Source organism: Ruegeria sp. BHSC037, from assembly GCF_059613045.1.
Window position 1 is genome coordinate 225,192 of record NZ_JBXWRT010000005.1, and the last position, 45,872, is coordinate 271,063.

Below are 45,872 nucleotides of genomic sequence, written 5' to 3' on the forward strand. Positions count from 1 at the left end.
AGCGCCCCCGTCAGGTGGATGGACAGGCGGTCAAGCTCGTCCCGCGCCGAGCCGGGCGGTCGGAACAGCGCGGCCTGAAGGGCGATTTGGCGGGTGAGGCCGCGCAGGGTCAGGTCTCCGGTGACAGTGGCGCCGTCGGAGATACGTCCGCCCCGGCCCAGGTGGATGCGGGTCGAGCGGAACTCGATCGCGGGAAACCTTGCGGCGTCCAGTACCTGTGGGCCCAGCATCGGTTCGCGCGCGAAGGGCAGGCGGGTTTGGGCCCGCGCCACGTCCAGAACGACCGTGGCGCGGCTGTTCTGCAGGCGGCGCGTGTCCACCCATGCATCCGCCGATCGGATCGGCATGGTTCCGGTCTGGGGCGTGCCCGACAGATCGAAGGTGAAGGCGATCAGGGTTTTCGTGCGGGCGAGCACGTAGGGAACGGGTGCGGCGAGGGTCGGAGGCGCGGCCACCAGGGCTACAAGTGCGGCCATCAGGTCTCGGCGGCGCAGCCATGTCATGCGATGGCCCCTTGTTGGCGCGGGCGGGACCTGTGCAGCAACGTCAGGATGATGGCGATGTTCAGCCCATTCCAAAGGATCCCGTTCACGAAGGCCAGTGTGTACTGCCCGGTGACGTCATAGATCCAGCCCGACATCCATCCGCCCAGCGCCATGCCCAGGATGGTCATCATCATCACGAATCCGACCCGTGCCCCGGCTTCTTGCGGGGGCATGTATTCCCGGACGACCAGCGCATAGCTGGGCACGATGCCGCCCTGCGCCAGCCCGAACAGCAGGCTGATGACATAGAGCGACACCATCCCGTCATACGGCAGGAACAGGAACAGGGCGATGCATTGCAGGATCGACCCGATCAGCAACGTGTGAACACCGCCCAACCTGTCGGCCACCAGCCCCGAAATGATCCGGCTGACCACGCCGCCCATCAGCATGAGCGACAGCATCTCGGCCCCGACTGCCGGGCCATAGCCCAGCCCCACGCAATAGGAGACGATATGGACCTGCGGCATCGACATGGCGATGCAGCAGCCGATCCCGGCGAGGCCCAGCACATATTGCAGTGTTCGCGGCGACAGGCCGACGCTGCGCGCGTTGATCTGCGCGGCGGCTGCGGCGGTGCCATGCGCCTCGGCCGGGACCTGCCGGCGCAGCAGCAGCGACATCGGGATGACCACGATCAGGGTGATGACCGCCAGTGTCAGATAGACCTGCTGCCACCCGTCGCGGGCGAGGATACCAGACAGGAGCGTGGGCCAGATCGCGCCGGACAGATAGTTTCCGCTGGCCACCAGCGCCACGGCGATCCCGCGGCGGCGTAGGAACCAGTGCGAAATATCGGCGATCAGCGGGCCGAACCCGACGGCGGTGCCCAGACCCAGCAGCAGATGCGCCGCCGACAGCAGCGTGATCGTCGGCGCCCATGTCGCCAGCAGATAGCTGAGCGCGCTGAGGCCTGCGGCACCGATCAGCGCTTTGGTCACGCCCATTCGGTCCACCACCTGACCCAGCCACATGTTGCCAAGCGCAAATCCGATCATGGTCAGCGTGTAGGGCATCGAGGCCTCGGCCCGGCTGGCGCCGAACTGGGTCTCGATTGCGGGCATCACCACGATCACCGCCCACATGCCCACATTGGCCACCGCCGCGATGGCCAGCGTGACCAGAAGGCGAAGCCAGGAATAGCGGCTGTCGTGGATCGGGTGGGTCATTCCGGCACGCTAGGACGCGGGTTGCGGTTTGACCAGTCACAACTTGCCTGTTCCGGGTCCGGTCGGTCAGGCGCAGGGTTCCTCGGCGCCGATCCGTTGCAGGTGCAGCCCGGCGCGCGGCGCGGTCTGGGTGGCGTGCCAACTGACCGGGGGCAGGGCGCGGGCGCGGCGGCGGGTCAGGGTCCAGCGGCGGGTCTGGCCCGTGTGCGCCGGGGCCATGTGCCAGCGTGTCTCGATCCCCTGCGCGCCGCCCTCGCCCGGGGTCAGCAGCAGGCCCAGCGGGGCCTGACCCATCGTGCCCCCCTGTTCGGCGGCCAGATGCATCCGTCGCACCGGCGTCAGACCCGGTGCCCCCGGCAGATCGCCGATCACCAACGGCACCGCCCCGCTGCGCAGCGCCTCCTCGATGCACCACAGCAGGTCCTCGGCCCGGGTGGGGCGGACGAATAGGAACCGGGCGGGATCGGCAAAGGTCATCATGCCGTCGGGGTTCAGCTGATCGGCCTCCCACGCGGGCGAGATCCACAGAACCGGCCCCTGCGCCTGACCGGCCAGCCACATGGCAAAGCTGCGCCGCGCGGGGCCGCAGGCCTCGTGCACGCGGGCCAGTTGCAGCGAAATCTCATCATGCAGGGTCAGCCCCGGCGCCGCGCGCGCCGGTTTGCGGCCAAGAAGATGCGTGGACATGGCCGAATGCTAGCATGTTCCTTATTTGTTCTCAAGCCCGAAGGCCGCCATTCAGCGCGATAGGATCATCCGGCCGTCGGCAAACTGGATGTTGGAAAAATGCTGCAGATAGTCCATGCCCAGCAGGGATTGGTCCATGTCGCCCTCGTTGACCCAGGCCGACACGTTGCGATCCGCGATGGGGCCCAATTCGAGGCTGTCCAGCCGCACAGGGGCGGTGCGCACCAGGCCATTGGCCGTGGCCGCGCGGCCCACGAAATTCATACTGTCCGGATCGATCCCCACGCGTTTCGCGTCACGGGGGCTCAGCACGATCTGGCTGGCGCCGGTATCCACCAAGAAGGTGACCGGTTTGCCGTTCACCAGCATCGGCAGATAGTAGTGCCCGTCAAACGATCGCGGCACCTCGATCACGTTTCCGGCCACGGCCAGTTGCGGTGTGGTGCCCACGGTTGAGCGGATGTCATCCCAAAGGCCCACCACGGCGATGACGCCGATGAAGATGAAGACCCATGCCATGACCATTTGCAGGGTCTTGCCCAGCGACTGGCGGTTCTGGGTGAACAACCACAGCAGCAGCGCCCCGCCGAGCAGAGCCAGATAGGTCAGCCGTCCAAGATCATAACCATCCATCAGCACACCCAAAACCGCTTCATACCATCGGAATATGGGGGGTCAGGCGGCAAAACCAAAGGCCTTGAGGCCATCCAGGATGAACTGTACCGACAGCGCCGCAAGCAACATGCCCAGCAACCGCGTCAGCACGGTCAGCCCAGTCTTGCCGAGAATGCGCGCGATCAGGCCGCTGGACAGGAAGAACAGCAAGACAACTGCCATCACGGCAAGCATCACGCTGACAGCCGCAGCGATGCCCTGAATGCCGGGGTGCTCACCGGCCAGCAGGATGATCGTTGCGATCGATCCGGGCCCTGCCACCAGCGGAATGGCCAGCGGAAAGACTGAGGGGTCAGGGTGCTCTTCCTCTTCCGCACGGTCCTCGCGCCGTTTGTTGCGCCGCTCGAACAGCATGTCGAGCGCGGTCAAAAACAGCAATGCGCCGCCAGCGACCTTGAAGGCCTCCATCGAGATGCCGACAAAGCCGAGAACCGCCTCGCCGAAAGCGGCGAAGGCGATAAGGATGCCCGAAGCGGTCAGGCATGTGCGGTAGGCGACGCGGCGACGGGTGGCTGGGTCCATTCCTTGCGTCAGCGCGACGAAGATCGGTGCGGTGCCAAAGGGGTCGATCACAACGAACAAGGTTGTGAATGCGGTTATGAAGAATGCCATTTCGATCATGCGGCAGCCTCGGCGCTTTCGAGCCGTTCGGCGGCGGCGACCCACAGCGCTTCGGCGCGCTGTATGGCCTCGACCACCTCGGCAAACTTGCGGTTCCAGGTTTCCAGGTCACCGATCCGGTCATCTTCGTACAAGGACGGGTCGGACAGTTTGGCCGAGAGCCTTTCGTGCATCTCGGTCAGCCTCTCCAGCCGTTCCTCGCATTTCCGCAGGTCGGCCCGCAACGCCAGGATGGTATCGCGAGAGGCACGTTTGGGTTTGGCGGCCGGCTTTTCCCGCGTCGGCGGCTTGTCGCGCGCCAGCAGCATCTGGCGATAGGCTTCCAGGTCGCCGTCGAAGGGTTTGACCGTACCGTCCGAGACCAGCCACAGCCGATCGGCCACCAGCCCCAGCAAGTGCATGTCGTGACTGACCAGAACCACAGCACCGGAATAGGCGGTCAGCGCCTCGACCAGGGCCTCGCGGCTTTCTATGTCCAGGTGGTTGGTGGGTTCGTCGAGGATCAGCATGTGCGGCGCGTCGATCGTGGCAATCAGCAGCGACAGCCGCGCCTTCTGCCCGCCCGACAGGCGGCCCACCTCGGTTTCGGCCTGATCTGCGCCAAGGCCGAACCCCGCCAGGCGCGCGCGCAACTGGGCCGGGGTTTCGGTCGGGCGCAGGCGCCGCAGGTGATCCAGCGGGGTTTCGTCCACATGCAGCTCGTCCACCTGATGCTGGGCGAAATACCCGATGCGCAACTTGCTGCTGCGGGTCATCTTGCCCGCCATCAGCGGCAGCCGGTCCGACAGCAGCTTGGACAAGGTCGATTTGCCTTGCCCGTTCTTTCCCAACAGAGCGATCCGGTCGTCTTGATCGATGCGCAGGTTCAGGCGGCGCAGCACCGCGGTATCGCCATAGCCGGTCACCCCGCCCTCGATCTGGATGATCGGCGGCGACAGTTCCTCGGGTTCGGGGAATGAAAAGGCGCGCAAGGCGGCCTCTTGCGGGGTCGAGATCAACTGGATGCGTTCAATCATCTTCAGCCGCGATTGTGCCTGAACGGCCTTGGACGCCTTGTAGCGGAACCGGTCAACGAAGCTCTGCAAATGGGCGATGCGGGCCTTGGCTTTGGCGTTTTGGGCTTCGGCCTGGGCCAGACGTTCGGCACGGCGGGCGGCGAACTTGTCATAGGGGACCGCGTAATAGGTCAACTGGCGGTCTTCCAGATGCAGGATCGAGCCGACCGCCCGGTTCAGCAGGCCCCGGTCGTGGCTGATGACGATCACCGTATGCGGATATTTCGCCAGATAGCTTTCCAGCCACAGCGCGCCTTCAAGGTCCAGATAGTTGGTTGGTTCGTCCAGCAGCAGCAGGTCGGGCCGGGAAAACAGCACGGCGGCCAGCGCGACACGCATCCGCCAGCCGCCGGAAAAGGCCGAGCAGGGCATCTGTTGCTCGTTATCGTCAAAGCCGAGGCCCTTGAGGATCGACGAGGCGCGGGCCTCGGCCGACCAGGCGTCGATATCGGCCAGCCGGGTCTGGATCTCGGCGATGCGGGTCGGATCGCTTGCGGTTTCGGCCTCGGCCATCAGGGTGGTCCGTTCGGTATCGGCTGCCAGGACCGTGTCGATCAGCGATACGTTTGACGACGGAACCTCTTGCGAAACACCGCCGATCCGCGCGCGGCGGGGCAGGGTGATGCTGCCCGATTCCAGCGCCAGCTCGCCCCGGATCAGGCGGAACAGCGTGGTCTTGCCTGTGCCGTTGCGGCCGACCAGACCGACCTTGTGGCCTTCTGGAATGGTGGCGCTGGCGCCCTCGAACAGGGGGCGGCCCTCGACCGCATAGGTGATGTTTTCGATCCGTAGCATGAGTGCGGTGTGGCGCAGGGCTCGGGAAGTGTCAATTGCGTGCTCAACAAGAGGCTTTCCAACCGCTGCGGTCCATGTTAGGCGGCGCGCGGTATATTCCGGCGCGGATCAGTTCGCGCCGTCAGATTAAGGAGACGCCCGCATGGCACTGGAACGCACTTTCTCGATCATCAAGCCCGACGCAACCCGCCGCAACCTGACCGGCAAGATCAACGCCAAGCTGGAAGAAGCCGGCCTGCGCATCATCGCGCAGAAGCGCATCCACATGACCAAGGAACAGGCCGGCAAGTTCTACGAAGTCCACAAGGACCGTCCGTTCTATGACGAGCTGTGCGAATTCATGTCGTCGGCTCCGGTTGTGGTGCAGGTTCTGGAAGGCGAGAACGCCATCGCCAAGAACCGCGAAGTCATGGGCGCCACCAACCCGGCAGACGCGGCCCCCGGCACCATCCGCGCCGAGTTCGCGGAATCGGTGGGTGAAAACTCGGTCCACGGTTCGGACGCACCGGAAACTGCAGCCGTCGAGATCGCTTATTTCTTCTCGGGCATCGAGCTGGTCGGCTAAGCCGTCAGTCATTTGACATCGAAGAGGGTCGCGCCCGCTGCCGGATGCGGCCCTTTTTCGTGCCGCGTCAGCCCTCGGGCGTAAGGTCAGAGGCCGAGACGCGCACGCCGACGGCGTCCAGCTCGGCGACCAGTTTCGAGACGGGCGCCGTTTTCGCGCCGGCCTTGATGCGGTCGAACCTTGCGCGCAGGGCCTTTTTCTCGTCGCCCTTGCAATCGTTCCATGGGCGGCCCTGCAAGCCCATCACCAGAACGTAGTATCCTATGAAATGCGGGCGGGTTCCGGCCTCGATCAGCCTTGCATAAACAGCATCGGCGCCCAGTTCGCGCAGTTCCTCGGCCGAGTGGATACCGGCGCGGGCGCAGGCCTGTTCAAAGGCGGGACCGAGATTGCGGATCGAGGACACGGGGCTGGGCATGGCGTCTGTCTAGCCGCGCTCGGCAGCGATGTCACGCTTGTCCGAGGTCTCGGCCTGAGATACCCAAGGCGGGGGAGCATACGGCAGGGGAGGACGGAATGAACGCATTGGATGTGGCACAGGCGGCGCGGACACTTGATCTGACCGATCCGCCAGAGGGCTTCGTCGAAAATCCGTTTCCGTTCTACGACGCGCTGCTGGACCATGCGCCGGTTCTGCCGCAGCCAGACGGGTCGGTTTTGTTGAGCCGTCACCGGGATCTGGACCGGATTTATCGCGACACCAAGCTGTATTCGTCGGACAAGAAGGCTGCGTTCGGCCCGAAATTTGGCGTGGGATCCCCTCTGTTCGAGCATCACACGACCTCGCTGGTGTTTTCCGATCCGCCGCTGCACACGCGGGTGCGCAAGATCATGACCTCGGCCCTGACCCCGCGCGCGATTGCCCGGATGGAGCCGGGTCTGATCGAGACGGTGGATCATCTGCTGGACGCGATGGCCGGAAAACCCAAGGTCGATCTGATCGAGGATTTCGCTTCGACCATTCCGATCCAAATCATCGGCAACCTGCTGGACGTTCCGATGGAAGAGCGCGGTCCGCTGAGGGACTGGTCGCTGTCCATTCTGGGCGCGCTGGAGCCGGCGCTGACCGAGGAACAGCTGGCGCGGGGCCATGCGGCGGTCGAGGAGTTCAAAACCTATCTGACCGACCTCGTCGCGCGGCGGCGGGCGTCGCCGGGCGATCCCGAGACCGACGTGCTGACCCGGCTGATCCGGGGCGAAGGGGCGGACGAAAAACTCAGCGAGACCGAGCTTTTGCAGAACTGCATCTTCATCCTGAATGCGGGGCACGAGACCACGACGAACCTGATCGGCAACGGTCTGGCGCTTCTGAACGACCACCCGGAGCAGAAACAGCGCCTGCTGGACGACCCCGAGCTGATCACGCCAGCGGTCGAGGAAATCCTGCGCTTTCGCTCGCCCAACCAGTTCGGAAACCGCGAGACGACCGAGGATATCGAGATGGACGGGCTGACGATCCCGGCGGGCACCAACCTGCACCTGTGCATCGGCGCGGCGAACCGCGACCCCGAGGTGTTCGACGACCCGACGCGGTTCGACATCACGCGCAAGCCAAACCGGCACCTGGCCTTTGCAGGTGGGCCGCATGTTTGCGTCGGGCTGACGCTGGCGCGGATGGAAGGGCGCATCGCCATCGGGCGACTGCTGGCGCGGTACCCCGGCTATCGCCTGTTGAACGGGCGGGTGCGGGGCGGGCGGATCCGGTTCCGCGGATACGCCTCGCTGCCCGCGGAATTGTAGGCGGGGTCGTTGGAGGCGCGCCGGATCAGGATTTCGACAGGTTCAGCGTGACTTCCAGCCCCGGATCGGCGTTGCGGGCGCTGAAAGTGCCGCCATGCATCCGCGCGATGGCCGCCACCAGCGCCAGCCCCAGACCCGAGTTGCGGCTGCTGCGGGCCGGGTCCAGCGTGACGAAGGGCTGGTCCAGCCGGCCCAGATCGGGTTCAGGCACGCCGGGACCCATGTCGCGGACGCTCAGCCTAGCGTGCCTGTCGAGGTCTCCCAACTCCACCTTGATGCTGGTGCCCTCGGGCGCGTAGCGCAGGGCGTTTTCCAGCAGGTTGGACAGCGCCTGAGACAGAAGCGGCCGGTGGCCGAGGATGGGGGGCGCGGTGCCGGTCAGGCTGATTTCAACGCCCTGATCCGCGGCGACGGGTTCATAGAGCTCGACCACGTCCGCAGCCAGTTGACCAAGATCGACCTGTTCGAACTGCTCGCGGCCCAGCCCGGCCTCGGCCCGCGAAATCTCGGTCAGTTGCCCAAGGACCCGAAGAATATGGTCGATCTCGGCCGTGGCGCGGGCGGTGTCGGCCTCGCGTTCGCTGTCGTTTCGCTCGCTGTCGCCCAGCGCCTCGACCCGCTGCCGGAGCCGCGACAGCGGCGACCGCAGATCATGGGCGATGGAGTTGGACGTGGTCCGCAAATTGTTCACCAGGTCCTCGATCCGGTCCAGCATGGCGTTGAGCATGGCCGAAACCTGATCGAACTCGTCGCCGGTGCCGCGCTGAGGCATTCTCTGCGTCAGGTCGCCCGACATGATGGAATCGGCCGTATCGGCGATGTCCCGCAGCCGGGAAAAAACCAGCCGGGTCAGTAGCCAGCCCGTCAGGATACTCAGTGCCAGGGCGGCCCCCAGCGCCAGCGCGACCGATTGGAACAGAACCCTGTCGAACTGTTGCCGGGCCAGCGCATCGCGGCCCACCAACAAACGCTCGCCGCCGCGCAGGCGGATGGATGCGGCCGAGACCGGAACCATCTCATTCGTCTCGGTTTTTCGCAATTCCAGTTCGGTCCAGCCGCTGCCCGGTGTCACGCCCTCGGGCCAACGGGCAAGATTGCCCGCAAGGACATTGCCGAACCGGTCGGTCAGCAGATACAGCGCATCGCGCTCTGACGCCGAGGGCAGGCGGCGCTCGATGGCCGTCATCAGCCCGATCAGGCCGAGCCGTTCGTATTCGTCTGCCAGCCCGGTCAGTTCGGCCGAAACGACCGAGCGTGTCTCGCCGTCGATTGTCCGGGTCGCCGTCACATAGACCAGCGCCAGCACCGTCGCGGTCAGCAGCGCGCTGAGCACCATGCTGAGCAGCACCAGCCGGGTGCGGGAATTGTGAAACGAAAATCTAAGCTGTGCCATCGGACATCATGTATCCCGCGCCGCGCACGGTTTCGATCAGGGGGGGCTCGCCGGGTTCGTCCAGCTGTTTGCGCAGTTTCGAGATATGCACGTCGACGACGTTGGTGTTGGGGTCGAAATGATAGTCCCAGACGCCTTCCAGCAGCATCGTGCGCGACACCACGCGGTTCTTGCGGCGCAGGAAGAATTCGAGGATCTGGAATTCGCGCGGGGTCAGGGTGATCTCGCGCCCGTTGCGGGTCACCTTGCGGGTCAGAAGGTTCATCTCGAGGTCGCGGCACCTGAGGGTCGGGGTCTCTTCGGATTCCTGAGGGCGGCGCAGCAGCGCCTCGATCCGGGCATGGAGTTCCTGGAACGAGAACGGCTTGACCAGATAGTCGTCGGCGCCGGCGCGCAGGCCCTTGACCCGCTCGTCCACCGCGCTCATGGCGGTCAGCATCAGAACGGGGGTCTTGATCCCGGCTGCGCGCAGCGATTTCACCAGCGCCAGCCCGTCCAGTTCGGGCAGCATCCGGTCCAGGACGATTGCGTCGAACCCGCCATCGGTAGCGTGATACAGCCCGTCGCGCCCGTTGGTGGCGGTTTCGATGGCATAGCCTTCCTCGGCAAACCCCTTGGCGATGAATTCCCGCGTGTCCCCGTCGTCTTCAACGATCAACAAACGTCTGCTCATGGTCGGATATCCTTTTGCTCGGGATATAAGCATGTGGGGCCGTCAAAGAATACTGCCGGGCGCGGAAATCGCACCCGGCAGCCCCGTCGCACGCGGACATGACGTGCGGGCGGGGGGATGCGCGCGCCGATATCCCCATCATGCGGCGCGCGCGGGGACAAGCGTCAGGCCACCTCTACGGCAACGAAGATCTGGTTGCCGCCTCGATTTATCAGCACCAGCGCCGGGCCGTCCTTCTGGTCGCTCAGCGCCTTTTTCAGATCCTGAGGCGTGTCGATCTCGGCGCGGCCCAGCCGGACGATGACGTCACCGCGGCGCAGACCGGCCTTGGCGGCGGGGCTGTCGGGCTGCAGCGCCGTGACGACCACGCCGTGCACGTTTTCCGGCACGCCCATCTCGGCGCGGGCGGTGTCGGTCAGCGGCGCGACGGTCAAGCCCAGCGTCTTGCCGGCCACCTTGTCGGGCGCCGCAGCGGCGGTTTCGGTCTGGTGCTGGCCGATGGTGACGTTCAGCGTTTCGGTCTTGCCGTTGCGCAGCACGGTCAACTTGCTGTCGGTGCCGATGGCCGTGGTGCCGACTAAGACCGGCAATTCGCTACTGTTGTCGACCTTTTCGCCGTCGAACGCGACGATCACGTCACCCTGCTGAAGCACGCCGTCGGCCGGGCTGCCGGGAACCACGTCCGAGACCAACGCACCAGTGGTGCCCTCTATCCCCATGGCGGCGGCCAGTTCAGGGCTGATATTCTGGATCGAGACCCCCAGCCAGCCGCGGCTGATCTGCCCGTCGTCGCGCAGGTCCTGAGCGATGTGTTCAACGATGTTGGACGTCACGGCAAAGCCCAGCCCGACCGAGCCGCCCGTGGGCGAATAGATGGCCGAGTTCACGCCGATGACTTCGCCTTCCATGTTGAACAGCGGGCCGCCCGAGTTGCCCTTGTTGATTGCTGCGTCGGTCTGGATGAATTCAGCATAAGGGCCATCCGAGATGTTGCGCCCCTTGGCCGAGACGATGCCCGTGGTGACGGTCGAACTCAGCCCGAAGGGGTTGCCGATGGCCACAACGTCTTCACCCACGCGGATTTCGTCGCTGTCGCCCAGCGGCACTGCGGTCAGAGGGGTATCGGCTTCGATTTTCAGCAGCGCGAGGTCGGTCAGCGGGTCGGTCCCGATGATCTCGGCTTCATAGCTGCGGTCGTCATGCAGGCGCACCGTGACCTTGCTGGCGCCCTCGACGACGTGGTTGTTGGTAATGATATAGCCATCAGCATCCATGACAAAGCCGGAGCCCAGCCCCTGACGGGGGCCCTGCCGCGGAATGTCCATGCCTTCGGGGGCACCGAAACGCTTGAAGAATTCGCCAAAAGGATGTCCTTCGAAATCGAAATTGGGGCTGCCGGCCGGCATCGGGGCGGCGTCCTGCGTCGCGATGATGGTCACGACGGCGGGCGATACGGATTCGACCAGATCGGCCACCCGCTCGTCGGCCAGGGACGGGATCGCGGTCCCGGCCAGCAGGGCGGCGCTCAGAGCGGCCGCGCCAAACAGACGGGGTGTACGGAAAGCGTTCAAGAGGGGCTTGCGGGTATTCATGTCTCGACTGTGCTCCTTGGATTCGTCGCAGAGGATCATTTCTTTGACGGAAAGATGGAGGACGGCCCTGTGGGTTTTCTGACCTGATGGTTAAATTTTCTTAATTCTGCCATTTTCTTGCGGTCTATGCCCGACGAGCGCAGGCGGTTTTCCGGGATTCGATTCTGCGCGAATCGTCGGATTGTTGCCGAAAAGGGCGCTAATTGTAGAAAAGTGTTGCATTGATCACTCAGAGGCTACAACGGCGACGAGGCCGGAGTTATGAGTTGGATAGTCTCGCTTAGGTTGTATGTCTTTGAAAACGTCGCTCAGTATCTGATGTCATTCAGTACACTATTTTTAATCCCACTCCCGTGACAGAACGATTGAACGCTCTGGTAGTTCGGCCGGTCAAGTTCCGCAACTCTGCCATGGGTAGAACATGGCCGAGATTCATACTGTGCGGGCGCTACGTCAAATTGAGCCTTGTTGTGCCTTGCGACGAATTTTTTATTGTTTTGAAGCGAATGATCGGTGACGATGAAATTGTCCAAAAAGGGGGCCTGACAGACATCAAGGGGGTGTCTTCAGGCAGATCTCGATTACCGGGAATGCCAGTGGCATGTTAACGAGGGGGTCTTGTTTCAGTTCTGCAGAGCCACGTCCGTTCATCTTCTGATGCGTCGGGCGCGTTTCCGGAAAAGGTGAAAGTGGTAGTCCTGCATTTTTGGGCAACCGGCCCGGTCTGAAAAGATCGGGCCGTGTTAGTTTTTGGCCTGCCGACCGGCTCGCCAGTCGGCCCAGTCCCGGGGCGTGTCCAGATCGCGGGTGGCATGGGTCCCCGGCAGGGGTTCGATATGGACTTTGTCGCGATGGGCCCTGACGACACTCTGCGCGCCGGAATCTCCGGTCAATGAACGCAACTGCGGAAACAGAGATGATGCGAAGACCACCGGGTGACCGGGGGTGCCGTCGCTTGCCGATCCGCGCCAGATCATGCAGTCCGGGTTTTCGCTGACCGAGCGCAGCACCTTTGCCAGATCGTCGACCGTCAAGTCCGGCAGGTCGGCCAGCAAGATCATCGCGGCGTCGGCTGTATCGGGTAAGTGATTCAGGGCCGCGCGCAAGCTTGCGTTCATGCCTTCCTCTGCGTCGGTGACCGGAACCACGCGCACATCCAGTCCGGCCAGTGCGTCGTGGCGTGGGTGCGGGGCCGGGGGCAGAGCCACGATGACCGGGGCCACGGCCTGCGCGATTTCCGCCGTCCGGCGCAGCAGGGGCTGGCTGTCTATTTCCTGCATCAGCTTATCGGCCCCCCCCATGCGGCTGGATCGGCCAGCGGCAAGGAGGATGATGGGAATGGTGTTCATGCCGCCACCATGACGCGCGGCGCGGGCATTGTCACCCGCGCATGCGCGCGCCATCCGCGTCGAAGGGCGGGGTCGAGATCACGCGGGCCTTGCGCATCTGGCCTAGGATCTCGATTTTCACCTGCATTCCGTCAGAGATGCGGTCGGTGGGCAGGAAGCCCATCGCGATCGACTTGCCTGTGTGGTGCGAGTAACCGCCCGAGGTGCAGAAGCCCACGACCTTGCCGTCCAGCCAGATCGGTTCATAGGCGTTCACGTCGGCGTCGTCGGCGTCGACCTCGAAGGCCACCAATCTGCGCGCGGGGCCTGTCGCGCGTTCCGCCTCGGCAGCGGCGCGACCGATGAAATCGGCGGGTTTGTTGAAGGCGATGAAACGGTCCAGCCCGGTTTCGGCCGCCGTGTAGTCGGGCGAGAACTCGCGCATCCACGAGCCGAAGAACTTGTCGAGCCGCAGGCTCATCATCGCGCGCATGCCGAAGGGGGTGATGCCGTGCGGTTGCCCGGCCTGCCACAGCGTCCACCACAGCTGGCGCTGCGCCATCGGATCGCAGTAGATCTCGAACCCCAGGTCGCCGGTATAGCTGACACGCTGCACGATACAATCGGTCATGCCGACGACCATCCGCCGCACGTCCATGAAGCGCATGTCGCTGATATCGGCGCGGGTGCAGGCGGTCAGAACCTCGCGCGCCTTGGGGCCGGCGATCTGGAAGCCGTTGCGTTTGTCGCTGATATTTTCGACGGTTACGCCGTCTTCCTGATGTATCTGGAACCAGCGCATGTGGAAGTTCTGCGCGCCGTATGAGGCGGTGAGCTGAAATTCCTCCTCACCCAGACAAGAAACCGTGAAGTCGCCGATCAGCTTGCCCTTGGGCGACAGCATTGGGGTCAGCGACAGGCGGCCCGGCTTGGGGATGCGACCCGCCATGATCCGATCCAGCCAGTTGCGGGCACGGGGGCCGGTGACTAGGTATTTACCGAAATTGTGCACCTCGTTGATGCCGACGCCCTCGCGCACGGCGCGCACTTCGCGGCCGGTTGCCGCGAAGGCGTCCGAGCGGCGGAAGGAGGGGGTTTCATAGGTGGGCTCGCCCTCTTGCGCGAAGTAGTTCGGCACTTCCAGACCGTATTGCTGGCCCCAGACCGCGCCCAGATCGCTGAAGATGTCATACATCGGCGTGGTGCGGTTGGGCCGAGCGGCGGGCAGTTCCTCGTTCGGGTAGGCGACCGAGAAACGCTTCTGATAATTCTCAATCACCTTGGGGCGGGTGTAGCCCGGGGTGATCCAGTCGCCGAACCGGGCCACGTCCATGGCAAAGACGTCGCGCTCGGGCTCGCCCTCGATCATCCACTGCGCCAGTGTCAGACCGACGCCGCCGCCCTGGCTGAACCCGGCCATCACACCGCAGGCCGACCAGTAGTTGCGCACGCCCGGCACCGGCCCGACCAGCGGGTTACCGTCGGGGGCAAAAGTGAACGGGCCGTGGATCACAGATTTCACCCCGGCCTCGGCCAGAACCGGGAAACGGCGATAGGCAAATTCGATACTGTCGATGATCTTGTCGAAATCGTCGGGCAGCAGTTCGTGGCCGAAATCCCAAGGGGTGCCGTCCACCGCCCAAGGCTTGCAGGGCTGTTCGTAGAAGCCGATGCAAAGGCCGCGCCCCTCCTGCCGCAGATAGCTCTCGCCGGCCGGGTCCATGACGTGCGGATGCTCGCCTCCCGTGTCGATGATCGCCTCGATCTGAGGGATGTTGTCGGTGACGAGGTATTGATGCTCCATCGGGTGCAGCGGGAAGTAGATGCCCGCCATCGCGCCCACCTCGCGCGCCCAGAGGCCGCCGGCGTTGACGATATGCTCGGCGTGGATGGTGCCCTTGTCGGTCACAACGTCCCATGTTCCGTCGGGGCGCTGGTTGGTCTCGCGCACCATGCAGTGGGTTTCGATGGTGGCACCGCCCATGCGTGCGGCCTTGGCATAGGCATGGGTCGTGCCCGAGGGATCAAGGTGCCCGTCCAGCGGATCATACAGCGCGCCGATGATGCCGTCGGTATTGGTGATGGGGGCGATCTTCTTGATCTCGTCCGGGCCGACGATTTCGGTTTCCAGCCCCATGAAGCGGTGCTTGGCGCGCTCGGCCAGCAGCATGTCGAACCGGTCCTGGTTGTCGGCCAAGGTGATGCCGCCCACATGGTGCAGCCCGCAGGACATGCCGGTGATCTCTTCCAGCTCTTTATACAGCCGGATGGTATAGCCTTGCAGCGCGGCCATGTTGGTGTCGCCGTTCAGCGTGTGAAACCCGCCCGCCGCGTGCCAGGTCGATCCGCTGGTCAGTTCCGACCGTTCCAGCAGCATCACATCCGACCAGCCCAGTTTGGTCAGGTGATACAGCACCGAACACCCGACAACTCCACCGCCGATCACGGCAACCTGACACGTCGATTTCATCCGCACCTCCTTGCGTCTGGCCCGAAGGTGCAGGGGTGCCGCGACGGTATCTGTCACGAAAACGACCGAGTTTGTCGTTTCCGCCGGCCGTCCGTCAGAGCGGCCGCACCTTCAACCAGGTGATCCGGTTGCCCTCGCGTTCGACGACCTCGAACCGGAAGCCGTGGAACGAGAACACCTGACCAACGGTCGGGATCATCTGCGCCTCATGGATCACCAGCCCGGCAATGGTGTTGGCCTCGTCATCGGGCAGGTTCCAGTCCATCGCACGGTTCAGGTCGCGGATGGTCATCGAGCCTTCGACCAGGTACTGACCGTCTTCGGTGCGCGTAATCGTCACATCTTCGTCCACGTCGAACTCGTCCGCGATCTCGCCCACGATTTCTTCGAGGATGTCCTCGAGCGTGATCAGCCCCTGAAGCGATCCGTATTCATCGACCACCAGCGCAAAATGGCTGTGCATGCGCAGAAATTCCCGCATTTGGTCGTCCAGAGTGGTGGTTTCCGGCACGAAATACGGGGCGTTGGCCACTTTGAGGATGTCGAATGACTTCAGTCGCTCGGCACCGCCCTCGCCGCCGCCGGCCTGCGCGTACATGGCGCGGAACAGGTCTTTGGCATGCACGACACCCACGATGTTTTCGGGCTGGTCGCGGAACACCGGCAGGCGCGTGTGACGGCTTTCGAGACACTGTTTCAGGATCGCTTCGGGGTCGGCATCGGCGTCGATCATCTCGATATTCGAGCGGTGCAGCATGATTTCCTCGACCGTGCGGTCGCCGAGGTCAAGCGCCCCCAGGATGCGATCGCGGTCCTCTTTTTCGACGACGCCTTCGGAATGGCCCAGTTGCAGGGCGCCGGCGATCTCTTCACGCACGGCAAGGATGTGGCTGTCCGGGTCGATCCGTACACCGAACAGGCGCAAAACCCCGCGCACCAGAAGGCGGACAGCGGCCACCACCGGCGAAAACACCGTAACGACAACACCGATCACCGGGGCGACCGCAGCGGCGGCCTTTTCGGCATTGGTGATCGCATAGGTCTTGGGGAGAACTTCGGCAAAGATCAGAACCAGCAGGGTCATGACCAGCGTAGCCAGCGCCACGCCGCTTTCGCCGAACAGCCGCGTGAACAGAGCCGTCGCCAACGAGGCCGCAAGGATATTCACCAGGTTGTTGCCCAGCAGGACCGACCCGATCAGCCGTTCGTTGTCGTCGGTGATTTCCAGCGCCTTTTGCGCACCGCGCGATCCTTTGTCGGCCTGCGCGCGCAGCTTGCCCCGAGACGACGCAGTCAGCGCCGTTTCCGAGCCAGAGAAGAAGCCGGACAGCACAAGCAGGAACAGGATCGAGACGGTGGTGATCCAGAAGGCGCTGTCGAAAAGGGAAGGGTCAGGGTCCATCGTTCCACTATGATTGTTTTCGCGCCTTGGTTATGGGGTCGCGGGGGCATGCGATCAAGGGGAAGCCCCTAGTCCTCGGTGTCGTTCCTGGCAAGGGGGTGATGTTGCAACACCAATTCCGACAGCCGCTCGTCCAGAACATGCGTGTAGATCTCGGTCGTGGCCACGTCGGCATGGCCCAGCAGGGTCTGGATCGAACGCAGGTCGGCCCCGTTGGCCAATAGATGCGTGGCAAAGGCGTGCCGCAGCGTGTGCGGGGTGACCTTGTCGGGGGACACACCGCCTTGAACCGCCAATTCCTTGACCAGCAGGAAGAACCTGTGCCGGGTCAGGTGCCCGGACTTGCCGCGCGACGGAAACAGAAAGCGTGACCTCTGTCCGCCTTTGGCCACGGTCGCCTCCTCGGCCGCATCGCGCGCAGCCAGCCATGCGGCCAACGCATCGCGGGCCGGTGGCGACAGGGGCACCATCCGTTCCTTGCCGCCCTTGCCCAGAACCAGAAGCATCCGCGGGTCGCCACGCGCTGCGGATACGGGCAGCGAAACCAATTCGGTTACCCGCATGCCGGTGGCGTACAACAGCTCCATCAGGCATGTGTTGCGCAGCCGGTCGGCTTGGGTGCGGCCGGTCTGGCGAGCGGCCTGCAGCAGGCGGTCGACCTCGGCCACGTCCAGCGTCTTGGGCAGGCGCTTTTGCCGGCCTGGTCCCTTGATCTGGATGGCGGGGTTGGTGTCGCGCCAGCCCTCCTCGAAAGCGAAGCGGTACAGCTGTTTGATGGCGGACAGGCGGCGAGCCCGGGTCGCGCGCGACAGGCCCTCGGCATCGCAGTCGATCAGATAGGCCTCGATCCGGGTCTGGTCGGCATGGGCAAATCCGGCGCCGTGACGGCTCAGCCATCCCGCGAAGTCCTTCAAGTCGCGCCCATAGGCCAGCAGCGTGTTGGTTGCCGCGCCCAGCTCGGCGGCCTGCGCCTCGAGAAAGGCCGAGATCCACAGCTCTGGCGTTTCAGGCCCCGGCACGGTCAGACCCCCTGCAGGATCAGCAGCTGCAGCGCCGCCCGCCGCGCGGTATCCTCGAGCCCGACCCTGCGGAAGGTTGCGATGGCGGCGGTCAAGTCCACCAGGTTGCCGCGCGCGCCCTGGGCATAAAGCTGCATCGCTTCCAGAATCGCTTCGCCCAACCGGTTCTGATCCAGCATAGTCTGCAGGTCGGGCGGGACCGGGGCGGCCCAGGCAAAGCCTTCGGTGATCGCATCGGACAGCGGCGACGGCGAAGGGGCCTGATCGGGCATCCCCCGGGCCAGCGCGGCAAGAAAAGCATTGGCAGTTGGCCCATCGGGCACGGATTGGGCTGCGTCTTCATACAGCTCGGACAGCAGCAGAATGCGCCAGCGCAGGTTCTCGGCCTCGGCGCCGGGCAGGGGGAGGGGCACTAGCCGGTCCGCGAACAGCTCGGCAAAGGGAACCTGCAGCCCGACGGTTTCCATCTGCGCCCAGACCGCGATCAGCGCATCCGCGACGGCCTGCGGCTTGCCGCCGTCCAGCGCGGCCTCGAACCGCTGTACCGCGGCGACGCGGTCCCAGACGGCGCCCGAGGCCGCCGGGGCGCGCTCGGTATAGAGACCCAGCAGGTGGTTGGGGGTCAACGCTCCGATGCGGGTCAGGCGCTCGGCCGCCTCGATCTGGGCCTTCCAGCCGGCGACGTCGCGCAGATCGGCATTGGCAAAGGCGCGCGGCAGCGACGCGGTGGGCAGCCGTTCGCCGATGGCCTCGAACAGGCGAAAGGTCAGCGGGTCGGGGTCCTGGGGTTGCGGAAGATAGGGGGCGCCTTCGAACATCTCGGGGCTTAGAAACCGGTCGAGCAGGTCCAGCGTTTCTGTCGGCAGGATCTCGAGCGCGTGGGCGGCCTCGAGCATGAGCGCGGCCGAGGCCCAGTCACCGCGGCGTGCCTTGCAGAAAATGTGGGCGCGGTAGTCACGGGACAGGCCGGGTTGCGCGATGAGCGCGGTACAGCTGCGGTCCTCGTCGCCGGTCAGCAAGGTCGTGTCGAACCAGCGGCGAAACCGGTCCGGTGAAGCCGCCGGCCCGGCCTGTTGCACCAGCGCCTGCGCAGGGTCGGCCGCCCCCAACTGGAACAGGCGATCCAGTCGCGCCAGCAGCAGGGTGTCAGGATCCGCGCCGCCCGACGGCGCGCGGGCTTCGGTCAGCAGCAAGGTGAACATCAGCTTTTGCATGGCCGGGCTGGATTTCACCGGAACTTGCCCGATCAGTCGGGCTAGGCGGGCCGGGTCGCTTGGGCGCCACAGATCCACCGGCAGTCCCGTCACCGAGGCATCCACCAACCCCAGTGGCTGCGACAGCGCCTCGAGCGGAGTTACATGGATCTGCGGGTCCGCCACCGCATCGGCCACCGGAGGTTCGAGCATCACCGTTCCCGGTAGCAGGTCGCCCGGTTCCTTCAGCCAGTCGATCGCCGACAGCGGCTCGGTCGTCTGTGCGGCGACCTGCCCGGCCAGGGCAATCGTCACCGCCGCGGCCCTAGTCCACATTCAGGATGACCGGTTCGCTGATTTCGCTTTGCGGGGCCGAGAAATCCGCGCCGAAAAACGGCCCCAGATAGGCATAAGCTACCAGCCCGATGAAACTCAGGCAGATGAGGTACAGGAGGAGTTTGATCAGACGGCCCATGGCGAAACGCTGCCTCAAATTTTGATTTTGGCCAAGTTATAACTGGCATTTTTTCCAAGATCACGTCATTCACGGGGAAATGAGCGAAATTAAGCATAACGCATCGCCGGCATCGGTCCGGCCGGCCTATGACCTGCACAAAACGGTGGTTATGGTCGGCATGATGGGCGCTGGCAAGACGGCGGTGGGCCGGGCGCTGGCCGCGCGGCTGGGTGTGCCGTTCCTGGACAGTGATGCCGAGATCGAATCGGCCGCCAACATGACCATTCCCGAGATCTTCGAGCGCGATGGCGAGGCATTCTTTCGGGCCAAGGAAAGCCAGGTCATCGGCCGGTTGCTGGACGAGCAGAAAGGCATTCTGTCGACTGGCGGCGGCGCCTTCCTGTCCGAGGCGAACCGCAGGATGATATCAGAGCGCGGCGTGTCGGTCTGGCTGAGGGCCGATCTGGAGGTGCTGTGGAACCGCGTCCGCCACAAGGACACACGGCCGCTGCTGCGCACCCCCGATCCGCATGCGACGCTGAGCGCCTTGTACCAAGCACGCGTTCCGCTTTACCAACAGGCCGATCTGGTCGTGGACTCGGATGGCGAAACTGCGATCGAGGACATGGTGGACCGGGTCTTGGAGAAACTGGCGACGCGCCCTGACGTTCTGGAACTGAAGTAGATGCATCAAACCGTATTCGTTGATCTGGCCGAACGGTCCTATGACGTGGAAATCGGGCCGGACCTGCTGGCGCAGGCCGGGATGCGGATCAGGCCGCTGTTGCCCCGCCCGCGTGTGGCGGTACTGACGGATGAAACGGTTGCCACGCTGCATCTGGACGCGCTGCGTGCCGGGCTGGCCGCGGCCGGTGTCGAGATGACTGCCCTGGCGCTGCCGCCGGGTGAGGCAACCAAGAGTTGGCCCCATTTCGAACGCGCGGTCGAATGGCTGCTGGCCGAAAAGGTCGAGCGCCGTGATGTCGTCGTAGCCTTTGGCGGCGGGGTGATCGGCGATCTGGCCGGGTTTGCCGCTGCCGTGCTTCGCCGGGGGGTGCGGTTCGTGCAGATCCCGACCTCTCTGCTGGCGCAGGTCGACAGTTCGGTGGGCGGCAAAACCGGCATCAACGCCCCGCAAGGCAAGAACCTGATCGGCGCCTTCCACCAGCCGTCGCTGGTGCTGGCCGATACCTCGGTTCTGGGCACCTTGACGGCGCGGGATTTTCTGGCGGGCTATGGCGAGGTCGTGAAATACGGGCTGCTGGGCGATGCCGAATTCTTTGAATGGCTGGAACGCAACGGCCCCGCGTTGGCCGAGGGCGACATGGCGGCCCGGGTTCAGGCGGTGACGCGCTCGGTGCAGATGAAAGCCGACATCGTCGCGCGCGACGAGACCGAACAGGGCGACCGGGCGTTGCTGAATCTGGGCCATACCTTCTGCCACGCGCTCGAGGCCGCGACCGGCTATTCCGACCGGTTGCTGCATGGCGAGGGCGTGGCCATCGGCTGTGCCTTGGCCTTCGAACTGTCGGCGCGCCTGGGCATGTGTTCGCAGGAAGACCCCAGCCGCGTTCGGGCGCATCTGCGCGCGATGGGGATGAAGACTGACCTCGCCGACATTCCCGGCGATTTGCCGGGGGCGGGGGCGCTGGTCGATCTGATGGCCCAGGACAAGAAGGTGGTGGACGGTCAGTTGCGGTTCATTCTGGCGCGCGGAATCGGGCAGGCCTTCGTGACTTCGGACGTGCCGCGCGATGCGGTTTTGTCCGTGCTCGAGGATGCGCTGGCCACCTGCTGACGGTCTCAGCGTCCCCGGATTACCATCAGTTCGCCGATGTTTTCGCGGGTTATGTACCCGACCATCTGCCCCGCTCTGGTGCACACGGCCACCGCCGGAGCGCCGCCATGCAACCCGTCTAGCACTGCCTCGAGCCCGCCGGCTGGCGATACGATGGGAATCTCGGTCTCCATGACCGATGTGGCCGGTTCGGACCGGGGGTGTTCGCCGGCGAGGGCTGCGAACAACCGGTTGCGCGTCACGAAGCCCAGCAGTTGCCCGTCGGGGCCCAGCACCGGAAACTCGTGCTGGGTGGTCTGGATCACGGCCTGCGCGGCCGTACCCAGCGTGTCCTGCGGCGTCAGTGCGTGGAACTCGGTGATCATCGCGTCGCGGGCCAGAACTCGGCGCGCGATCGAGCGCATCTCGACATCCTGGCTCTCGGCATTGGCGGCGATGAAGACGAACACCGCGATCAGGACCAGGATCGGGTTTCCGGTGCTAAGCCCCAGAAAGCCGAAACCCACCGCCACGATCTGACCGGCCGAGGCAGCAGCCCGCGTGGCCTTGACCCGGTCCATCTTTAGGCACAGCAGCGCCCGGAACACCCGGCCACCATCCATCGGAAAGGCCGGGATCAGATTGAATACCGCCAAGAAAAGGTTCACATACGCCAGCCGGCTGAACAGATCGACGCGCGCCGAGTCGATATGGGCCATTACATCCATCTGAATGCCCGCACCCAGACCCACCAGCACCAGCCAGATCACGATGTTCACCGCCGGCCCGGCTAGCGCAACGGCAACTTCCTGCATGGGCTTTTCCGGCATCCGCTCCAGCCGGGCCAGCCCGCCGATCGGCAGAAGCGTGATGTCCGGCGTGCGGATGCCATAGCGGCGGGCCATCAGCGCGTGGCCGAATTCATGGGCGACCACGCAGGCAAACAGCGCCAGAACGAACAGGATGTTGTCAAATGCGGCGGGCAGGCCGCCCTCGGCATAGGCCGCGAAGCCGACCCAGGCCAACAGAATGAAGAACGTGACATGGACCCTCAGCTCCGAGCCAAGCAGACGACCGACGGCGAAGGACCATGTCATTTTCTGGCTCCGTCAGATCAGAACGGGATCTCGTCGTCGTCGATCCCGCCCGAGGCCGGGGCTGGTGAACTGCCGCCCATCGGTGCGCCATAGGGGTCTCCGTAACCGCCGGACTGGCCACCACCGTAACCGCCGCCGCCGCCTTCTCCGCGGGCATCCAGCATGACGAGGGTCGAATTGAACCCTTGCAGAACGACCTCGGTCGAATACCGGTCCTGACCGGACTGATCCTGCCATTTGCGGGTCTGCAACTGGCCTTCGACGTAAACCTTTGACCCCTTGCGAAGGTATTGCTCGGCCACCCGGACCAGGCCCTCGTTGAAAATCGCGACCGAGTGCCACTCGGTCCGTTCGCGGCGCTCGCCCGTATTGCGGTCTTTCCAGGTTTCCGACGTGGCGATGCGCAGGTTGCAGACCTTGCCTCCGTTCTGAAACGACCGAACCTCGGGGTCACGCCCGAGATTGCCGATCAGAATGACCTTGTTGACTGAACCTGCCATGTTTTTCCTCGTATCCTGTCTTGCGGGTTGGGGCGCGAATCTCGCGCGGTGTTCACCCGAACCCTATACCCCCCGCGCGCGGGTTGGAACACGGATGATCGTGGAGCCTTAGGTTTGAATTTCCACCCGCGATTAACCAAGCTTTCATTTCGGCTTGAAATACCTATACTCAATCTGATGGCAGAACGGGCGGGATTTGCTTGAATGCGGTATGTGTTGACTGGTTTTTTGGTTGTCTTCCTTGCGCTGACTTCTGTTCCGTCGGGTGCGGATGTTCTTTCGACCAAGAACCGCAGGGATATCTTTCTCAAGCAGGCCAAGGTGCTGGACAGTCGCGCCGCCAGCCAATACCGCGACAGCGAGCGTCTCAAACCCAAATCGGCGCAGGGAAAGTTCGGCAAACGGTATGACGGCAAGTACAAGGGGCAGTATCTGGCTCTGGCGCGCCAGGCCGCCCGCATGCACAACGTCCCCGAAGAGCTGTTCCTGCGGCTGGTCCAGCAGGAAAGCGGATGGAACCCGCATGCCCGGTCCCACAAGGGCGCTTTGGGGCTGGCGCAGCTGATGCCGCAGACCGCGCGCCTGCTGGGCGTGGACCCGCACGACCCCAAGCAGAACCTGGAAGGCGGCGCGCGCTACCTGTACTGGCAGTACAAGAAATTCAGGTCATGGCGCCTTGCACTGGCCGCTTACAATGCGGGGCCGAAGGCGGTGGAAAAGCACGGCGGTATTCCACCTTATGCAGAGACCCGGAACTATGTGAAGGCCATCTGGGGCGGCTGAAAACCCCATCACTCGCGGCAATTGGTCTGGACCGTCCAGTGGACGGCCCCAACCCGTCGAAGACCGCGTACGTCATTCAGCAGCGATCTTGATGACCGGCTGCATTCTGGCAAGAATGTCCTCGGCCAGATGGCACTTGATCTGGTGCCCCTCGGACAAAGTTTTGACCGGCGGAACCTGCTGTTCGCACAGGCCCCCGTGGACTTCGGATTTCCACCGGCAGCGCGTCTGAAACGGACATCCCGGCGGCGGGTTCATCGCCGATGGAATATCCCCCTCGAGCACGATGTGCTCTTTCTCGACCGAGGTATCGGCGATCGGAACCGCGCTCAGCAATGCCTCGGTATAGGGGTGATAGGGGGGCGAGAACACCTGATCAGTGGTGCCCAGTTCGACCACATGGCCTAGATACATCACCATCACGCGGTCGCTGAGGTAGCGGACGATCGACAGGTCGTGGCTGATGAACAACAGTGTCGTCTTGTGCTCGCGCTGGATTTCCATCAGCAGGTCGGTTACCGCGGCCTGCACCGAAACATCCAGCGCCGAAACCGGCTCGTCTGCGACGACGATTCGCGCATCTCCGGCAAAGGCACGCGCAATGCCAACCCTTTGCTTCTGGCCACCCGACAGTTGCCGTGGCATCCGGTCGGCAAAGGCCCGGGGCAGCTTCACCAGATCCAGCAACTCCAGCATCCGTTGCTTGCGCTCGGCCTCGGAATTGCCGACGCCGAAGATTTCCAGCGCGCGGATGATCTGTCGCCCCACCGTCATCGACGGGTTCAGCGTGTCAAAGGGGTTCTGGAACACCATCTGGACTTCGCCGATGGTTTTCGTATCCCGCTCTTCGATCGGCAGATCTTCGATGTTGCGGTTGTCCAGCAGGATTTGCCCGTCTGTCGCCGTTTCCAGCCCCATCAGCACCTTGGCAAAGGTGGATTTGCCGCAGCCCGACTCGCCCACAATGGCCAGAGTCTCAGACTCGCGGGCCTCGAAACTCAGGGTCTCGTTGGCCTTCACCACTTTCTTCTCGCCGCCACCGAACAGCGCATTTGCGGCGACTTCATAATATTTCTTGAGGTTGTCGATCTTCAGAACGGTCTGACCGATGGGCGCTTTTTCCTTCTGCTCCGCCACGGTAACCGGGGCGTTCCAGTCGATCTCCTGGAACTTGAGGCAGCGCGTGTGGTGACGGTCATTCCCCGGCACCGGGAACATCGGGATGTCTTGCGCGTCACAACGCCCCTCTTCGAAATAGTCGCAGCGCGGTCCGAAATTACAGCCCCGCGGACGTTCATGCGGCAAGGGGAAATTGCCCGGAATCGCGACCAGCGGGCGCGCGTTCTTGTCCGCGCCGGGTAGGGGGATCGAGCGGAACAAGGCCTGCGTATACGGGTGCTGCATCTCGTCGAACACGTCATGGATCGAGCCCCGTTCGACCGCCTCGCCGGAATACATCACGCACAAACGGTCGCAGGTCTCCAGCACCAGGCCCAGATTGTGCGAAATGAACAGCATCGAGGTGCCGTATTTCTTGCCCAGGTCCTTGACCAGTTCCACCACGGCGGCCTCAACGGTCACGTCCAGCGCGGTTGTCGGTTCGTCGAGGATCAGCAGTGCCGGTTTCGACATCAGCGCCATCGCGATCACGATGCGCTGCTGCTGGCCGCCAGAAAGTTGATGCGGAAAGCTGTTCAGCATCCGTTCGGGGTCGGGCAGGCGCACGTCGGTCACCACTTCCAGCGCGCGGGCATAGGCCTCTTCCTTGCTGACCCCTTCGTGGATCATCGGTACTTCCATCAGCTGCTTGCCGATCTTCATCGCCGGGTTCAGCGAAGCCATCGGCTCCTGATAGATCATCGCAATCTCGTTGCCGCGGATGTCGCGCAACTCCTCGGCACTCATCTCGCTCAGATCGCGGCCCTTGAACTTGATGGTGCCTCCGACGATACGGCCGTTCTTGCCAAGATCCTGCATCACGCCCAGCGCAACGGTCGACTTGCCGCAGCCGGATTCCCCGACCAGCCCCACCGCCTCGCCGGGCATCACGGAAACCGAAAAATCCATCACGGCCGGAATTTCCCGTAGGCGGGTAAAGAATGAAATCGACAGTTTTTCGATTTCCAGGATTGGCCCGTCATGATCTGCAAGTTTGCTCATTTCTTCGCTCCTCGCCAAAGTCCGGTTTCCCTTTCTCTGGCTCAAAATATCCCGGGGGGTGCGGGGGGCTGGCCCCCCGGCTGCGTTCACGTCAGTCCTTCAGGCTTTCCTCGCGCAGGCCGTCCGCCAGCAGGTTCAAGCCCAGAACCAGCGACAACAGCGCCAGCGCCGGCGGCAGGGCCGGGTGCAGATAGATCGACAGCAGCTTGCGCCCTTCGTTGATGGTTGACCCCCAATCCGGGCTTTCTGGCGGCAGGCCCAACCCAAAGAACCCCAAGGTCCCCAACAGGATGGTCGTGTAACCGATGCGCAGGCAGAAATCGACGATCAGCGGCCCGCGCGCATTGGGCAGGATTTCCCACAGCATAATGTACCAGGGGCCTTCGCCGCGCGTCTGGGCGGCCGCCACATAGTCGCGCGTTTTGATGTCCATGGCCAGGCCGCGCACGATGCGGAACACCGTGGGCGAGTTGACGAAGACAACCGATACGAACACGACCAATATCCCGCCCGGAATGTCGAACAGATCCAGATAGGTCGGCAACCCCCAGATGCTGTAGGCGTCAGTGTTGATGACGTGGCCTCCGGTCGAAATCAGTGACAGGTACAGCCAGATCGCGATCCCCAGCACCCCGATCAGCAGAGGCGTTCGAAAGTTCGGGCGGGTATAGTAGCGCGAGTTCAGGAGCACCGCGATGAACAAGATCGGAAAGATGAACAGCACAGCGGCCATATAGTTCGGCACGCCGGTCGCCACGATTTCCGGGGTCACCAGCAGATAGAACAGCAGGATCACCGGGAAGGCCAGGATCAGGTTGGCGAGGAACGACAGGAACGTATCCAGGCGTCCGCCATAGTACCCCGCCGGCAGGCCCAGCGTGATGCCGACCATGAAGGCGAACATCGTGGCCAGCGGCGCGATCTGCACGACGATCCACGCGCCCTTGACCATGCGGCTGAACACGTCGCGGGCCAGGTTGTCGCCGCCCAGAAGGTACCAGGCGAACTGCCCTTCCTCGGGGTTGGGCAGGGGGGTGCCGGGCACCTTGTTCTTCATCCCCGACAACTGCACCAGCGGGTCATGGGTCACGATCAGGTCGAGCGCGCCGAAAATGCCGGTGAACACCCAGAACATGACCAGGGCAAAGCCAATCATGCCGATCGGGCTGTCGAACAGCTTGCCATACAGGCCCAGCCGCCGCTTGAAGGCGACCGACATCGCGAACAGGATGATCAGCGACACCCAGACCGGCAGGAATTGCTGCGCGACGGCGCCGACGATGCCGGCTCCGGTTCCCAGGAATACGCCCAGCAGCAGATAAGCGACGACCGTCGCGATGCTGGCCAGGAAGGAATACCACAGCGCGGTTTCGACCAGGCTGCGCAGCCCGCCACCAGAACTGACGGTGCCATCCGCGTTCACGGTCACCTGGGGTTCAGGCAGCACGATACTGGCCAGGATCCAGGCCAGGACCGAGACGGCCAGTGCAGCCAGAGCGATTGTCAGGATCGGGTTCAGAAAGGCGATAGAGCCAGTCCAGCTCAGAGGTTCCATGGTCTATCCTCCTTCATGAAATGCGGATGCGTGGGTTGAGGTAGACATAGCCGATATCCGAGATCAGCTGCGTCACCAGCACCACGAAGACCGACACGACCGAGATCGCCAGCAGCAGCTGGATGTCGTTGTTGCCCGCGGCCTGCACCAGCGCCCAGCCAAAGCCCTTGTAGTTGAACAGGGTCTCGACGATCACGACGCCGTTCAGCAACCACGGGAACTGCAGCATGATGACGGTGAAGGGCGCGATCAGCGCGTTGCGCAGCGCGTGTTTCAGGACGATGTTGGAAAAGGATACACCCTTGAGCCGCGCGGTGCGGATGTACTGCGCCGTCATCACCTCGGTCATCGAGGCGCGGGTCATCCGCGCGATATACCCCATTCCGTACAGGGCGATGGTCAGCACCGGCAGAAAGAAATTCTCGAATGTCGGGTTGTCCATGGCCTGCGTGGCCGTGCCCTTGAACCATTTCAGACCCACGGTGGACGAGGTGAAGATGGCGATGAAGATCACGCCCGAAACATATTCCGGCGTGGCCGTGGTGATGATCGAGAAGGTGGACAGCGACCGGTCCAGCGCTGACCCTTCGCGCATGCCGGCCAGAACGCCCACCAGCAGCGCGGTTGGCACCATCAGCAGCAGCACCCAGAACATCAGGTACCCGGTGTTGCCCAGGCGTTTGGCGACAATCGTCCCCACCTCTTCCTTGAACACGGTCGAATAGCCCCAATCGCCCTGAAGAACGCCGCAATAACGGGGGGTCGTGTCCGGGGTCGATCCGGGGCGGGCGCAGGTGCCCACGAATTGCCCGTCATCCAAAGTGTTCGTGAATCCCGGGATCACCCCAAGCCACTGGCCGTACTTGACCAGCGTGGGTTGCATATAGCCACGATTTTCCAGCCACGAGACGACCTGTTCGTCCGACATGCGCTGGTTGCCCTGTGTCTTGGCCAGTTTTTCCAGGTTCGGATAGAGGTTCGTGAGGAAGAAGACCACGAAGGTCAGGCACAGCGCCGTCAGCAGCATCACGCCCAATCGTCGGAGGATGAAGAGTCCCATGTTGGCCCCTGTTGTTCGGGTTTTCCGCAGATCAGTGGACCATTGCCTGGCCTCGGACGTTCCGACCCCGTGTCGGTGTGTCTGCGGCTGGAAAGGGGCGCCCGCATTCGGGCGCCCCAGCAGGGTTCAGGTCGGGCTCAGGCCGCCCAACCCCATTTGTAGTGATGGTGTTCGAACGACACATGCATGTCGGTGCCCACCAGACCTTCCTTCATGTGGCGATACAGCGACCGCCAGTAGGGTTGGATGGTAACGCCTTCCTCCTGGATCATCGCTTCGCCCTTGGCCACGATTTCGCGGCGCTTGTCGGCATCGGCAATGGCCAGGGCCTCGGTCAGCAGGGCGTCGAACTCGGGGTTCGCCCAGCCGAATTCGTTCCAGGCCTCTCCGCTGCGATAGGCCAGCGCCCAGATCTGCACGCCAAGCGGACGGTGGTTCCAGTTGGTCGAGCTGAACGGGTATTTCGCCCAGTCGTTCCAGAACGTGTTGCCGGGCAGAACAGTCCGCTTGACCTTGATGCCGGCGTCGCGCAGCTGGGCTGCGACCGCATCGGTGGTGTTGCGGCGCCAGTCGTCGTCGATCGAGATCAACTCGTGCTCGAAATCGGCCATGCCGGCCTCTTCCATCAGCTTGCGCGCGCCTTCCGGGTCAACTTTTTGCGGCGGCAGTTCGTAGTAATCCGGGTGGATCGGACCAACGTGGTGGTTTTCCGCGGGCGAGCCGCGACCACCGTAGCCAAGCTCGAGGCAGACCGAGTTGTCCACGGCCATCTGCAACGCCTGACGCACACGTTTGTCGGCATAGACCTTCTTGCCGTCCACTTCCGCAAGCTGGTTCGGGCGGATCACGATGGTGTTCATCGTGACGACCTCGGATTTGACATAGCCGAGGCCGTCCATCACATCGATGAATTCACCGACCGATTCGTACAGCATGTCGACTTCGTCGGATTCCAGCGCCGCCAGCCAGGCCGACGGATCGGTGCCGTAGTCGATATACTCGATACGGTCCAGCGCTGGGCGGCCGAACACGTCCTCGCCCCACCAAGTGTGGTTTTCGTTGCGCACCAGCACGGCCTTTACGCCGACTTCGAGGCTCTCGATCAGGTAGGGGCCGGTGCCCACGTTGTTGGTCAGGTCCGTCTCGCTGAACGAGCTGTGGATAATTGCGGCCGGGTAGTCCGCCATGCCCGGGATCAGCGAGATGTCCGAATTCGGCAGGTTCAGCTTGACGGTGTGAGAATCCACCACCTCGATCGCACCTTCGATCGCCTGACCGGTATCTGCGTCGATCAGCGTGGCGAAACGGCCGGCCATCGAGTTGGTTTCCGAGCTCTTGTCACACCAGCGCGCGATGTTGCGGGCGACGTCGTCGGCAGTGAAATCGTCACCGTTGTTCCACTTGACGCCCTTGCGGACCTTCAGCGTGTACTCGGTGGCGTCGTCGTTGACTTCCCAGCCCTCCAGCAACATGCCGCGGAAAGTGCCGTCCGAGTTGTACTCGACCAGGTATTCCAGCGTGCCGCGGGTAACATTCGCGATCTGCGACCAGTCATAGGTGCGCGGATCCTTGAGGGCGCGCACCTCCATCTGAACGCGCAGCGTGCCGCCCATCTGCTTGGCGTCCTCGCCGGCCGCCTTGGCCGGGGCGGACAGCCCGATCATGCCGTAGGCTGCAGCAGCAGTGACGCCGAGGCTGGTCGTGCGCGTCAGAAACTCGCGGCGGCTCAGCTTGCCTTCCTGGTATTCCCGGGCGTGCATGTCCGCCGCCCAGTGTACCGGTGCGCCGGTCAATGTCTTGATTTCCATGAAAGTCTCCCTGTGAGATTTGTTTTTTCGTTACTGGAAACCGTCGCATTCGAACTGAGCCGTTTGCGGCGTTTCCGTGAATTTTTCTGAGCGCAGATCATCCCCATACGAACATTCGGCACCAGAATCCGATCAAGGTCAATGTTCGAAATCGTCATCAGATGTTCAAAAACGACATTTCAGAGCAAAGACACCGGTTACCCCGCCACACTCTGCCGGGCAAGTCCAAGAGTGACACCCAAAATCACCCGGGTGATTCTGTTTAGTGCGGGCCAAAGGGTGATAATTCGGCTTAAGGCACTGAAAAGAAATGAAAATATACTGGTGATAGGGGCCGGCGCCGGGTTGTCTCAGTCGCTCAGGTCGACTTTATGCCAGTCCTTCATGCGCGACCGGCACCAGGTCCGCTGACGTTTAGCGTATTGCCGTGTCGCAATCGTCGCTTTCTCGCGGGCCTGGTCCAGTGTGAGGTCGCCCGTCACGTAGGCCATCAGTTCGGGAACACCGATTGCTTTGCAGGATGGAAGCGACGGGTCGTACCGGTCCCGCATCGCCGCCACCTCGTATAGGGCGCCGGTGGCCAGCATCTGGTCGAACCGCCGGTTGATCCGATCCAGCAGCCAGGCTTTATCGACATCGACCACGATCGGTACGGCCTGATCCAGCCGAAGCACCGGCGGCGGCGTTTCGGCCTGCCAATCGGCCAGGCTGCGACCGGTGGCGCGTTCGACTTCCCAAGCCCTTTGCACGCGCGCGCGATTGTGGGTGTCGAGGCGTGCGCGCGTGCGCGGGTCCACCTCGGCCAGCAAGTCGGGCAGGGGCATCGCGTCAGCCTGCGTGCGGATCGCGGCAGGGGTCGGCGGAATTTCGGCCATGCCTTCGGTCAGCGTCTTGAAGTACAGCCCCGTTCCGCCGACGATGATCGGACGCAGGTCGCCCGACAACAACGGGGTAACCTCGCGCAGCCATTGCCCGGCCGAATAGGTTTCATCGTAGGGCACATGCCCATAAAGGGCGTGCGGCGCGCGGGCTTCCTCTTCGGCCGACGGGCGGGCCGAGATGACCCGCCAGCAGTCATAGACCTGGCTGGCATCGGCATTGACGATGACCCCTCCGAACCTTTCGGCCACGGCCAGCGCCAGCGCCGATTTCCCCGACGCCGTGGGGCCCGCGATCAGAACCGGTTTACCCTCGGGAACGGGGGGGAGCCGGTCCGCGATCGCGGTCGTTGCGTTTCCTGTCCTGTCCGATTGCGCCATTGTCCGACCATCCGCATTGAACCCGCGGGGGTTTTGCTTCATTTTGCGCCGGAAAACAAACCCGTGCCACCCCGGAGCGCAACATGACCCTTTCTCCCGCCACCACAACCGAAGAAACCCCAAAGACAACCTACAATCGCGTGATGCTGAAGATCTCGGGCGAGGCGTTGATGGGCGACCAGGGCTTTGGCCTGCATCCGCCCACCGTGCAGCGGATCGCGCAAGAGGTGAAGTCGGTTCATGACCTGGGCGTCGAGATCTGCATGGTTATCGGCGGCGGCAACATCTTTCGCGGCCTGTCGGGCTCGGCCCAGGGGATGGAACGGACGACGGCCGATTACATGGGCATGTTGGCCACGGTGATGAACGCGCTGGCGATGCAGTCCGCGCTCGAGGGGCTGGGCGTGTTTACGCGGGTGATCTCGGCCATTCGGATGGACGAGGTGTGCGAACCCTACATCCGTCGCCGCGCGGTGCGGCACCTGGAAAAGAAACGGGTCTGCATCTTTGCCGCCGGCACCGGAAACCCGTATTTTACCACCGATACCGCAGCGACGCTGCGCGCCAACGAAATGGCCTGCGAAGCGATCTTCATGGGCAAGAACGGCGTCGACGGCGTCTATGACAAGGACCCCAAGGCGCATCCCGACGCGGTGCGCTATGACACGGTCACCTATGACGACGTGCTGGCCAAGCGGTTGAAGGTGATGGATGCCTCGGCCATCGCGCTGGCGCGCGACAATAACTTGCCGCTGATCGTCTTCGGTCTGGACGAGCCAGGCGGGTTCCGCGGTATCCTGGCGGGTGAGGGAACCTATACCAAGGTTCAGGGCTGACCCGGCGGTTTCACGCCCGTAACGACTTGGATTCACGAGCTGTGGCTCGCGCCCACTGGCGGCGCGGTCTTGCCTTTTTACGGACGGAAACCGTGTTTTTTTGCGAAAATTCCTGAAGGCAGTCGTTTTTGCTCGGTGGACGGTCTTTCGCGAAAGACCGTCGCGGCGGGTCTTCCGTGCAGACAGGGGCAGCAACATCGGGAGGAGAGAGAATGTCCGACAATACGGAAACCGACTATGAGGTCGGCCAGGACAATATCCAGATCATGGGGTTGGATATCCACAACCCGGTCTTTGCGGTCTCGGGCCTGACCATCATCGCTTTCGTGTTCTTTTCGCTGGTGTTCCGCGAACAGGCCACGGAGTTCTTCGGCTGGCTGCGGCCGGCGCTGACCAGCCGCTTTGACTGGGTGTTCATGGTTGCGGCCAACATCTTCGTGGTGTTTTCGCTGCTGCTGATCGTTACGCCCTATGGGTCGATCCGACTGGGTGGCCCGGACGCACGGCCCGATTACAGCTATGCCGGCTGGTTTTCGATGCTGTTCGCCGCAGGCATGGGCATCGGGCTGGTGTTCTGGGGCGTGGCCGAGCCGATCTCGCATTACGGGTCGTCGCTGGGCGGTATGGCCGTGGGAGAGGACGGCGCGCGCACCGACTGGGCGCCGCTGGGCGCCGCGTTGAACGACCCTGAGGCATCGCGTGAACTGGCTATGGCCGCCACGATCTTTCACTGGGGGATGCACCCCTGGGCCGTATATGCGATCGTCGCGCTGGCGCTGGCCTTCTTTAGCTTCAACCGCGGGCTGCCCCTGACAATGCGGTCGGTCTTCTACCCGCTGTTCGGCGAGGCGACCTGGGGTCCGCTGGGCCATGTCATCGACGTTCTGGCGGTGTTTGCCACGATTTTCGGGCTAGCGACCTCGCTGGGGTTGGGGGCGACGCAGGCGCTGGCGGGGCTGAACTATCTGTTCGGCGTTCCGGTGACCGACGGGATGAAGGTGTTTCTGATCGTCTTGATCACCGCCTTTGCGCTGGTTTCCGTCGTTGCGGGTCTGGACAAGGGGGTCAAGCGCCTGTCCGAGGCCAACATGATCCTGGCCGCACTTCTGCTGTTGCTGGTTTTGGTCGTGGGTCCCACGATGGTCATCCTGACGGGATTCTTCGAAAGCATGATCGCCTATGTCGAAGCGCTGCCGGCGCTGTCGAACTGGATCGGGCGTGAGGACACCAATTTCATGCAAGGCTGGACGGCTTTCTATTGGGCCTGGTGGATCTCGTGGTCGCCCTTCGTGGGCATGTTCATCGCACGCATCTCGCGCGGGCGCACCATCCGCGAATTCGTGACCTGCGTGATCCTGATCCCGACCCTTGTCGGTGCGCTGTGGATGAGCGTGTTCGGCGGCGCGGCACTGGATCAGGTGATGTCGGGCAGCGGTCAGGCCCTGACGGATGCGGCGCTGGAGCTGAAGATGTTCAAGATGTTCGAAGCCTTCCCGATGGCCGGCCTTCTGTCTTTCGTCGGTATCGTTCTGGTGGTCGTGTTCTTCGTGACCAGTTCGGATTCCGGCTCGCTGGTGATCGACACGATCACCGCCGGCGGCAAGACCGACGCTCCGACCGCGCAGCGCGTGTTCTGGTGCGTTCTGGAAGGCGCCATCGCAATCGTTCTGCTGCTGGGCGGCGGATTGGGCGCCCTGCAGGCCGCGGCCATCGCAACCGGGTTCCCCTTTGCGATCGTGCTGGTTCTGATGTGCGTGTCGATCTTCATCGGACTGGTGAACGAACGCCGCCGCAAGTGACGCGGTTCATGGTCTGAGCTAAAGGGCCTCGGGCGATCCGGGGCCCTTTTTTGTTGTCGGTCGCGTATAACCGCCACGGGGATACACACCTTGACCCGTGCGACTGGCCAAGGCTAACTGTCGCCGTTCGGTGTGCGCATTCGAACTGCCGCGGCCGCCCGTGGCTGGCTGGAAGACCTGCCATGTTGTCGGAGATGTCCGGTGTCATGCGCGGGCAGACCTCTGGAACCATCGTGCATGACAAGGGAAGGACAGTGTGATGGGCACTCTGGATATCGATTTCGTGCGGGCGCAGTTTCCGGCCTTTGCCGAGCCGAGCCTGCAGGGACAGGCTTTTTTCGAGAATGCGGGCGGGTCCTATACCTGCAAGCCGGTGCTGGACCGGCTGACGCGGTTCTACACCCAGCGCAAGGTGCAGCCCTATGCCCCGTATGAGGCCAGCCGTCTGGCGGGCGAGGAGATGGACGAGGCGCGTATGCGCATGGCGGCCCTGTTGGGCGTTGACACTGACGAGCTCAGCTTTGGTCCTTCGACCACGCAAAACACTTATGTGCTGGCGCAGGCGTTTCGGCAATGGATGAAGCCGGGCGAGGCAATCGTGGTCACCAACCAGGATCACGAGGCCAATTCCGGCCCCTGGCGGCGCCTGGCCGAGGACGGGATCGAGATCCGCGAATGGCAGATCCACCCCGAGACCGGCGCGCTGAACCCGGCCGATCTGGAAAACCTGCTGGACGACAAGGTGCGGCTGGTCTGTTTTCCGCATTGCTCGAACGTGGTGGCCGAGATCAACCCGGTGACCGAGATCACCGCCATCGCCCACGCCGCCGGGGCCTTCGTGTGTGTCGACGGCGTTTCCTATGCCCCGCACGGGTTCCCCAACGTGGGCGAGTTGGGGCCGGATATCTATCTGTTCTCGGCCTACAAGACCTATGGACCGCACCAGGGTTGCATGGTGATCCGGCGCGCGCTGGGCGAGCTGCTGCCCAACCAGGCCCACTACTTCAATGGTGACGTTTTGTACAAGCGGTTCACCCCGGCTGGGCCGGATCATGCGCAGGTGGCCGCCAGCGCAGGCATGGCGGATTATGTCGATCTGCTGTGCGACCATCATGGTGGCCCGGCTTCGGGCGCGGGCGAACGCGGCCAGTTCGTGCATGACCTGATGCGTGCGCATGAAATTGCGCTATTGCAACCGGTGCTGGATGCGGTCAAGGACCGAAACGCGGTGCGCCTGATCGGCCCGGACAAGGCGGAACAGCGCGCGCCGACCGTGGCGCTGGCGCTGAACCGCAACGCCGAGGAGGTCGCCGCCGAACTGGCGCAACACGGCATCATGGCGGGCGGCGGAGATTTCTACGCGGTGCGGCCTCTGACCGCGCTGGGGGTCGATCTGGGGCAGGGCGTTCTGCGCGTCAGCTTCACCCACTACACCTCGCGCGACGAGATTGACCAATTGCTTCAAGCGTTTGATCGCGTTTTGTGATCCGCTACGCTCGTTGCAGCGTAGACAAGGAAAAACAGGGCGAGCATGGACAGCAAACAGTCACCTATTCTCATCTGGTTCCGGCAGGATCTGCGCTTGTCGGACCATCCGGCGCTGAGCGCCGCGGTACGGTCCGGGCGGCCGATCATACCGGTGTTCATTCGCGATTCACTGGTGGCGGGCCTAGGGGCGGCGCCCAAATGGCGGCTGGGTCAGGGGCTGGCGGCCCTGGCGCGAAACCTTGAACACAAGGGCAGCAAGCTTGTCCTGCGCAGCGGGGCCCCACTGGACGCGCTGAAGGCTCTCATTGGCGAGACGGGCGCGCGCGAGGTCTATTGGTCTCGGGCCTATGACCCGGACGCGATCGCGCGGGACACGGGTATCAAATCGGCGCTGACGGAATTGGGCCTGACCGCAAAATCCTTTCCGGGGCACCTTCTGTTCGAGCCGTGGACAGTGGCCACCAAGACCGGGAAGCCCTTTCGGGTATTCACACCGATGTGGCGCGCGGTGGCGCAGCGAGACGTCCCCTCGCCGGATCCGGCCCCCGAGCGGCTGGCTGCGCCGTCAGACTGGCCCGCGTCCGAACAGCTGGACGATTGGGGCCTCGGGCACGCCATGCGGCGGGGCGCCGGGATCGTCGGGCAGCATGTACAGGCCGGAGAGACAGCCGCCGAGGCGCGGCTTGACGCCTTCATGGAGCGGCTGGACGCTTATCCGGCGCAGCGCGACGCTTTGGCGGATGACGAAACATCGCACCTGTCCGAATACCTTGCGCTGGGCGAAATCGGCCCCCGAACGGTCTGGCACAGGGTGAAGGGCGCGGCCCTGATCGGCTCGACCGGCGCTGACGCCTTTCTGCGGCAACTGGTCTGGCGCGAGTTCGCCTATCACCTGATGTACCACACGCCGCATCTGCTGACGCGGAACTGGAGACCGGAATGGGACGGCTTTCCCTGGAACGAGGACATCGAGACGCCCGAGGTTCGGGCCTGGATGACTGCGCGCACGGGCATACCGATCGTCGATGCCGGGCTGCGCGAGATGTATGTGACCGGGCGGATACACAACCGGGCGCGGATGATTGTGGCAAGTTATCTGACCAAGCACCTGATGACGCATTGGAAAATCGGGATGGACTGGTTTGCCGACTGCCTGGTCGACTGGGATGCCGCCTCGAACGCGATGGGCTGGCAATGGGTGGCGGGTTCGGGGCCGGACGCCGCGCCGTTTTTCCGTATATTCAACCCGCAGACACAGGCCGAGAAGTTCGACCCGACAGGCGCCTATGTGCGGCGTTGGGTGGCCGAGGGTCAGAGCGATCCGCCAGAAACCGCCCTGGCGTATTTCGAAGCCATCCCCAGGTCATGGAACCTGAGCCCCATCGACACCTATCCGCGTCCGGTCGTTGATCTGAAGGTCGGCCGCGAACGGGCGTTGGCCGCCTATGAAGGCCGAAAAGACCAGTAAGGAACTGAAAACTTGCCAGAAACGCTTTCGCGACCTAGCCTGACCCGAATACCGCAAAGGGGAGCGCGGATGATCTTGACTACCACCGAGGGGCAGAAAAACCTGCCCAGATATTTTGCCCAAGTCTTCAAGATGCTCGGAAAGATGGAGTCCGGCCGGCTGGATATCAGCTTGCCCGACGGGCGCGTGTTTCGCAGCGAAGGCGCCAAACCCGGACCGGTTGCGCGAGTGGACATTCATGACCCCGACGTGTTCGCGCGCCTGATCCGAGAAGGCGAGCTTGGCTTTTCCGACGCCTACTTGGAAGGCGGGTGGAGCACGCCCGATCTGCGCTCCTTCATGGATCTGGTGCATTTGGGCACCGAGACGGTCTACGACGATTTCACCGGTAAGTTTCTGGTGCAGGCCTATGAGAAGCTGCGGTTCTGGCTGCAGCGCAATCACCGGAAACAGGCCCGCAAGAATATTTCGTACCATTATGATCTGGGCAATGATTTCTACGCCGCTTGGCTGGACGAAACGATGACCTATTCCAGCGCCCTGTTCGAGACCGGGCAGGAAAGCCTAGAAAAGGCGCAGATCGCGAAATATGCCAGCATGGTCGATGAGATGGGTGTAAAGCCAGGGGACCATGTGCTTGAGATCGGATGCGGCTGGGGCGGGTTCGCTGAATACGCCGCAAAGGAGCGCGGCCTGCGCGTGACGGGGTTAACGATCAGTCAGGAGCAGTTGAAGTACGCACGTCAACGGATTGAAAAAGCGGGGTTGTCAGACCGGGTCGAGCTCAAGCTGCAGGACTATCGCGACGAACGTGGGCAATACGACGGCATTGCCTCGATCGAGATGTTCGAGGCCGTCGGGCAGAAATATTGGCCCGTCTATTTTGAAACCGTGCGCGAGCGGCTGAAGCCGGGAGCTCAGGCGACCTTGCAGATCATCACTGTCGCCGACCGGCGCTGGGAGGTTTACAAGAACGGTGTGGATTTCATCCAGAAATATATCTTTCCGGGCGGCATGCTGCCGTCGCCGACGGTTCTGCGCGCGCAGATCGCTCAGGCGGGCCTGCAGGTTGTGCGATCGAAGGAATTCGGGCCGAGCTATGACCTGACGCTGCGCCGTTGGTACGACACGTTCAACGAAAAATGGGACCAGATCGCGGCCATGGGCTTTGATGAGCGTTTCCGCCGCATGTGGAATTATTATTTGACGGCCTGCGGCGCGGCCTTTGACACCGGCAATTGCGATGTGACACAGATCACAATAGCAAAACCGAACTAAAGCACGGAAAAGACAAATGCCCACCGCCTCACGCCTGGTTGCCGCGATCTGCCTTGTGGTCGTGGCCTTTCTGGTATCCGGAATGATCATGGACAACGGAGAGGAGGGCAAGGATTATGGCTATTTCACCTATGTCAACGTCATACTCGGGTTTCTGTGCGGCTGGGTGATCATGGGCAAGCGCGCCGGTCACGGGTGGACGGCCGCGATCAACAACGGGCTGACCGGGGTGGTTTCGCTGGTGTTCTGGGGGCTGTTCGTGCAGGGCACCTACGAGATGTTTCGTCTGGCGATGCGCCACCGGTATGACGGACCGTTCGAAGCGTTGCTTGCGATTTTCCAGCTGGGTGTCGAGTTCGGGCAAGAGCTGATCTATCCGGAAATCATTGCAACCCTGGCCTTCGGGGCCATCCTGTCGGGGCTGTTCACCGAAGAAGCGTCGCGTCGGTGGAACTGAGCTCTGGTTGAAGGTCCTGACAACATGACAGATCTGTTTTTCTACGGCACGCTGCGCCACTTGCCGCTGCTCGAACGTGTGCTGGGCCGGTCCAGGGATGCGCTGGCGGTTCGGCCGGCCCGCCTGATCGACCACGCCGTGCGTTGCGCAGAAGGGCAGCCCTTTCCGATGATCGTGCCCGAAGCAGGACAAGCGGCCGAGGGGCTGCTTGTCCAAGGTCTGCAGGCGTTGGACTTGGACCGGCTGGCCTTCTACGAGGGCGGGTTTGAGTTCGATCTGCGAGATTGCGAGGTGCAGTGCGACGATGGCACGCTGGTGCCGGTCCAGGTGTTCTTTCCTGACGCCGGCCGGTGGACACCGGGTGCGCCATGGTCGCTGGACCAGTGGGTTGCCCGATGGGGACCCATGACCCTGCTGGCCGCTGACGAGGTCATGAGCTGGTACGGCCGGATCGATGCCGTCGACATCGCCGAAAGCTTTCCGGCCATCCGAACCCGGGCCTGGGCCCGGCTTGCGGCCCGAAAACGCCGTACCGGAGATCCGCGCGACATTCGCAAGGACGTGATCGTTCACCGGCACCACCGGGCCTACGTCAACTATTTCGGTGTCGACGAGATCGACCTTCAGCATCGCCGCCATGACGGCACGATGGGGCCGGTTCTGAACCGCAGCGCCTTGATGCAGGGCGGTGCCGCGGTCGTCCTGCCATATGATCCGGTCCGCGACTGCGTTCTGCTGGTCGAACAGTTCCGCCCGCCCGTCTATCTGATCGACGACCCCGAGCCATGGGTCTGGGAACCGGTGGCCGGCATGATCGACCCCGGTGAGACGCCTGAACAGACGGCGCTGCGGGAAACGGTGGAGGAGGCGGGGGTGTCGCCGTATCGGCTGGAATACGCCGGCGGGGCCTATTCCTCGACCGGGTCGTCGACCGAATTCGTCCATCTGTATGTCGGCCTGTGCGATCTGACCGATCCGGCGGCCAATGGCGGTGTGACGGCCGAGGGCGAGGACATCCGCAGCCGGATCCTGCCATATGACGCGTTCATCGGCCAGGTCGACCGCCACGGCTTCAAGGACATGCCGTTGTTGGTGGTGGCGCATTGGCTGGCGCGCCATCGGGATCGGTTGCGCGACTGAGCATCGCCGCTTGTCGTCGGAGCCGGGCACCTGTATGCCTGCAATGATGCCAAATGACATGAGGGCGCCATGCGCATAGCACGAGATCTTGCCGACGCAGTTGGAAAAACCCCGTTGATCCGCCTCCGCCGGGTCAGCGAGGAAACCGGATGTGAAATTCTGGGCAAGGCCGAGTTCATGAATCCCGGTCAGTCGGTCAAGGACCGGGCCGCGCTCTACATCATTCGCGATGCCATCGCCCGTGGCGAGCTGAAACCGGGGGGAACCATCGTCGAAGGCACGGCCGGAAACACCGGGATCGGGCTGGCGTTGGTCGGGGCGTCGATGGGGTTCAAGACGGTGATCGTGATCCCCGAAACACAGTCGGAAGAAAAAAAGGACATGTTGCGCCTTGCCGGCGCGCAACTGGTCCAGGTGCCGGCTGCTCCGTACCGGAACCCCAACAACTTTGTCCACTATTCGCGCCGCCTGGCAGAGAAACTGGCCAAGACCGAACCCAATGGCGCGATTTGGGCCAACCAGTTCGACAACGTAGCCAACCGTCAGGCCCATGTGGAAACCACCGGCCCCGAGATCTGGGAGCAGACCGAAGGCAAGGTCGACGGGTTCATCTGTGCTGTGGGCTCGGGCGGAACGCTGGCCGGCGTGGCCGAGGCGCTGCAGCCCAAGGGTGTGACCATCGGGTTGGCCGATCCGCTGGGCGCGGGGCTATATTCCTATTACACGACCGGCGAAATCGCGATGGAGGGCAGCTCGATCGCGGAAGGGATCGGGCAGGTGCGCATCACCAAGAATCTGGAAGGGTTCAAGCCGGACCATGCCTACCAGATCAGCGATACCGAGGCGCTGCCCTATGTGTTCAACCTGCTTCGCGAAGAGGGGTTGGTGATGGGCGGCTCGACCGCGATCAACATCGCCGGCGCGGTCCGGCTGGCCCGCGAAATGGGGCCTGGGCACACGATCGTCACGGTCTTGTGCGACTATGGCACGCGCTATCAGTCCAAACTGTTCAACCCCGAATTCCTGCGGGAAAAAGAGCTGCCCGTCCCCGAGTGGATGACCGAGGCGCCCCGCAGCATCCCCGGCGTGTTCGAAGACGTCTGATGGTCAGGCACCTGCAACATCTGCTGGCACTTGCCTTTGTGCTTGTGCTGAGTCTGGTCGGCGGTGCATCTGCCCAGCTGAGTGACACGCAGAGCGAGTATTACAAGAAATGGCTTAGCACAGCCGAGCGCGCTGAAAACGTCATTGAGGCGCGCCGTGCTTCGAATGCCGCATTCGAAAATTTGAGAGCAGAAATAAATTCTTACAGGGAGGACTTCAATAAGGCACGGACGGCAAACACCGATCGTTTGAAAACACTCGAAGCACAGCTTAATGCGCTTGGGCCGGCGCCCGAGGATGGCTCGGAGGAACCAGAGCAGATAGCACAGCTGCGGTCCCACTTGGAAAGTCAGATCAACAAGCTGAAGATCCCGCGGATCATCAGCGAGGAAGCTTTCAGTCGCGCCAATGGATTGATCAGCGAAATTGACGCGATCATTCGAGAGCGGCAGCGTACGCAGCTTTTGACGCGTGGGCCGTCGCCGCTCAATCCCGCGTACTGGGTTCCTGCCTGGGAGGCGGTCAGCGAGGCCGGGCACAGCCTGGTCAACGAAACCAAGGCGAACCTTCGGTCAGCAGTCGTTCGTGAAAGAATGCGCAATGATGCTCCGGCCATCCTGACGCTGGTCATTTTGGCGCTGGTACTGCTGCTGTTTGGGCGTCGCTGGTCAGAGAGGGCCGGCGATTATCTGCGGCGCTTTGGCGGTGCGGGGCGTGGCGTGTGGACCTTCATCGTTTCGCTGTTTCGGATCATCTTCCCGTGGATGGGGGTCGTTTTTCTCATCCAGGCCGTGTCGATGACCGGTGTTCCAGGGTTTCGCGGCGCTTTGCTGATCCAGGAAGTTCCCTATTGGGCCGCGATCATCCTGTTCTACGACTGGATCGGACGTCAGATACTTTCGATGAGCGAGGCCGATGGTGCCTTGGCCCTGCCGGAAGGCAAGGTTGCTGAACTGCGGCTTTACATCGACCTGTTAGCCGTGATGCTGATTTTGCACGAACTGGCGCAGTTGTTCGGTCGGATCGAAAACATCTCCGACGCGACCCGCGCGGTGGTTAACTTTCCCATCATTCTGATTACCGGTCTGCTATTATTGCGAGCTCGGCATATCCGTGGTGGCGGTGATGGTCGAGATTCCGAAGAACAGACTTCGGAGCGGGGCCGGGGATTTGCGCAGATCGTCGAGCTTCTTCGGCGTCTCATGTTTTTGTTGGGGGCCACCGGACCATTGCTTGCTGCGCTGGGTTATACCAACGCGGCCGTTGCGGTTGTATTCCCGGCGGTCAAGACGCTTATTCTGATTGCGGCCCTGGTGATCTTCCAGCGTTTCGTGACATCGCTATATGGCTGGCTGACCGGCCAGCAGGACGGGGCGAGCGACTCGCTGTTCTCGGTTCTAGTCGGGTTCGTTCTTGCTGTTCTGGCGCTGCCAGTCCTTGCGCTGTACTGGGGCGCGCGGGAGACCGACCTGATCGAGGTCTGGTCGCGGATCATGCTGGGCTTCGACATTGGTGGCGTGACAATCTCGCCGTCCAATTTCCTGACTTTCGTGGCCGTCTTCGTGATCGGCTACATGCTGACCCGCCTCTTGCAAGGCACGTTGCGCGGATCGCTTCTGCCGAAGACCGGGCTCGACGCTGGAGGGCAGGCCGCTGTCGTGGCCGGAACGGGCTATGTCGGTATCTTCGTGGCGGCGTTGGTCGCCATTGTGGTCGCAGGCTTTGACATGTCTTCGTTGGCGATCGTGGCCGGGGCGTTGTCGGTCGGTATCGGTTTCGGCCTGCAGACCATCGTGTCGAACTTCGTTTCCGGGATCATTCTGTTGATCGAGCGCCCGATCTCGCAGGGCGACTGGATCGACGTGAACGGCATGACCGGATACGTCCGCGATATTTCGGTCCGCTCGACCCGGATCGAGACCTTTGATCGGACCGATGTCATCATCCCCAACTCGGACCTGATCAGCGGGGTGGTCACGAACTATACCCGCGGCAACACCATCGGGCGGGTCATCGTTCCGGTCGGAGTGGCCTATGGCACGGATACCGCCAAGGTCGAGAAGATCCTGCGCGAGGTGGCAAACCAGCATCCGATGGTCCTGTCGCACCCGACGCCCAACATCTACTTTGTCGGGTTCGGGGCAGACTCGCTTGATTTCGAGATCCGCGCGATCATCCGCGATGTGAATTGGGTGGTGGCGGTAAAGTCCGAAATGAACCACGAAATCAATCGCAGATTCGCCGAGGAGGGGATCGAAATTCCCTTTGCCCAACGGGATGTCTGGTTGCGCAATCCCGAGACATTGGTCGGAGCGCCTGGGGCTGGTGTCAATGCGCCCGAAGTCGAGTGCGAGCCGAGTCAAGGAAAGGCTTCGCCGGATGGATTGTCAGACGGTGCCCACAAGTCCGAGGGAGACGTCAAAACCTGAAGGCTCGGTGTCCGGGCCCAAAGAATGGGTTGTGTTGTTCATCAACAACGTCGGAAATTTTTGGTCCGGCTGAGATGCATGTGATTTGCGTTCAATCGGGCCTTGCAAATCCTGATTCATTGGTCCAAATATCCTCGGCACGGAGAGGTGGCCGAGTGGTCGAAGGCGCACGCCTGGAAAGTGTGTAGGCGGGAAACCGTCTCCAGGGTTCGAATCCCTGTCTCTCCGCCACTATTTCTCTTCATCCATCTGATATTATTGTGATATTTGCGGGCTAATTTCTATTCGTCCCCCAATTCCCCCACCCCCGAAAGCAGGCCATTCCGAGTTGTGTAAAGACAAAGCTTGGCTGCCAATACATTCCCTTGCCGGACAGTACGACTCTAGATTTTCCGGCCCTGAGCCGACCCCCGAAGTGGGGTCTCGATGCTGCGACAAGACCCGCCTAACTAATAGTCTGCGGACAAAGCAACATTTGGCAAACTCGGTCAATAGCGTTGATACCCAAGGGGGCGTTGGCACGGAATGCCTGTTCTGAGCCGAACCTAGAGGTTTTTGCGTGACGCTTGAATGTCAGATTGCGTCGCAGGCCGCTGTTGTAAATTTGAGAAATCCATTTTGCTACCGTTTCACGGGCCGGGGAGAAGAAGGCATCCCTCTATGCGATAGCGAAGTATCGTCAGCTGGAGGTCTTCGCAGAATCGGCTTCTCAGCACAGATTTTCTCATGCTCCCAGAGTGCAGCGCGTCGTTTTTGTTCGTGCGACTTTACGATTGACGCCAATGGTGTATTCGAATCGAATGGGAATATTCCCCTGCATTGCGGATATAAACTGCACCCCCAGAAGAGTTGTTCTTTTTTGTTCGTCCGTAGAGCCATCTTCCTACCACACTTTTTGCAGTCAGGATGCGCGGAAATGAAATCTGAGCAAAACTTCTTGTCTTTTTCCCAACCATTGGGAAGACATTTGGTCAGGCCTCCTTCCCGCTCCAAATCGTTGTGTGCGAGTTGGCGAACGTATTCCTTTTGCATCTCTGTTGGAATATTGCTGGAGTTGCCTCTGTGAGAACATAGAACTGAGGCTTATGCCGAATGCCGTAGCCGGTCATCAAGCATGTTCCAAAGTGGTGTATCCACGAAGTCGGGAATTTGCCCTCCACAATATTTGCAATCTAAACACTTGTAGACATAAACAGATTCAAAGTCTGGTTCGTTTCTCCGCGGACAGGCATTGACGTAGAATTTAGGAGTCAATTTACGCGGAACCATGTCGTTGAGCCGTGAGGCTTCAGCTCTCAATCTCTTCGTGAATTCTTTTTCCCATCTCTCCCGAGTCTCCGTCCGCCCAGTGACCAGCTACTTGCGTGGTGCCAGTAACTTTATTAGCCGTGTTAGTACATTTGGTGAGACGTGGCGATCTGCGTCCGAGAGGTCAATCTCTATGGCGCCAATTCCCATTCTTCGCATTCGTTCCCGTTTCGGTTGATCGACCTCATGGGTGACACGAATTTCAATGAACAACTGGGCGCCGTTCAACTCCAGAACCGCATCGGGCCGAAACCCCTGGTGTACCCAGTCTTGTGGCTCGATGCGGACATTGGACTCCGATGCAATACGTTCAGGAAAGGAATGCGTCATTAGTTCGTTCAGTTTCGCGATGGGCCCGTTTGCCAACTCGTTTGGGGCGGGCCAGCCTGCCTTGCGAATGTTTTCTTCCGGAATGAGAATTTTCCCCTTCAGGTCTTTTAGGGCTTGTTTTGCGGCTAAATGTAGTGCGGTTTCGCCAGCGCTCTCGCAGTTCACTTTTGATGCATGGGCGAAGTGCCATACCCGATGCTTGCCCTGACGCGCGATCAGGGGTGACTTGCAGGCAGGGCATAGACATCCGCAATCCGAGCCGTTCCGCACGTCGCTGACATGAACCAAACGACCATCCGTTTCGCGTATACCCCATCCCGGACGATTTTCGTGAGTTGCGGACAATGGTTAGCCCCTGTTGAGGTGTAGCTGAACTACTTCCATTGTAAGTATGCAAACTCCTGAATTCCAAGCTTTTGCCAAGGTGCTAGGCAGAAAACGGAGCGATATTGCCTTCTGCAAGCAAACCCCTGAACGCTGGACGAGCGGCAGGTATTGACGGTAAGGGCTAGGTCGTACGTCCAGCAGGAAGGGAACCCCAGTGCATACGCCTGACCACTCGGTGGCCGACAGCATCTATTACATCAACCTTGATCGCGTACCGGAACGCCGTGCCTTCATGGAGGCCGAGTTCGCGCGGGCCGGGTTGGCCGGGGCGCACCGTCTCAGCGCGACTGATGCCAGCCAGCCGGGGGCGCTGAATTCCGCGCGCTATGTGCCCGGCAGCGGCAGCCGGTGGGGGCTCAAGCTGAGTGAGATCGGGTGCTTCGAAAGCCACCGAAGGATATGGCAAATCGGAGCCGACAGAGGGCTGCCGGCCGTGGTCGCTTTTGAGGATGATGTCCAACTGTCCGATG

At 62.6% G+C, this 45,872-nt stretch carries 40 protein-coding genes and 1 tRNA gene (1 of these 41 only partly in view); 16 read left to right on the forward strand and 25 right to left on the reverse strand.

Going from position 1 to position 45,872, the window contains the following annotated elements; translation table 11 throughout:
* The 6 genes from AC2FMN_RS07125 to AC2FMN_RS07150 form a co-directional block, all read right to left on the reverse strand.
* A protein-coding gene (locus tag AC2FMN_RS07125) for a YceI family protein (RefSeq protein ID WP_496687138.1) crosses the window boundary here: on the reverse strand, nt 1–503 show its 5' portion. The gene continues 94 nt to the left of window position 1, outside the view; the window shows 503 of its 597 coding nt (coding positions 1–503); the start codon lies at nt 501–503; the stop codon falls past the left edge of the window.
* On the reverse strand, nt 500–1,714 hold the full coding sequence (locus AC2FMN_RS07130; RefSeq protein WP_496687140.1) for an MFS transporter: 1,215 nt from the start codon (nt 1,712–1,714) through the stop codon (nt 500–502). Before AC2FMN_RS07130 ends, AC2FMN_RS07125 begins: the two co-directional genes overlap by 4 nt.
* Before the next feature lie 66 nt (nt 1,715–1,780).
* Complete coding sequence (locus AC2FMN_RS07135) at nt 1,781–2,401, reverse strand: ImuA family protein (protein ID WP_496687141.1); 621 nt, start codon at nt 2,399–2,401, stop codon at nt 1,781–1,783.
* 51 nt (nt 2,402–2,452) lie between these two features.
* Nucleotides 2,453–3,034 carry a retropepsin-like aspartic protease family protein gene (locus tag AC2FMN_RS07140; RefSeq protein ID WP_496680906.1) on the reverse strand — a complete coding sequence of 194 codons (582 nt, stop codon included), beginning with the start codon at nt 3,032–3,034 and terminating at the stop codon, nt 2,453–2,455.
* A gap of 42 nt (nt 3,035–3,076) precedes the next feature.
* Nucleotides 3,077–3,697: a MarC family protein gene (locus AC2FMN_RS07145; RefSeq protein ID WP_496680903.1), complete on the reverse strand. Its 621-nt coding sequence runs from the start codon at nt 3,695–3,697 to the stop codon at nt 3,077–3,079.
* Complete coding sequence (locus AC2FMN_RS07150) at nt 3,694–5,547, reverse strand: ABC-F family ATP-binding cassette domain-containing protein (RefSeq protein WP_496687142.1); 1,854 nt, start codon at nt 5,545–5,547, stop codon at nt 3,694–3,696. Before AC2FMN_RS07150 ends, AC2FMN_RS07145 begins: the two co-directional genes overlap by 4 nt.
* A 142-nt stretch (nt 5,548–5,689) precedes the next feature.
* Between AC2FMN_RS07150 and ndk the strand changes: the two genes are divergently transcribed.
* Nucleotides 5,690–6,112, forward strand: a complete 423-nt coding sequence (ndk, locus tag AC2FMN_RS07155; protein WP_496680898.1) for a nucleoside-diphosphate kinase — start codon at nt 5,690–5,692, stop codon at nt 6,110–6,112.
* Nucleotides 6,113–6,179: 67 nt separating this feature from the next.
* On the opposite strand, the gene AC2FMN_RS07160 is transcribed toward ndk, so the two are convergent.
* Nucleotides 6,180–6,530, reverse strand: a complete 351-nt coding sequence (locus AC2FMN_RS07160) for a TfoX/Sxy family protein (RefSeq protein WP_496680895.1) — start codon at nt 6,528–6,530, stop codon at nt 6,180–6,182.
* 98 nt (nt 6,531–6,628) lie between these two features.
* Between AC2FMN_RS07160 and AC2FMN_RS07165 the strand changes: the two genes are divergently transcribed.
* Complete coding sequence (locus tag AC2FMN_RS07165) at nt 6,629–7,852, forward strand: cytochrome P450 (RefSeq protein ID WP_496687144.1); 1,224 nt, start codon at nt 6,629–6,631, stop codon at nt 7,850–7,852.
* Between the two features lie 25 nt (nt 7,853–7,877).
* Here AC2FMN_RS07165 and AC2FMN_RS07170 read toward each other — a convergent pair whose 3' ends face one another.
* The 9 genes from AC2FMN_RS07170 to AC2FMN_RS07210 form a co-directional block, all read right to left on the reverse strand.
* Nucleotides 7,878–9,245 carry a sensor histidine kinase gene (locus AC2FMN_RS07170; RefSeq protein ID WP_496687146.1) on the reverse strand — a complete coding sequence of 456 codons (1,368 nt, stop codon included), beginning with the start codon at nt 9,243–9,245 and terminating at the stop codon, nt 7,878–7,880.
* On the reverse strand, nt 9,232–9,918 hold the full coding sequence (locus AC2FMN_RS07175; RefSeq protein ID WP_496687147.1) for a response regulator transcription factor: 687 nt from the start codon (nt 9,916–9,918) through the stop codon (nt 9,232–9,234). Before AC2FMN_RS07175 ends, AC2FMN_RS07170 begins: the two co-directional genes overlap by 14 nt.
* Nucleotides 9,919–10,082: 164 nt before the next feature.
* Nucleotides 10,083–11,510 carry a DegQ family serine endoprotease gene (locus tag AC2FMN_RS07180; RefSeq protein WP_496687149.1) on the reverse strand — a complete coding sequence of 476 codons (1,428 nt, stop codon included), beginning with the start codon at nt 11,508–11,510 and terminating at the stop codon, nt 10,083–10,085.
* 743 nt (nt 11,511–12,253) lie between these two features.
* Nucleotides 12,254–12,859 carry a nucleotidyltransferase family protein gene (locus tag AC2FMN_RS07185; RefSeq protein WP_496687150.1) on the reverse strand — a complete coding sequence of 202 codons (606 nt, stop codon included), beginning with the start codon at nt 12,857–12,859 and terminating at the stop codon, nt 12,254–12,256.
* A gap of 31 nt (nt 12,860–12,890) precedes the next feature.
* The gene (locus AC2FMN_RS07190; protein WP_496687151.1) at nt 12,891–15,308 is read right to left on the reverse strand and encodes a GcvT family protein; all 2,418 of its coding nucleotides are present in this window, start codon (nt 15,306–15,308) and stop codon (nt 12,891–12,893) included.
* Nucleotides 15,309–15,402: 94 nt separating this feature from the next.
* Nucleotides 15,403–16,710 carry an HlyC/CorC family transporter gene (locus tag AC2FMN_RS07195; RefSeq protein WP_496687153.1) on the reverse strand — a complete coding sequence of 436 codons (1,308 nt, stop codon included), beginning with the start codon at nt 16,708–16,710 and terminating at the stop codon, nt 15,403–15,405.
* A gap of 68 nt (nt 16,711–16,778) precedes the next feature.
* Nucleotides 16,779–17,729, reverse strand: a complete 951-nt coding sequence (locus AC2FMN_RS07200) for a tyrosine recombinase (protein WP_496687155.1) — start codon at nt 17,727–17,729, stop codon at nt 16,779–16,781.
* A gap of 2 nt (nt 17,730–17,731) precedes the next feature.
* Entirely contained in the window at nt 17,732–19,258 is a 1,527-nt protein-coding gene (locus tag AC2FMN_RS07205) for a hypothetical protein (RefSeq protein ID WP_496680872.1), read from the reverse strand.
* On the reverse strand, nt 19,248–19,397 hold the full coding sequence (locus AC2FMN_RS07210; protein WP_496687157.1) for a hypothetical protein: 150 nt from the start codon (nt 19,395–19,397) through the stop codon (nt 19,248–19,250). The genes AC2FMN_RS07205 and AC2FMN_RS07210 overlap by 11 nt, the downstream gene beginning before the upstream one ends.
* 79 nt (nt 19,398–19,476) lie before the next feature.
* On the opposite strand from AC2FMN_RS07210, the gene AC2FMN_RS07215 reads away from it, so the two are divergent.
* Nucleotides 19,477–20,064 carry a shikimate kinase gene (locus AC2FMN_RS07215; protein WP_496680868.1) on the forward strand — a complete coding sequence of 196 codons (588 nt, stop codon included), beginning with the start codon at nt 19,477–19,479 and terminating at the stop codon, nt 20,062–20,064.
* Nucleotides 20,065–21,177, forward strand: a complete 1,113-nt coding sequence (gene aroB, locus AC2FMN_RS07220) for a 3-dehydroquinate synthase (RefSeq protein ID WP_496687158.1) — start codon at nt 20,065–20,067, stop codon at nt 21,175–21,177.
* Nucleotides 21,178–21,182: 5 nt separating this feature from the next.
* On the opposite strand, the gene AC2FMN_RS07225 is transcribed toward aroB, so the two are convergent.
* Both AC2FMN_RS07225 and ssb read right to left on the reverse strand, forming a co-directional pair.
* Nucleotides 21,183–22,253, reverse strand: coding sequence for a site-2 protease family protein (locus AC2FMN_RS07225; RefSeq protein WP_496680864.1), 1,071 nt, complete (start codon nt 22,251–22,253; stop codon nt 21,183–21,185).
* Between the two features lie 17 nt (nt 22,254–22,270).
* Entirely contained in the window at nt 22,271–22,753 is a 483-nt protein-coding gene (ssb, locus tag AC2FMN_RS07230; RefSeq protein WP_496680861.1) for a single-stranded DNA-binding protein, read from the reverse strand.
* 204 nt (nt 22,754–22,957) lie between these two features.
* On the opposite strand from ssb, the gene AC2FMN_RS07235 reads away from it, so the two are divergent.
* On the forward strand, nt 22,958–23,536 hold the full coding sequence (locus AC2FMN_RS07235; protein ID WP_496687159.1) for a lytic transglycosylase domain-containing protein: 579 nt from the start codon (nt 22,958–22,960) through the stop codon (nt 23,534–23,536).
* 72 nt (nt 23,537–23,608) lie between these two features.
* Here the strand turns inward: AC2FMN_RS07235 and AC2FMN_RS07240 are convergent, their stop codons facing one another.
* The 5 genes from AC2FMN_RS07240 to miaA form a co-directional block, all read right to left on the reverse strand.
* A complete protein-coding gene (locus AC2FMN_RS07240; protein ID WP_496687160.1) occupies nt 23,609–25,696 on the reverse strand; it encodes a dipeptide ABC transporter ATP-binding protein in 2,088 nt (695 codons plus the stop codon).
* 91 nt (nt 25,697–25,787) lie between these two features.
* Complete coding sequence (locus AC2FMN_RS07245; protein WP_496687161.1) at nt 25,788–27,251, reverse strand: ABC transporter permease; 1,464 nt, start codon at nt 27,249–27,251, stop codon at nt 25,788–25,790.
* Nucleotides 27,252–27,264: 13 nt separating this feature from the next.
* A complete protein-coding gene (locus AC2FMN_RS07250) occupies nt 27,265–28,311 on the reverse strand; it encodes an ABC transporter permease (protein ID WP_496680852.1) in 1,047 nt (348 codons plus the stop codon).
* A gap of 137 nt (nt 28,312–28,448) precedes the next feature.
* Nucleotides 28,449–30,119: an ABC transporter substrate-binding protein gene (locus AC2FMN_RS07255; RefSeq protein ID WP_496680849.1), complete on the reverse strand. Its 1,671-nt coding sequence runs from the start codon at nt 30,117–30,119 to the stop codon at nt 28,449–28,451.
* 350 nt (nt 30,120–30,469) lie between these two features.
* Nucleotides 30,470–31,378, reverse strand: a complete 909-nt coding sequence (gene miaA, locus AC2FMN_RS07260) for a tRNA (adenosine(37)-N6)-dimethylallyltransferase MiaA (protein ID WP_496687177.1) — start codon at nt 31,376–31,378, stop codon at nt 30,470–30,472.
* Between the two features lie 83 nt (nt 31,379–31,461).
* On the opposite strand from miaA, the gene pyrH reads away from it, so the two are divergent.
* From pyrH to AC2FMN_RS07310, 10 genes are all read left to right on the forward strand, one after another.
* Nucleotides 31,462–32,214: a UMP kinase gene (gene pyrH, locus AC2FMN_RS07265; protein ID WP_496680848.1), complete on the forward strand. Its 753-nt coding sequence runs from the start codon at nt 31,462–31,464 to the stop codon at nt 32,212–32,214.
* A 212-nt stretch (nt 32,215–32,426) separates the two neighbouring features.
* Nucleotides 32,427–34,013, forward strand: a complete 1,587-nt coding sequence (locus AC2FMN_RS07270; RefSeq protein WP_496687162.1) for a BCCT family transporter — start codon at nt 32,427–32,429, stop codon at nt 34,011–34,013.
* A 259-nt stretch (nt 34,014–34,272) separates the two neighbouring features.
* Nucleotides 34,273–35,499 carry an aminotransferase class V-fold PLP-dependent enzyme gene (locus AC2FMN_RS07275; RefSeq protein ID WP_496687163.1) on the forward strand — a complete coding sequence of 409 codons (1,227 nt, stop codon included), beginning with the start codon at nt 34,273–34,275 and terminating at the stop codon, nt 35,497–35,499.
* A gap of 45 nt (nt 35,500–35,544) precedes the next feature.
* On the forward strand, nt 35,545–36,969 hold the full coding sequence (locus tag AC2FMN_RS07280) for a cryptochrome/photolyase family protein (RefSeq protein ID WP_496687164.1): 1,425 nt from the start codon (nt 35,545–35,547) through the stop codon (nt 36,967–36,969).
* 69 nt (nt 36,970–37,038) lie between these two features.
* Nucleotides 37,039–38,247, forward strand: coding sequence for a class I SAM-dependent methyltransferase (locus AC2FMN_RS07285; protein WP_496680838.1), 1,209 nt, complete (start codon nt 37,039–37,041; stop codon nt 38,245–38,247).
* Between the two features lie 70 nt (nt 38,248–38,317).
* A complete protein-coding gene (locus AC2FMN_RS07290) occupies nt 38,318–38,704 on the forward strand; it encodes a TrgA family protein (RefSeq protein WP_496680919.1) in 387 nt (128 codons plus the stop codon).
* Between the two features lie 24 nt (nt 38,705–38,728).
* Nucleotides 38,729–39,844 (forward strand): NUDIX domain-containing protein, encoded by a 1,116-nt coding sequence (locus AC2FMN_RS07295; RefSeq protein WP_496687165.1) that lies wholly within the window; start codon nt 38,729–38,731, stop codon nt 39,842–39,844.
* 69 nt (nt 39,845–39,913) lie between these two features.
* Entirely contained in the window at nt 39,914–40,948 is a 1,035-nt protein-coding gene (locus AC2FMN_RS07300) for a cysteine synthase A (RefSeq protein ID WP_496687167.1), read from the forward strand.
* On the forward strand, nt 40,948–43,377 hold the full coding sequence (locus AC2FMN_RS07305; RefSeq protein WP_496687168.1) for a DUF3772 domain-containing protein: 2,430 nt from the start codon (nt 40,948–40,950) through the stop codon (nt 43,375–43,377). The genes AC2FMN_RS07300 and AC2FMN_RS07305 overlap by 1 nt, the downstream gene beginning before the upstream one ends.
* Before the next feature lie 141 nt (nt 43,378–43,518).
* Nucleotides 43,519–43,608, forward strand: a tRNA-Ser gene (locus AC2FMN_RS07310).
* A gap of 390 nt (nt 43,609–43,998) precedes the next feature.
* On the opposite strand, the gene AC2FMN_RS07315 is transcribed toward AC2FMN_RS07310, so the two are convergent.
* Nucleotides 43,999–44,409 carry a topoisomerase DNA-binding C4 zinc finger domain-containing protein gene (locus AC2FMN_RS07315; protein WP_496687169.1) on the reverse strand — a complete coding sequence of 137 codons (411 nt, stop codon included), beginning with the start codon at nt 44,407–44,409 and terminating at the stop codon, nt 43,999–44,001.
* 324 nt (nt 44,410–44,733) lie between these two features.
* A complete protein-coding gene (locus AC2FMN_RS07320; RefSeq protein WP_496687170.1) occupies nt 44,734–45,360 on the reverse strand; it encodes a competence protein CoiA family protein in 627 nt (208 codons plus the stop codon).
* A 196-nt stretch (nt 45,361–45,556) separates the two neighbouring features.
* Between AC2FMN_RS07320 and AC2FMN_RS07325 the strand changes: the two genes are divergently transcribed.
* A partial coding sequence (locus AC2FMN_RS07325) for a glycosyltransferase family 25 protein (protein WP_496687171.1) occupies nt 45,557–45,872 on the forward strand: 316 nt, incomplete at its 3' end.

Bases quoted from the DNA above. Each gene is read 5' to 3' on its own strand.
- AC2FMN_RS07315 (WP_496687169.1), bottom strand. From the start codon at position 44,409: ATGCAAAAGGAATACGTTCGCCAACTCGCACACAACGATTTGGAGCGG.
- ssb (WP_496680861.1), bottom strand. From the start codon at position 22,753: ATGGCAGGTTCAGTCAACAAGGTCATTCTGATCGGCAATCTCGGGCGT.
- AC2FMN_RS07235 (WP_496687159.1), top strand. From the start codon at position 22,958: ATGCGGTATGTGTTGACTGGTTTTTTGGTTGTCTTCCTTGCGCTGACT.
- AC2FMN_RS07280 (WP_496687164.1), top strand. From the start codon at position 35,545: ATGGACAGCAAACAGTCACCTATTCTCATCTGGTTCCGGCAGGATCTG.
- AC2FMN_RS07245 (WP_496687161.1), bottom strand. From the start codon at position 27,251: ATGGAACCTCTGAGCTGGACTGGCTCTATCGCCTTTCTGAACCCGATC.
- AC2FMN_RS07130 (WP_496687140.1), bottom strand. From the start codon at position 1,714: ATGACCCACCCGATCCACGACAGCCGCTATTCCTGGCTTCGCCTTCTG.
- AC2FMN_RS07300 (WP_496687167.1), top strand. From the start codon at position 39,914: ATGCGCATAGCACGAGATCTTGCCGACGCAGTTGGAAAAACCCCGTTG.
- AC2FMN_RS07160 (WP_496680895.1), bottom strand. From the start codon at position 6,530: ATGCCCAGCCCCGTGTCCTCGATCCGCAATCTCGGTCCCGCCTTTGAA.
- AC2FMN_RS07185 (WP_496687150.1), bottom strand. From the start codon at position 12,859: ATGAACACCATTCCCATCATCCTCCTTGCCGCTGGCCGATCCAGCCGC.
- aroB (WP_496687158.1), top strand. From the start codon at position 20,065: ATGCATCAAACCGTATTCGTTGATCTGGCCGAACGGTCCTATGACGTG.
- pyrH (WP_496680848.1), top strand. From the start codon at position 31,462: ATGACCCTTTCTCCCGCCACCACAACCGAAGAAACCCCAAAGACAACC.
- AC2FMN_RS07170 (WP_496687146.1), bottom strand. From the start codon at position 9,245: ATGGCACAGCTTAGATTTTCGTTTCACAATTCCCGCACCCGGCTGGTG.
- AC2FMN_RS07295 (WP_496687165.1), top strand. From the start codon at position 38,729: ATGACAGATCTGTTTTTCTACGGCACGCTGCGCCACTTGCCGCTGCTC.
- AC2FMN_RS07190 (WP_496687151.1), bottom strand. From the start codon at position 15,308: ATGAAATCGACGTGTCAGGTTGCCGTGATCGGCGGTGGAGTTGTCGGG.
- AC2FMN_RS07135 (WP_496687141.1), bottom strand. From the start codon at position 2,401: ATGTCCACGCATCTTCTTGGCCGCAAACCGGCGCGCGCGGCGCCGGGG.
- AC2FMN_RS07165 (WP_496687144.1), top strand. From the start codon at position 6,629: ATGAACGCATTGGATGTGGCACAGGCGGCGCGGACACTTGATCTGACC.
- AC2FMN_RS07255 (WP_496680849.1), bottom strand. From the start codon at position 30,119: ATGGAAATCAAGACATTGACCGGCGCACCGGTACACTGGGCGGCGGAC.
- miaA (WP_496687177.1), bottom strand. From the start codon at position 31,378: ATGGCGCAATCGGACAGGACAGGAAACGCAACGACCGCGATCGCGGAC.
- AC2FMN_RS07175 (WP_496687147.1), bottom strand. From the start codon at position 9,918: ATGAGCAGACGTTTGTTGATCGTTGAAGACGACGGGGACACGCGGGAA.
- AC2FMN_RS07225 (WP_496680864.1), bottom strand. From the start codon at position 22,253: ATGACATGGTCCTTCGCCGTCGGTCGTCTGCTTGGCTCGGAGCTGAGG.
- AC2FMN_RS07240 (WP_496687160.1), bottom strand. From the start codon at position 25,696: ATGAGCAAACTTGCAGATCATGACGGGCCAATCCTGGAAATCGAAAAA.
- AC2FMN_RS07210 (WP_496687157.1), bottom strand. From the start codon at position 19,397: ATGGGCCGTCTGATCAAACTCCTCCTGTACCTCATCTGCCTGAGTTTC.
- AC2FMN_RS07195 (WP_496687153.1), bottom strand. From the start codon at position 16,710: ATGGACCCTGACCCTTCCCTTTTCGACAGCGCCTTCTGGATCACCACC.
- AC2FMN_RS07140 (WP_496680906.1), bottom strand. From the start codon at position 3,034: ATGGATGGTTATGATCTTGGACGGCTGACCTATCTGGCTCTGCTCGGC.
- AC2FMN_RS07145 (WP_496680903.1), bottom strand. From the start codon at position 3,697: ATGATCGAAATGGCATTCTTCATAACCGCATTCACAACCTTGTTCGTT.
- AC2FMN_RS07285 (WP_496680838.1), top strand. From the start codon at position 37,039: ATGATCTTGACTACCACCGAGGGGCAGAAAAACCTGCCCAGATATTTT.
- ndk (WP_496680898.1), top strand. From the start codon at position 5,690: ATGGCACTGGAACGCACTTTCTCGATCATCAAGCCCGACGCAACCCGC.
- AC2FMN_RS07150 (WP_496687142.1), bottom strand. From the start codon at position 5,547: ATGCTACGGATCGAAAACATCACCTATGCGGTCGAGGGCCGCCCCCTG.
- AC2FMN_RS07270 (WP_496687162.1), top strand. From the start codon at position 32,427: ATGTCCGACAATACGGAAACCGACTATGAGGTCGGCCAGGACAATATC.
- AC2FMN_RS07250 (WP_496680852.1), bottom strand. From the start codon at position 28,311: ATGGGACTCTTCATCCTCCGACGATTGGGCGTGATGCTGCTGACGGCG.
- AC2FMN_RS07180 (WP_496687149.1), bottom strand. From the start codon at position 11,510: ATGAATACCCGCAAGCCCCTCTTGAACGCTTTCCGTACACCCCGTCTG.
- AC2FMN_RS07305 (WP_496687168.1), top strand. From the start codon at position 40,948: ATGGTCAGGCACCTGCAACATCTGCTGGCACTTGCCTTTGTGCTTGTG.
- AC2FMN_RS07205 (WP_496680872.1), bottom strand. From the start codon at position 19,258: ATGTGGACTAGGGCCGCGGCGGTGACGATTGCCCTGGCCGGGCAGGTC.
- AC2FMN_RS07215 (WP_496680868.1), top strand. From the start codon at position 19,477: ATGAGCGAAATTAAGCATAACGCATCGCCGGCATCGGTCCGGCCGGCC.
- AC2FMN_RS07275 (WP_496687163.1), top strand. From the start codon at position 34,273: ATGGGCACTCTGGATATCGATTTCGTGCGGGCGCAGTTTCCGGCCTTT.